The sequence below is a fragment of the Curtobacterium sp. MCSS17_005 genome, from assembly GCF_003234225.2.
Lineage (GTDB): Bacteria > Actinomycetota > Actinomycetes > Actinomycetales > Microbacteriaceae > Curtobacterium > Curtobacterium flaccumfaciens.
Genome location: NZ_CP126258.1, coordinates 3,470,996 through 3,528,666, shown reverse-complemented (window position 1 = coordinate 3,528,666; position 57,671 = coordinate 3,470,996). Strand labels below are relative to the sequence as shown.

Here is a 57,671-nt window from a genome sequence, read left to right as displayed (position 1 = left end):
GCAGCAGACCTGCTCGCGACGGTGCCGCAGCTCCGGATCCTCACGACCTCGCGGGCACCGCTGGCGATCGCCGGTGAGGTCGTGGCCCCGCTGGCACCCTTGCCCGTCGCCGCGGACGGCGCCGCCGTGCGCCTGTTCACCGAGCGGGCGCGGGCGGCGCGTCCGGGTGCCGTACTGCCCGTGGACGCCGTCCGCCGCATCTGCACGCGGCTGGACGGATCACCCCTGGCGATCGAACTCGCGGCCGCACGGATCCGCGGCATGAGCACCGACGAGATCGAGCGTCGACTCGACGACCGGTTCGCGCTGCTCCGCGGCGGTGACCGGAGTGCTCCCGAGCGGCACCGCACCCTGCTCGCGGTGATCGAGTGGAGCTGGCGATTGCTGAACGACGGTGCGCAGGACCTGCTGACCCGTCTCGCGCTGTTCCCGGACGGGCTGGCGGTCGACGCCGTCGAGTCGGTGACGCTGCCCGAACGCCGCGGAGCGGCGCTCGACGACCTCGCCGAGCTGGTCGAGCAGTCCCTCGTGCAACTGGTCGAGCACGAGGGCGAACCGGTGCGGTACCGCCTGCTCGAGACGGTCCGCGAGTTCGGTGCCGCACGGCTCCGGGATGCCGGCGCCACCGAGGACGTGCGGTCGGCCATGATCCGATGGGGTCGCGGCTTCACCGCCGCCCGCAACCTGCTGACCATCACGGGTGAGCCGCAGCTCGAGTGCTTCCGACAGGTCGGACGCGAGGCGGACAACCTCATCACGCTGTTGCGCTGGAGCCTGGGCGCCGGCGACGCCTCCGCGGGCGCGCACCTGTTCGCCGCACTCGCGGGGTACTGGTCACTCCGAGGCGCGCACGGCGAGGTCGTCGCCCTCGGTCCGGACATCGTGCCGCTGCTGGGCGGCACCGTCCCAGCGTCGGAGGACCGCACCGCCGTGGTGGTGGGCCTCGTCGTCGCCGGGGCGTCTGCTGCGTTCGGCGACCGGCGGACGGCCGGCCTCGCAGTGTCGGCCCTGCGGCGGGTGTTCGCCGGCGGCAGCACCGGGTACGCGGTCCTCGACGCGCAGGCCGCACTGGTGCTGACCCTCGGCCGGCCTGCCGACGGCAGTGCCCTGTTGGCCCGCCTGCGCGAGGACCCGGAGCCCGGGGTGGCGTGCCTGGCGAACATGCTCAGTGCGCCGCTGGCCGAGAACGACGGCGACACGGCCGTCGCCCTGCGGTACGCCCACCGCGCCGAGGCGCTCGCACGGATCAGCAACGACGCGTGGACCTCGGGCTCGATCGCCGTCACCGTCACGCAGCTGCTCGCGCAGACCGGGCGCCACTCCGAGGCGTTGGCGGCCGCCGAGGCCGCGCGGGAGCAGCTCGAACGGTTCGGTGCCGACGACGACCTGTACGAGATCGGGTGGACGGTCGGGCTCTGCGCAGCGACGACCGGCGACGTGGCACGCGCCCGGGCCGTCGCCGACGACCTGCGGCAGCGGCCGACGGAGGGGCGTGGTGGGTTCGACGGCGACCGGATGCAGATCGGCGTCCTCGCGACGGCGATCGCCGCGGAGTGCGCCCGGTACGAGGGCGACCTCGACTCCGCGGCGGCCGCGTACGCCGCCGCCTGGGACGCGATCGTCCCGATCCGGAAGGAGACGCCGCACTGGAGCCTGATGGCGGGCGTGGCGCGGATCGCGGCTGCTGACGAGGTGGCGGTGAGCCGGACCGGCGGGGCCGCACCGGGCCTCCCGGCCACCGAAGTGGCGGTCGCGAGACGCCTGCGTGTCGGTGCGCTCGTGATGCTGCGCCTGCACCCGTGGTGGCTCGACCTGCCGGTCATCGGGACCACCCTGCTCGGGCTGGCGCTCGCCGCGGTCCGGACCGGTCAGCCGGAGTCCGCCGCGCAGGCGTGGGGGATGACTGCTCGACTCGGGTCACGGCAGGACTTCGGGGTGCTCGCGCACACCCGCATACGGCCGTTGCTGGTGACCGCGCTCGGCGACCCGGCCGTGACGGATGCCGAGACGGCCTCGGCCGGTTGGGACCGGGCCGAGGCCGTCTCGCGGGCACGGACGCTGCTCGAGCGGATGCGCTTCAGCGACCACTGATCGTGCGGTTCAGGCCTTCCGCATGTAGGCGCGGACCGTCAGGGGCGCGAACACCGCGACGATCACCGCCGCACCGAGCAGGCTGATCCACAGGTCGACGCCCACCGTGCCCTGGTTGACCAGGTCACGGACGGCGGTGATCAGGTGCGAGATCGGGTTGACCTCGGAGAACCAGCGCAACCAGTCCGGCAGGGTGTCGGCCGGCACGAACGCGTTCGACAGGAACGTCAACGGGAACAGCACCATGTTCGAGATGCCGGAGACGCTCGACGCCGTCCGGGCGACCACACCGAAGTAGGCGAAGATCCAGCTGATCGCCCAGGCGACCACGATCACGAGCAGCCCGGCGAGGACCACCGCGCCGAAGCCCCCGGCCGGACGGAGTCCCATGATGATCCCTGCCGATCATCTTCACCGTGATGTTCACGTACATCTTCGGGGGAGCGATCGCGGGCGACGTGGCGTCCCTTCGAGCTCGTGGTGGGCGTCGCCTTCGGTGTGCGCGGATGCACCGGTGATGGTCAGGAAGACCTCGTCGAGCGTCGGCTTCTGCACGCTCATCTCGGCGAGCGAGACACCGGCCTGCCGGAACGACACGAGCAGGTCGGTCACCCGGTCGGGGTCTGCCATCGGAGCGGTGAGGCGCGACCCCTCGGGGCTGACGACCGCGTCGACGCCGAGCGTGTTCCGGACGATGTCCCGCGCCGTGTCGAGGAGGAGCGCGTCGGCCAGACGGAGCTGCAACGACGCCGTGCCGATGCTCGACTTCAGCTCGTCGCTCGTGCCCTCGGCGACGACCCTGCCGTGGTCGATCACGGCGATGCGGTCGGCGAGCTGGTCGGCCTCGTCGAGGTACTGCGTCGTGAGCAGGACGGTCGAACCGGTCGCCACGAGTTCGCGGATCGTGTCCCACATCTGTGCCCTGGTGCGGGGGTCGAGGCCCGTCGTCGGCTCGTCGAGGAAGATCAGGGGCGGTTGTGCGATCAGGCTCGCGGCGAGGTCCAGTCGACGACGCATGCCGCCGGAGAACCCCTTGAGCGGACGGGACGCGGCCTCGGTCAGCCCGAAGCGCTCCAGCAGCTCGACGGCCTTCCGCTTCGAATCCGCGCGGGAGAATCCGAGCAAGCGGGCGAAGACCACCAGGTTCTCGGTCGCGCTGAGCGTCTCGTCGACGCTGGCGTACTGCCCCGTCACGCCGATCAGGGTGCGGACCGTCTGGGCCTCGCGGCGGACGTCGTGGCCGAAGATCCGGGCCTCGCCACCGTCCGCCCGCAGCAGGGTGGCGAGCATGGAGATGGTGGTGGTCTTGCCGGCGCCGTTCGGACCGAGCACGCCGTAGACCGTGCCGGCCTCCACGCGGAGGTCGACACCGTCCACGGCCCGGTTCGAGCCGAACGTCTTCACGAGGCCGGTGGCCTCCACCGCGAGCGGTGTCGTGGTCATCGCGGGTTCCTTTCGTCGATGTCGGGGACGATGCTGCCGCGGGGCGCTCACGCGGCACTGACGTGGCGCTGACATCGCTACCGTGGTCGTGTGAGTGAGACGGTGCGGCTGCGACTGGACATCGCCTACGACGGGGCGGCGTTCTCCGGGTGGGCCCGGCAGCCCGGGCTCCGGACGGTGCAGGGCGCGCTCGAGACCGCACTCGCCACCGTGTTCACCCGCTGGGGCGAACCACCGTTGCTCACCGTCGCCGGACGCACCGACGCCGGGGTGCACGCCACCGGGCAGGTCGCGCACCTGGACCTGTCGGCGGAGCAGTGGGCAGCGCTGACCGCCAAGCGCGGGACGGGCCGGTCACCGCTCGACGGGCTGCTCAAGCGGGTCAACGGCATCGCGGCACCCGAGGGGGACGTCGTCGTGACCGGTGCCTCGGTGGCACCCGACGGGTTCGACGCCCGGTTCTCCCCGCTCTGGCGCCGGTACGAGTACCGGATCGCGGACGCCGACGCCCCGCGCGATCCACGTCGTCGTGGACACACGGTCTGGCACGCGGCGCGGCTCGACCCGGCAGCGATGGAGCGCGGTGCGCTGACGTTGCTCGGGCTGCACGACTTCGCGACGTTCTGCAAGCCGCGCGAGGGGGCGACGACCATCCGGACGTTGCAGCAGTTCCGCTGGGACCGCGAGCCGGACGGCGTGCTGGTGGCGCGCCTCCAGGCCGACGCCTTCTGCCACTCGATGGTGCGGGCCATGGTCGGCGCGACCATCGCCGTGGGCGAGGGCCGCTTCGGCCCGGACCGCCTCGAGGAACTGCGCGTCGCCGAGGAACGCACGAGCGCCTTCAAGACGGCGCCGGCGAAGGGGCTGACCCTGACCGAGGTGGGCTACCCGGCGGACGCGGAGCTCGCGGAGCGGGCGGAGCAGACCCGGGCCCGACGCTCGGCGGACGGTACCGTCGAGGGATGAGCCCGCGCGAACCCCGTTCCGTCGTGTCCGTCGCCCCCGGAGTCGTCTTCGTCGAGGGTCCGGTGTCCAACTGGGTGGTGCTGGCGGAGGAGGACGGCGTCGCGCTGATCGATGCCGGCTACCCGGCCGACACCGACCTCGTGCTCGACACCGTGCGCGCCGCCGGGCACGACCCGGCCGACCTCCGTCGCGTCTACGTCACGCACGGACACGTCGACCACGTCGGCGGCATCCCCGGGATCCTCGAGCGGTACCCCGACGTCGAGGTGCTCGCCCACGCCGACGAGCTCGCCAACGTGCGCGGACCCGAGCGGCAGCAGGTCACCCCGGCGGAGATCGGCGGCCGGCTCGCCAGCCCTCGCGTGCTCGCCTGGCTGGCGCGGGCTATCCGATCCGACGCCCTGCGACCCACGACCGTGCCGTCCGCTCGCGCGTTCACCGGTGCGGACTTCGCGGGTCGGGCGATCGCACCGTTCCCGGCCGTCGGCCACACCGACGGCTCGACCGCGTACCTGCTGCCCGCGGCGGATGCGATCGTCACGGGCGACGCAGTCGTCAGCCGACACGACACCCAGCCCGGGTCGTGGGCCCCGCGACCCCGGATGATCACACCGTTCTTCACCGCCGACCAGGACCGCGCGCTCGAGTCGGCACGGGCGCTGCCGTTCCCGGCCCTCGTGCTGCCGGGACACGGACCGGCCGTCCGCCGCGTGGGTGGGACCTGGCTGCCGCTCGGCTGATGCCGCGCGATCGGCTGTGCCGCCGAACGCGATCGGCTGATGCCGCGCGACCCGCTGTGTCGCCGATCGTGACCGGGCTGATGTTGCCGAACGCAATCATTCACCTCGACGCAACCTGAATGTCCCCGCAGGTCGGTAGCGTGCGGGCATGGCCAACACCCTCGGACGCACTCTGCTGTGCGCCACGGCGGCCGCGACGCTCCTCGCGGCCCCACTCGTCACCGTCACCGCAGCGACCGCGAACCCCGAGGGGACCGACCTCGTCATCGAGGAGGCCTACCTGAAGGCGGGCAGCAAGGGCGCGTTCTACAACGAGAAGTTCGTCGAGATCGGCAACCCGACCGACGCCGCCGTGTCGCTCGACGGCTGGTCGTTGCAGTACCGCTCCGCCACGGGCACCGGCACGTTCTCGGCCAGTGCACTCCAGGGCACCGTGCCGGCCAAGGGCACCTTCCTGGTGTCGATGGCGGGCAACGGCGGGGCCACCGCGGCCGGCGAGGACCTGCCCGCCGCCGACGACACCGCGACGCTCAACCCGTCGGGCACCACGGGCACGCTCGTGCTGTCCGACGCCACGGCACCCCTGGCGCTCGCCGCCGGACCCGTCGCCACCGGCACCGACGGCGTGGTCGACCTGCTCGGCTACGGCGCCTCGAACACGTTCGAGTCGGCCGTGCGCACCGTGACCGGGGACAACTCCGTCCCGAACGGCCTGGTCCGCCAGGGCACCACGGACACCGACGTCAACGGTGCGGACTTCTCCGTGACGACGACGCTCACCCCACGGAACGCCGCGGGCGAGACGATGGCACCGACCGAGCCCACGGAGCCCACCGACCCGGGTGACGGCGGGACCCCCGCGCCCGGCACCCCCGCCGAGACGGTGACCATCGCCCAGCTGCAGGGCACCACGGACACCTCGCCGTACGCGGGCAAGAACGTCACGACCGACGGCGTCGTCACCGCGGTCTACGGCACCGGCGGCTTCAACGGCTACACGATCCAGACCCCCGGCACCGGCGGCGCGATCGACCTCGGCGCCCACACCGCGTCCGACGCGGTGTTCGTCTTCTCGTCCGCCACCGCCGGTCTGGTGCACGAGGGCGACCACGTCCGGGTCACCGGCGCCGTGTCCGAGTACTTCGGCCTGACCGAGCTCACGGTGTCCGGGGCCTCGTCGCTGCAGCAGCTGGACGACACCGTCGCGGCACCGCAGCCCGCCGCGGTCGCGTTCCCGTCGTCCGACGCCCAGCGCGAGTCGCTCGAGAGCATGCTCGTCGCTCCCCAGGGGGCGTACACCGTCGCCGACAACTACACGACGAACCAGTACGGCGAGGTCGTGCTCGCCAGCGGCACGAAGCGCCTGGTCCAGCCGACCGAGGTCGGCCGACCGGGCAGCGCCGACGCGAAGGCCGTCGAGGCTGACAACGCCGCGCGGAAGGTCACGCTCGACGACGGCGCGAGCACCAACTTCCTGACCCAGGCGAACCAGGGCATCCCGGTGTCGTGGCTCACCCAGGGCCCGGTCACCGTCGGGGCCGCCACCACCTTCACCGAGCCGGTCGTCCTCGACTACCGCAACAACGGGTGGAAGTTCCAGCCGACCGCGCCGATCACGGGCGCGACCCCGGCCGCCGACCTGCCGGCGTCGTTCTCGAAGGTGCGCCAGCCGGCACCGCAGGACGTCGGTGGCGACCTGAAGCTCGCTGGCTTCAACGTGCTCAACTACTTCCCGACCACGGGCGACGAGCTCACCGGCTGCAAGTACTACACGGACCGTGCCGGAGACCCCGTCACGGTGAACTCCGGCTGCGACGCCCGCGGCGCCGCCGAGCAGGAGGACTTCCTGCGCCAGCAGGTCAAGATCGTGAAGGCCATCAACGGCCTGGACGCCGACGTCGTCTCGCTCGAGGAGATCGAGAACTCGGTCCGCTTCGGTCAGGACCGCGACGCCGCCGTGGCCACCCTGGTCGACGCGCTCAACGCCGCCACCGGCCAGGACACCTGGGCCTACGCGAAGTCCCCGGCCGTCGTGCCCGCGAGCGAGGACGTCATCCGCCTCGCCCTCATCTACAAGAAGGACCGCGTCGAGCCCGTCGGCGAGTCGACGATCCTGCTCGACGACGCGTTCACGAACGCCCGCCAGCCCGTCGCGGACGCGTTCCGCCCGGTCGGCGGCACCGCGGACGACGACTTCCTGGTGATCGCGAACCACTTCAAGTCCAAGGGCTCCGGCACCGGCGAGAACGCCGACCAGGGCGACGGTCAGGGTGCGTCGAACGCCGACCGCGTCGAGCAGGCGAAGGCCCTGGTGACCTTCTCCACCGACATGCAGGAGCAGTACGGCACCGACAAGGTGTTCATGCTCGGCGACTTCAACGCCTACAGCAAGGAGGACCCGGTGGTGGTCCTCGACGAGGCCGGCTACACCGACCTCGGCCCGGCGCTCGACAGCACCGAGTACTCGTACGTGTTCTCCGGCCTGAGCGGCTCGCTCGACCACGTGTTCGCGTCGGAGGCCGCGCTCGAGACGGTCACGGGCGTGGACATCTGGAACATCAACTCGGTCGAGTCGGTGGGCCTGGAGTACAGCCGCTACAACTACAACGCGACGAACCTGTACACCGACGACGTGTACCGGGCGAGCGACCACGACCCGATCCTGGTCGGGTTCGACCTGGACGCCGCGGGCACCGATCCGGGCACGGACCCGACGCCGGTGCCGACGCCGACGCCGACCCCGGTGCCGAACCCGACGCCGACCCCGACTCCGGTGCCGCCGGTCGACGGGATCACCCCGTCGGTTGTTCCGGTGGCGCCGTCGGAGTCGCTGTTGACGGAGGCGAACCGTGGCGGGGTGTCGGCTCCGGCGTCGGCTCGTGCGGGGGAGACGATCACGGTGACGGTGGGCACTGCGTCTGCCGGTGACACGGTCAACGTGTGGTTGTTCTCGGAGCCGACGCTGATCGGCACCGCGGTGGTGGCTGCTGACGGGACGGTGCGGGTGACGATCCCGGCGGACACGGCGGCTGGTGCGCACCGGTTGGCGGTGACGGCTGCGGACGGGAGCCTGATCGGGTGGACCCCGATCACGATCACCGTGGACGGGCAGCTCGCGTTCACGGGTGCCGCAGGGATGGGTGCCGGTGCGTTGGTGGCGTTCCTGCTGCTCGCGGCGGGCGCAGGCGTGCTGATCGTGCGTCGCCGACGTCGGGCTGCGGCTGCGGAGTAGTCCCCACGCCCCACGGGCGCACTTCGTGAGCAGGAATGGTCGGGTTCGCACAGCGGACCCGACCGTTTCTGCTCACCATGCGCGGTGGGCGCGACCGCGTGACGGACGGGAGGCGCGGTGCGGGGCCGCCCCGCGCCTCCAGGCCGGCAGTCGGCCGCGTTTGACCGACGTACCCCGCGTCGGCTAGGCTCTCACCTTGGTCTGTGCGCCCCGCGCGCGGACAGTCAGATGAGCCCTCCAACCGAGGTGTTCCCCGTGCTTCTGCCCGTGGAACTCCCGACCGGAGTGGGATTCACGGACTCCTCACCTCGACACGAAAGCAGCACTCCTGTGACTCGCACGTTCTCACCGAAGCCGGCAGACGTCCAGCACGACTGGATCGTCATCGACGCCACCGACGTCGTCCTCGGCCGTCTCGCCACCCACGCCGCGGCGCTCCTGCGCGGCAAGCACAAGGCCACCTTCGCCCAGCACATGGACATGGGTGACTTCGTCATCATCGTGAACGCCGACAAGGTCGCCCTGACCGGTTCGAAGCTCGCGAAGAAGGTCTACTACCGTCACTCGGGTTACCCTGGCGGCCTGACGGCGACCTCCTACCCGGAGATGCTCGAGAAGCACCCCACCCGCGCCGTCGAGAAGGCGATCCGCGGCATGCTGCCGAAGAACACCCTCGGCCGCGAGCAGCTCAAGAAGCTGAAGGTCTACGCCGGCGCGGAGCACCCGCACGCCGCGCAGCAGCCCAAGCCGTACATCTTCGACCAGGTCGCACAGTAGTTCCGGCCACGACGACTTCAAGGACACAGAAAACTCATGGCTCAGATCGCTGATTCCCTCGACCAGACCCCGGAGAGCTTCACCACGGAGAGCGCACCCGCCGCTGCCGAGGCCGCTCCCCGTCAGATCCTCAACGTCTCCGGCGGTGCCGTCGGGCGCCGCAAGGAGGCCATCGCGCGCGTCCGGCTCGTCCCGGGCTCCGGCACGTTCGTCGTGAACGGCCGCACGCTCGAGGACTACTTCCCGAACAAGCTGCACCAGCAGCTCATCAACGACCCCTTCAAGGTGCTCGAGCTCCTCGGCTCGTACGACGTCGTCGCCCGCATCACCGGTGGCGGCCCCTCGGGTCAGGCCGGCGCGCTCCGCCTCGCCATCGCCCGCACCCTGAACGAGATCGACCGCGAGAACAACCGCGCGACCCTCAAGAAGGCCGGCTTCCTCACCCGTGACGCCCGCGTCATCGAGCGCAAGAAGGCCGGTCTCAAGAAGGCCCGCAAGGCGTCGCAGTTCTCGAAGCGCTAGTCGTCACCGGCTGAAGATCGCCATGCCGCGTCTGTTCGGTACCGACGGGGTTCGTGGTCTCGCCAACGGCGAGCTGACGGCCGCGCTCGCACTGGGTCTTGCCCAGGCGAGCGCGGCCGTCCTCACACACGGACACCATGCCGACGCCCGCCGGGCGTCGGGCCGACCGCGCCCGCGCGCGGTCCTCGCGCGTGACCCGCGCGTCTCCGGCGAGTTCCTCGGTGCCGCCGTCGCGGCCGGGCTCGCCTCGGCCGGCGTCGACGTGCTCGACGCCGGGGTCATACCCACGCCCGCCGCGGCGTTCCTCGTCGCGGACATCGACGCCGACTTCGGCGTGATGATCTCCGCATCGCACAACCCCGCTCCCGACAACGGGATCAAGTTCTTCGCCACGGGTGGCCGCAAGCTGCCGGACGAGGTCGAGGACCGCATCGAAGCGGCCATGCACGACCACTCCGCACCCACCCCCACCGGCATCGACGTCGGGCGCATCTCACGGTTCGCCGACGCCGAGGACCGCTACGTGGTGCACCTGCTCGGCACGCTGCCGCACCGGCTCGACGGCATCCACGTCGTGCTCGACTGCGCGAACGGTGCCGCCGCCGGCGTCTCGCCCGAGGTGTTCGTCAACGCGGGGGCCCGCGTGACGCTCATCGGCGCCGACCCCGACGGCTGGAACATCAACGACGGCGTCGGTTCGACCCACATCGACAACCTCGCCCGAGCGGTGCTCGAGCACGGTGCCGACGTCGGCATCGCGCACGACGGTGACGCCGACCGCTGCCTGGCGGTCGACGCCGCGGGCAACGCGATCGACGGTGACCAGATCATGGCGATCCTCGCGCTGTCCCTGCAGGAGCGCGGCCGCCTGAAGGACGACACCCTCGTCGCGACGGTCATGTCGAACCTCGGGCTGAAGCGCGCCATGGCCGACGCGGGCATCACCGTGATCGAGGCCGGCGTGGGCGACCGCTACGTGCTCGAGAAGATGACCGAGGGCGACTACTCCATCGGTGGCGAGCAGTCCGGCCACATCATCTTCAACGAGTTCGCCACCACGGGCGACGGCATCCTGACCGGGCTGCACCTGGTGGCCGAGATGGCGCGGACGGGGAAGTCGCTGCAGGAGCTCGCCTCGTGCATGACCGTGTTCCCGCAGGTGCTGCTCAACGTCCGGGGCGTCGATCGTCACGGGCTCGCCGACCAGGGCGTGCAGGACGCCATCGCCGCCGCCAGCGAGGCGCTCGGGGACAGCGGCCGTGTGCTGCTCCGTCCGTCGGGCACCGAGCCGGTCGTGCGCGTCATGGTCGAGGCTGCCTCGCAGGACGACGCCCAGCGCATCGCCGAGGAGCTCGCCGCCGTCGTGCAGGACCGCCTGGCGCTCGACGCCGCGTAGGGTCCCCTCCGCAAGACACCGGTGTTCGCCGGTTGAACACGCGCAGAACGCGGTTCAGCTCGCGAACACCGGTGTTTTGCTGTCCCCCCCCGCTCAGATCTTGCGGAGCAGGACCGAGTTCACCTTGTGGTTCGCGCCCTTCTTCAGCACCAGCGTGGCGCGGGAGCGCGTGGGCAGCACGTTCTCGAGCAGGTTCGGCTCGTTGATGGCCCGCCAGACCTCGGTCGCCGTCCGGACCGCGTCCTCGCGCGACAGCGAGGCGAACCGGTGGAAGAACGAGTCGGGGCTCGAGAACGCCTCTTCCTGCAGGGCGAGGAACCGGTCGACGTACCAGGACTCGATGTCCTTCGTCTTCGCGTCCACGTAGATCGTGAAGTCGAACAGGTCGGACAGTGCGAGCCGCCCGTGCACCGGCGGTGCCAGCACGTTGAGGCCCTCGACGATGAGCACGTCGGGCTGCCGGACGACGATCTCGGCATCGGGCACGATGTCGTAGACCAGGTGCGAGTAGTACGGCGCGCGGACCTCGGTCGCCCCGCTCTTCACCTGGCTCACGAAGCGCAGCAGGGAGCGGCGGTCGTACGACTCCGGGAATCCCTTGCGGTCCATGATCCCGCGGCGCTCCAGCTCGGCGTTCGGGTACAGGAAGCCGTCGGTCGTCACGAGCTCGACCCGAGGGGTGTCCGGCCAGCGCTTCGTCAGCTCGCGGAGCAGGCGGGCGACCGTGGACTTGCCGACCGCGACGGAACCTGCGACACCGATGACGAACGGCGTGCGTCCGGCGCGCTCCCCGAGGAACCGGCTCGTCTCGGCGTGCAGGTTCCGCGCGCCGGCGGCGTAGAGCGTGAGCAGGCGGGACAGGGGCAGGTAGACCTCCTGCACCTCCTGCATGTCCAACCGGTCGCCGAGGCCGCGCAACTGCACGATCTCGGTCTCGGTGAGCGACAGGTGCTCCTTCGGGGCGAGCTGGGACCACTCGTCACGCGGGATCTCCACGAACGGGGTCGGGTGCGCGACGGCGGTCTCCGAGAACGGCATGGGATCGAGCGTACAGACGGGAGGCCCGGGGCACGTGAGCCGGTCGGCTCACGTGCCCCGGGCCTCCCGTCCAGTGCTCGGTGCGTGTCCGCAGGACGCGACGCGTCAGGCGGGGAGGGCCGCCTCGATGGCGGCGACGACCTCGGGGGCGTCCGGCTTCGTCGTGGGGCGGAACCGCGTGACGGTGCCGTCGGGGGCGACGAGGAACTTCTCGAAGTTCCAGGCGACCCGACCGGCCTTGCCGTCGGCGTCCGGGGTCTCCTTGAGTGCCTGGTAGAGCGGGTGGGCGCTCTTGCCGTTGACCTTGACCTTCTCGGACATCGGGAACGTGACGCCCCAGGTGGTGGAGCAGTACTCGTCGATCGCCTCGGACGAGCCGAGCTCCTGCAGGAACTGGTTGCTCGGGAAGCCCAGCACCGTGAACCCGCGGGGGCCGTACTGCTTCTGCAGGGCCTCGAGCTGCTCGTACTGCGGGGCGAGGCCGCACCGGGAGGCGACGTTCACGACCAGGACGGCCTTGTCGGCGTAGGCGCCGAACGTGGTGTCCTCGCCGTGCAGCGTGGTGATCGCGATGTCGTCGAAGCGTCCCATGGCCTGGACGCTAGTCCACGATGTCGAGATCGGCCTGACGGCGGACGAACTCGCCCATGTTCGGCACCGTGAACGCCACCTTGCCGCGCTCGGGCGCGTAGATGATGCCCTTCTCGATCAGTCCCTGTCGTGCCGGGCTGGTCCCCTTCGGTTCCGCACCGAGGCGCGATGCCACGACGGCAGTCCCGGAGACGCCGGCCGGATCCTCCGACATCGCCACGAGGTACTGCCGCTCCGCAGGTGTGGCACGGTCCCAGCGGGACGGGAAGAAACCGCTGTCGAGTTCTGCGTTGCCGCGGTCGACGGCAGCTGCTGCGTCATCGTGGGTGATCCGTCGGTCGGCCGCGAGGTCCCACGCCGCCGCCCCGTAGGTCTGGAGGTAGTACGGGTACCCGCCCGAGGCATCGATGAGGAGATCGAGCGCCGCGGCATCGAAAGTCACCCCGGAACGGGCGGCCGGAACCGTGAGCGCGTCAGCGGCTGCTCCCGACGGCAGCGAGCCGATCTCCCGGTAGTCGAAGAGGCGCTCGGCGTAGGACCGCGCCGCAGTCAGCTTGGCCGGTCCGTTCGGCAGACCGGCCCCGACCATCACGAACGGCCAGCCACGTTGTCCGGCCCGGTGCTGGACGGACAGCAGCGCGGACAGCAACTCGAGGTCGAGGTCCTGGACCTCGTCGATGAAGAGTGCGAGCGCGCGGTTCTGCTCCCGCAGCGCGGGGGCGAGGTCCTCGACGAGTTCCTCGAGGTCGATCTCGATGACGCCGGAGTCCGCGCGACCCTCGACGGCGGAGAACCCCAGGTCGAAGCCGATGTTCCCGAAGTGCACACCGAACGACGTGACCGTGCCGAGCGCGCGCTGCACGGCTGCGCTGACCGAGCGGCCGCGGGCAAGGCGACGTGCTGCGAGCGCGATCTCCCGCGCGAGCCTCCGTCGAGCACCCTCTCGGCCGGACACGCTCGTCTGCCCTTCGACGTCGACCACCAACCACTCCGCGGCGTCAGCCTGCATGCGGAACTGGTTCAGGAGGACGGTCTTCCCGACCCCACGCAGCCCGTGGAGGATCATGCTGCGCGTTCCGAGCGCGCGCCGCGACCGTGCCACGACGAGGTCGAACGCCTCGATCTCGGCGTCGCGCCCGACCAGCTCCGGGGGGCGCAGGCCGGCGCCTGGCGAGTACGGGTTCAGTGCGGCGTGCATCGAGGAGACTCTACGCTTGTCTAACGGATTCCGCAGAATGCTGTCGATTGTGCTCGATTCGCTCCCCTCGGTCGCTTCGCAGGGTCGGCGTCCAGGCAGACCGTAGGATCGGTTCCATGTGTGGAATCGTCGGCTACGTCGGCAGCAACAGCAGCCAGGACGTCCTCCTCGGGGGCCTCCGTCGCCTCGAGTACCGCGGCTACGACTCGGCGGGCATCGCCGTCGTCGACCCCGCAGGTGACCTCGTGTCCGCCAAGAAGGCGGGCAAGCTCCAGGCCCTCGTCGACGAACTCGAGTCGTCGCCGATCCCGGACGGCACGACGGGCATCGGGCACACCCGCTGGGCGACCCACGGTGGCCCGACCGACGGCAACGCCCACCCGCACCTGGCCGACGGCGACAAGCTCGCCCTCATCCACAACGGCATCATCGAGAACTTCTCCGAACTCCGCGCCGAACTGCAGGCCGAGGGCATCGCGTTCCGCAGCGAGACCGACTCCGAGGTCGCCGCGCACCTGGTCGGACGCGCCTTCCGCGAGACCGGTGACCTGACCGCCGCCATGCAGCAGGCCGTGCAGCGACTCGAGGGGGCCTTCACGCTCCTCGTCGTGCACGCCGACCAGCCCGGCGTCGTCGTCGGTGCCCGTCGCAACTCGCCCCTGGTGGTCGGGCTCGGCGACGGCGAGAACTTCATGGGCTCGGACGTCGCCGCGTTCGTCGCCTACACACAGCGCGCGCTGTCGATCGGGCAGGACGAGATCGCCACGATCCGCCCCGACGGCGTCGACGTCATCCACTTCGACGGCACCCCGGCCACGCCGACCGAGTTCGAGGTCAACTGGGACGCCTCCGCCGCCGACAAGGGCGGTTGGAGCTCGTTCATGGCGAAGGAGATCAGCGAGGAGCCCGAGGCGGTCGCGAAGACGATCCTCGGTCGCGTCCACGACGGTGCCGTCACGCTGACCGACCTCGACCCGATCGCCGACCGCCTGGCGACGGTCGACCGCGTCATCGTGATCGCCTGCGGCACCGCCGCCTACGCCGGCATCCTCGGCAAGTACGCCATCGAGCAGTGGGCTCGTGTGCCGGTCGAGGTCGAGCTCGCGCACGAGTTCCGCTACCGCGACCCGGTGCTGGACGAGCGCACCCTGGTCGTCTCGATCAGCCAGTCCGGCGAGACCATGGACACGCTCATGGCCGTCAAGTACGCCCGCGAGCAGGGCGCGCAGGTCCTGTCGATCTGCAACACCCAGGGCGCCACGATCCCGCGTGAGTCCGACGCCGTGATCTACACGCACGCCGGCCCCGAGGTCGCCGTCGCGTCGACCAAGGCCTTCATCGCCCAGGGCGTCGCGCTCTACCTGCTCGGGCTGCACCTGGCGACGCTGCGCGGCACGCTCACCACCGAGCAGATCGCCGAGCAGGTCGCCGAGCTCGAGGGGCTCGCCCCGAAGCTGCAGCAGACCATCGAGGACGCCGCCGGCATCAAGGACCTGGCTCGCTGGATGGCGGACACCCGGAGCGTGCTGTTCCTCGGCCGCCACGTCGGCTACCCGATCGCGCTCGAGGGTGCTCTCAAGCTCAAGGAGCTCGCGTACATCCACGCCGAGGGCTTCGCCGCCGGTGAGCTCAAGCACGGCCCGATCGCCCTGATCGAGCCGGGCCAGATCGTCTTCGTCATCGTGCCGTCGCCGCGCGACCCCCGGTCGCTGCACCCGAAGGTCGTCTCGAACATCCAGGAGATCCGCGCCCGCGGTGCCCGGGTGATCGCGATCGCCGAAGAAGGCGACGCCGCGGTGCTGCCCTTCGCCGACGAGGTCCTGCGGATCCCGCTCGCGACCCCGCTGTTCGAGCCGCTGCTCGCGGTGGCACCGCTGCACATGTTCGGCATGGAGCTCGCCGCGGCCAAGGGCCTCGACGTCGACCAGCCACGCAACCTCGCGAAGTCGGTCACCGTCGAGTAGTCGCGACGGTGATCATCGGGATCGGGGTCGACGTGGTCGACCTGGAGCGGTTCGAACGGGTGTTGGAGCGCACACCGGCGATGCGGGCGCGGCTGTTCACGCCGTCCGAGCAGGTCCGTGACAGCGAACCCCGGCCGATCGCGTCCCTCGCCGCACGGTTCGCGGCGAAGGAAGCCTTGATCAAGGCCTTCGGGTCGAGTGCCGGGCTGAGCTGGCAGGACCTCGAGGTCGTGTCCGACGACCAGCGGAACCCGTCGCTCACCCTGCACCAGGGCGCCCGGCAGGTGGCGGACGCGCGTGGCGTGACGAGCGTGCACCTGTCGCTCTCGCATGATGGAGGGATCGCGACCGCGTTCGTGGTCCTGGAAGGAACAGACGTGGTCCTGGAAGGAACTGCCCCGTGAGCGCGTTCACCGGCATCACGGTCGATCGCGGAGCCCTGATCGAGAACTACGCGACCATCGCCGACCGGGTCGCCCCGGCCGGGGTCATCGCGGTGGTCAAGGCGAACGCCTACGGCCACGGGGCCCTCGACGCTGCGCAGGCCTTCGTGGACGCCGGTGCCGAGTGGCTCGGGGTCGCCGACATCGACGAGGCCGTGGCGCTCCGTCAGGGCGGCATCGACGAGGGGGTCCGGATCCTCGCGTGGCTGCACGCCCCCGACGAGGACTTCCGTCGCGCGGCGCAGTTCGACGTCACGCCCGCGGTGTCGAGCGTCGAGCAGCTCTCCGCAGCAGCCGATTCCGACGTCCGCGCCGTGCACCTGTGCGTCGACACCGGCCTCAGCCGCAACGGTGCGGTCGAGTCCGAGTGGGCCGAGCTCTTCGCGACCGCCGGCGCCCTGGCCCGCGGCGGCAACCGCACCCGGGTCGAGGGGCTCATGTCCCACCTGTCGAACGCGTCGCGAACCGACGACCTCGACCAGGACGCCGCGCTGCAGCGGGCGCTGGACGGCCTCGCCGCGAACGGCATCGTGCCGGACGTGGTGCACCTCGCCGCGAGTGCCGCGAGCATCGCCGTGCCGGAGACCCGCCACGACCTGTCCCGCGTCGGACTCGCCCTGTACGGGCTGAGCCCCTTCGACGGCCGCACCTCGGCCGACCTGGGGCTGCGCCCGGCGATGCGGGTCACCGCCGCCGTGCTCCGCACCGTGCCGGTCGCCGCGGGCGACGGCGTCTCGTACGGCTACACCTGGCGCGCCGAGACGGACACCCGTCTCGCCGTGATCGGCCTCGGCTACGCGGACGGCTTCGACCGCGACTTCGGCAACCGGGTCTCGGTGCGGATCGGCGACCGGACGTTCCCGGTGGTCGGACGCGTCGCGATGAACGCCATGCACGTCGACATCGGCGACGCCGACGTGCAGGTCGGCGACGAGGCGGTGCTGTGGGGCGACCCCGCGAACGGCGACCCCGCCGTCGAGGACTGGGCCGACGCCATCGGCACGATCAACTACGAGGTGGTCGCCCGGATCGGCCACAGCGTGGATCGGAGGACGACGTGAGCTCCGCACCGCTGCGTCAGGCGCGCATCGACCTCGACGCCTACCGGGCCAACCTCGACCGTGTCCGCGAGTGGATGGACCCGGTCGCCGTGATGGCGATCATGAAGGCCGACGCGTACGGGCACGGCCTCGAGCCGATCGCGCTCGCCGCCGTCGACGCCGGCATCCGCTGGATCGGTGTGCTGACGGTGCCCGCGGCGCTGCGCCTACGCTCGATCGGCGTCGGCGAGGACGTCCACCTGTTCACCTGGCAGCACGACCCCGACCTGGACTTCCGTGACGCCATCGACTCGGCCGTCGACCTCGGCGTCTCGAACGTCGCCGAGCTGCAGCGCATCATCGACGCCGTCGACCAGCGACCGGCCCGGGTGCACCTCGGCGTCGACTCCGGCCTGCACCGCGACGGCGCGACCCCGGCGGACTGGCCGGCGCTCGTCGAGCTCGCCCGGGACGCCCAGCGGAACGGCCGCATCGAGGTCGTCGCCGCGTACACGCACCTGGCCGAGGCGTCCGACCACGAGGACAGCGCCGCGGTCGCCGTGTTCGACGCCGCGATCGAGATCGCCGAAGACCTGGGACTCGACGTGCCGATGGAGCACGTCGCCGCGTCGCTCGCGGGGCTGGAGCGCAAGGAGTTCCGCAAGGACATGGTCCGGATGGGCGCGAACCTGTTCGGCATCCCCGGAGCCGACGGCGTCTCGGCGGCCGACCTCGGACTCGAGCCGGTGATGACCCTGACCGCGTCGGTCGCGAAGACGAAGCGCGTCCCCGTCGACACCGGCGTCTCCTACGACTACACGTACCGCACCGCGACCGAGACGACCCTGGCCCTCGTGCCCGTCGGGTACGCCGACGGGGTCCCGCGTCTGGCGCAGGGCCGCATCGAGGTCGCGATCGGCGGCAAGCGGTACCCGATCGCCGGCCGCGTCGCGATGGACCAGTTCCTGGTGGACGTCGGCGAGGACGACGTGCAGACCGGCGACACCGTCGTGCTGTTCGGCACCGGCGAGCACGACGAGATGACCGTGCTCGAGTGGGGCGCGGCGCTCGAGACCATCGGCGAGGAGATCGTCTGCAGGATCGGCAGCCGTGTGCCCCGGTCCTACGAGGGACACGACATCGAGGGACGGGTCGGGGAGTACCTGCGGGGCGAGCGGCCGTGACCGAGTCGGCGCACGTCCTGCTCGACACCACCGTCGACGGCACCGAGGCGATGGGAGAGCTCGGTGCCCGGTTGGCCGCGGTGCTGCGCGCGGGCGACCTCGTCGTGCTGACCGGACCGCTCGGGGCCGGCAAGACGACCCTGACGCGCGGGCTCGGCGCGGCACTCGGCGCGCGCGGCCAGGTGTCCAGCCCGACCTTCGTCCTCGCCCGGACGCACCCGACGACCGCCGGCCCCGACCTGGTGCACGTCGACGCCTACCGCCTGTCCGACCCGGTCGAGCTCGACGACCTCGACCTCGACTGGGACGCCGCCATCGTCGTCGTCGAGTGGGGCCGCGGCATGGTCGACGGCATCAGCGACAGCGTGCTCGACGTCGAGATCACGCGTGCGACCGGCGCCGACGCGGGATCCGCTGACACCGACGACACCGACCCGGACGACGTGCCCGACGAGCCCCGCCGTGTCGTCGTCACCGCCACCGGCCCGCGCTGGGCGGACGTGGTCCTCTGACCCTGCTGCCCGTCGGGCCGGACGACGTCGAGGTGCTCCGTGCGTTCCTCCTCGATGCGGACCTGACCGTCGCCGGGCTGGACGCGTCGACGGTGCGGCTGTGGGTCGAGCGCGACGACGACGGCCGAGTGGTCGGCAGCACGGGGTACGAGACGAGCACGGACGGCGCGCACGTCCTGATCCGCAGCGTCGCCGTCGCGCCGGACCGCCGGGGAACCGGCGTCGGGAGCCGGCTGGCGCGGTTCGTGATCGACCGGGCGTCGGAGGCCGGCGCCGAACGGGCGTGGCTGTTCTCCCGCCGGTCCGGCCCGTTCTGGCAGTCGCTCGGTTTCGGACCGGCCGATCGACTGGCTCTGGCGGTCGCCCTGCCCGACACCCGCCAGGTCCGCCTGTTCCGTCAGACCGGGCAGTTGGACCACGAGGTCGCGTGGTCCCGCAGGCTGCCGGTGCGCTGACCGCCGCCTACGATGGACGGGTGCTGCTCGCGATCGACACCTCCGCCGGGACCTCCGTCGCCGTCGTCGACCCGGCTACCGGCCAGGCCCTCGCGACCCGCGACACCGAGGACAGCCGCCGGCACGCCGAGGTCATCGGCCCGTTCCTCGCCGGGACCCTCGCCGAGGCCGGCATCACCGGCGCCGACGTCACCGGGGTCGTCGCCGGCATGGGCCCCGGCCCCTTCACCGGCCTGCGCGTCGGCATCGCCGCCGCCCGCACCTTCGCCGCAGCACGCGGCGTCCCCGTCCTGCCCCTCGTCAGCCACGACGCCGTGGCCCTCGACCAGCGCGACTCAGGCACCGCCGGGCCGTTCGTCGTCCTCACGGACGCCCGCCGCCGCGAGGTCTACTGGAGCGCCTACGACGCCGACGGCGTCCGCGTGGCCGGCCCCGGACTCGCCAAGCCCGCCGACCTCGACGACGCGATCCGCGCCTCCCGGCCCGGAGCGGTGGGTTGGGACCGCGTGACGGCCCTGTCCATCCCGGCCTGGAGGCTCGGCTCGCTCGCCGCGGACCGGCTCGCGTCCGGTGCGGCGTTCGACCAGGACACGCCCCTGTACCTGCGCGAGCCCGACGTCACGGTGCCGGGTGCACCGAAGCGGGTGAAGCAGTGACCCTGCCGGACGGGCTCCGCCTGCGGCGAGCACACCCGCAGGACCTCGACGACATCATGTGGCTCGAGCACGTCTCGTTCCCGACGGACGCCTGGTCGGCGTCGCAGATGTCCGGCGAGCTGTACTCACCGCACGGGTACTACGTCGTGATCGAGACGGCCGACGACACGTCCGCGCCGCTGGTCGTCGGGTACGCCGGGCTCTCGTCGCTCGCGGGCAACCCGGTCGCCGACGTGCAGACGATCGCCGTGGCCGCGGACCAGCGCGGCAGGGGGCTCGGGCGGGTCCTATTCACGGAACTGCTCGACGAGGCGCGGCGGCGTGGTGTGCGCGAGGTGTTCCTCGAGGTGCGCGCCGACAACCCCGTGGCGCAGGCGATGTACACGGCGTTCGGGTTCGAGCACATCGCGACCCGACCGCGCTACTACCAACCGGACGGTGTCGACGCGTGGGTGATGCGGGCGGAACTGCCCGCCCCGGACGCCGAGCGGTCGTCGGGCGTCGGACCCATCGGACAGGAGGCCCTCGGTGAGCGCGACTGAACCACTGGTGCTCGGCATCGAGACGAGCTGCGACGAGACGGGCGTCGGCATCGTGCGGGGGAGCACCCTGCTCGCGAACGTGATCGCCTCGAGCATGGACGAGCACGCGCGCTACGGCGGAGTCGTGCCCGAGGTCGCCGCACGGGCCCACCTGGAGGCGATGACGCCGACGCTGCACGAGGCGCTCGAGCGTGCCGGCGTCACCCTCGACGAACTCGACGCCGTCGCGGTGACCGCCGGGCCGGGCCTGGCGGGGGCGCTCATGGTCGGGGTGGGAGCCGCGAAGGCGCTCGCCGTGGCCACGGGCAAGCCCCTGTACGGCGTGAACCACCTGGTCGGGCACGTCGGCGCCGACGTGCTGCGCGAGGACGGCAGCGAGATCGAGCTGCCGACGATCGCGCTGCTGGTCTCCGGTGGCCACACGTCACTGCTGCTGGTGCGGGACCTGGTCGGCGACGTCGAACTGCTCGGCGAGACGATCGACGACGCGGCGGGCGAGGCGTTCGACAAGGTCGCGCGGCTGCTCGGGCTGCCCTACCCCGGCGGCCCGCAGATCGACCGAGCCGCGGCCGACGGCGACCCGACGGCCATCCGGTTCCCCCGGGGGCTGACGCTGCCGAAGGACATGGCCGCGCACCGGTACGACTTCTCGTTCTCGGGGCTCAAGACCGCCGTCGCACGGTGGGTCGAGCGCTGCCGCGACGAGGGCCGCGAGGTGCCGGTGGCCGACGTCGCCGCGAGCTTCCGTGAGGCCGTCGTCGACGTCCTGCTGACCAAGGCCCTGAACGCGTGCCGCGACACCGGCGTCGACCGGCTGCTGCTCGGTGGCGGGGTCGTCGCGAACGCCCGACTGCGGCAGGTCGCCGAGGAGCGCTGCGCGGCCGCGGGCGTGCGACTGCGCATCCCGCCGTTCGACCTGTGCACGGACAACGGCGCGATGATCGCCGCCGTCGGCGCCCGACTCGTGGCCGAAGGGCACGCGCCGAGCGACCTCGGCATCGCGGCGGACTCGACCCTGCCGGTGACGACCGTCCAGGTCTGACCAGTTCGGCCCCGGTCCTTCTTCGGGAGCCTGTGGGAGGATTCACACGGGCGTCGGAGAGACCGGACGCCCGAGAGGGGTGGACGGTGTCCGATCAGAACGAGTGGCCGAAGCCGGGCGAGACGCCGAACGGCCGAGCGAACGGACAGCCCGACGGCACGCCCGCCCCGGACGCCCCGCAGGCTCCTGACGCACCGCAGGCGCCGTCGGCGCCGGAAGCGCCCCAGAACCCGTACGGCCAGCAGCCGGACCCGTACGCGGCCCCGCAGCAGCAGTACCCGTACGGCGCTCCGCAGCAGCCGCAGAACCCGTACGGTCAGCCGCAGCAGCAGAACCCGTACGCGGCTCCGCAGAACCCGTACGGCCAGCAGCAGAACCCCTACGGCCAGCAGCAGAACCCGTACGGCCAGCAGCAGAACCCGTACGCGCAGCCGCAGCAGCAGTCCTACGCGTCGAACCCGTACACGTACCAGCCCTACGCGCAGCGCCCGAAGACGAACGTCCTGTCGATCCTGTCGATCGTCTTCGCGTTCGGCGGCATCATCATCTGGCCGATCATCATCCTGACGAGCCCGGCCGGCGCGATCATGGGCCACATCGCCCTCGGCAGGATCAAGCAGACCGGCGAGGGCGGCCGCGGCCTGGCGCTCGCCGGCATCATCGGTGGCTGGATCCTGACGGGCCTGTTCATCCTGATCGTCGCCCTGGTGTGGATCTCGATCGCGAACGCGTCGGACTACTCCGACTACTCCGACTACAGCTCGAACTCCGGCGCCTTCGTCAACTGACGCGGACACTGACGGGTGACGCGCACGCGACACCGCACGCGGCCCCCGGCCGTCAGCCGACCGTGTCGGTGAGCCGCTCGCACAGGATCGCCGTGTGGCGTCCCTCCAGGCGGGTGAGCACGAGCGTGACGCGACCCGATCCGCGCAACCGCAGCCGCTTGCGGAACTGCGCCGGGTCGACGTCGACGCCGCGCTTCTTGATCTCGACGGTGCCGATGCCGTCGGCGGCGAGCCGTGCGGCCAGTCGCTTGACGTCGAGCGGCATCGTGTCGAGGACCCGGAAGCCCTGCGCGAAGGGGGTCGTGACAGCGCGGTCGGACGTGACGTACGCGATGCCGTCGGAGAGCGTGTGCCCGTCGAGGCCCCGTGCCAGGTCGCCGATCAGCCGTGCGCGGATCACGGCGCCGTCGGGCTCGTACAGGTAGGCGCCGAGCGGTCCGACCTCGGCGTCGTCGGCGTCGCCCGCTCCGGTCATCTCGGCGATGCCGTGTGCACCGATGACGGTGGCGGCGCGGCGGATCCCGGGTCGGGCGAGGGGGCCGAACCACAGGGCGAGCTCCACGACCTCGCGGTCGACGGAGGTCCACTGCGCCTCGGCGGTGTCCGGGATCAGGTCGCGGTCGATGCCCGGTCCGAGCTTCACGCCGGTCGGCGTCGTCGTCGCCGCGGCGAACACGGTGTCGAGCGAGGGCGACCAATCGTCCGGGTCGGCGAGCCGGCGGGTGTCCGAGTGGCCGGAGGTGCGTCGGGCGGGGTCCATCCACACGCCGTCCACCGAGGACAGGTCGAAGGACGCGGCATCACGGAGTTCCACCCGCGCGTTCGGCCAGACCGCCAGGTTGTGGGTCGCGACGGCCGCGGTCACCTCGTCTCGGTCGACGGCGGTGACGTCGAGGTCGAGCGCCGCCATCGCCATCGCGTCCCCGCCGATGCCGCAGCCGAGGTCGGCGACCCGGGTCAGCCCGGCCGCCGCGAAGCGTCCGGCGTGCTGGGCCGCGACCTGCAGCCTGGTGGCCTGCTCGAGCCCGGCCTCGGTGAAGAGCATGCGGGAGGCGAAGTCGCCGAACTTGCCGCGGGCCTTCAGCCGCAGCTTCGCCTGGGTCAGCACCGCGGCGACCAGTCGGGGATCGTGTCCCTCGGCGCGCAGCCGGGACACCACGCGGACGATCTCGCCGCCGTCGGAGACACCCGGGGTACGGTCGAGCAGGGCCATCCCGTCGGGGGTCAGCAGTGCGGTGAGTTCGGCGGCGTCCATGCGTCGATCCTCGCAGGTGCTGCGTGTTCTCCGGATGTGCTGGCACTCGGATTGACCGAGTGCCAGAGGCCCCCTAGAGTTGGCGTTGGCACTCTCCTGTGCGAAGTGCCAACCCGGTTTTCATCTGTACCGAGTCCGTACCGAGAAAGAAGAGGTCACCGTGGCCGTCAGCATCAAGCCGCTCGAGGATCGCATCGTCATCCGCCAGGTCGAGGCGGAGCAGACCACCGCTTCCGGTCTGGTCATCCCCGACACCGCGAAGGAGAAGCCCCAGGAGGGCGAGGTCGTCGCCGTGGGTCCGGGTCGCATCGACGACAACGGCAACCGCGTCCCGCTCGACGTCGCCGTGGGTGACAAGGTCATCTACTCGAAGTACGGCGGAACCGAGGTCAAGTACTCGGGCGAGGACCTGCTGGTCCTGTCGGCCCGCGACGTCCTCGCGGTCGTCGTCAGCTGACACCAGTTCTCCTCTCGGACGCCCCGTCCGGCCTGTCGGCCGGCGGGGCGTTCGTGCGTTGTGCGCCGACGCTCCGAGCAGTCGTACGACGGTTCGTGCCGACCGGGAGGCCCGTGGTCCGTCCGGCACGTCGGCGATCGTTCCTAGGATGGTTCCGTGAGTGAACCGAGTCCCGCGCGTCCCGTCCGCAGCGAGGCATCCGTCGGCGTGGTGCAGGCCATCGTGGCCTACGGGCTCTGGGGACTGATGCCCCTGCTCTTCGCGGCCATGGCCCCCGCGGCGGCGTTCGAGATCGTGTCGTGGCGGATCGTCTTCGGCCTGGTGTTCTGTGCCGTGGCGATCGCGGTCACCCGCTCGTGGCTCCGCACCCGATCCCTGATGGCGCAGCGTCGTGTGATGCTCGTGATGGGGCTCGCCGCCGTCCTGATCCTGGTCAACTGGACCGTGTACGTCCTCGCGACGACCACCGGCCACACCGTCGAGGCGGCGCTCGGCTACTTCATCAACCCGCTCGTCACGATCGCGCTCGGCGTCGTGGTCCTGCGTGAACGCCTGCGTCCGGCGCAGTGGGCAGCCGTCGGGCTGAGCGTCGTCGCGGTCGTCGTCATCGCGATCGGCTACGGGCAGATGCCGTGGATCGCGCTGGCCCTGGCGTTCTCGTTCGGACTGTACGGGCTGGTGAAGAAGCGCGTCGGCGGCACCGTGGACGCCCTGAGCGGCCTGACGATCGAGACCGTGTGGCTGCTGCCGATCGCGGTCGTGGCGCTGGTGGTGCTCGGCGTGACCGGGCTCGGTGGCGGCGTGACGTTCACGAGCGAGGGCTGGGGGCACGCGGTCATCACCGTGCTGACCGGGCCGGCGACCGCGGTGCCGCTGCTGCTCTTCGCGTCCTCGGCACGTCGGGTGAGCCTGTCGACGCTCGGGCTGACCCAGTACCTGGCGCCCGTGATGCAGCTGCTCGTCGGGGTGCTGGTGCAGCACGAGGAGATGTCCGCCGGGCGCTGGTTCGGCTTCGGCATCGTGTGGCTCGCGCTCGTGGTGCTGACGGCGGACTCGTTCGCCGCCGCGCGGGCGTCCCGTCGCCGGGCGCTCGCACCCACCCCGGTCGAGCCGGTCTGACGGACGCACCACGGGCCTCCAGGCCGCCCGTCGGTCGGTCCTGCTGACGCGAGACGTTCCTGCCGGGCGTCCCGGGCATCGACGCGAAAGCGACAGTCCCCCACGGAGTTCCCGTGGGGGACTGTCGCTTTCGTGAGCGGTGCTGGGCTGTGCCCTACTTCTTCACCGCACCCTGGATGGCGCTCTGGTAGACGGGCTTGTTGTCGCCGTCGAACTTGTAGATGCCGATGTAGGCGCTCGACGGGTCGTTGTTCTCGTCGAACGGACCGATGCCGGACGGGCCGGTGTAGTGGATGTCCTCGCCGTCGTCCAGGAGCGTCTTGCACTCCTTGAACGTCGCGCACTCGGTGCCGCCGTCAGCACCCGACACCGCAGCCATGTTGGCCTGGATGGTGCCGGAGTCGGTGCCCTTGCCCTTCACCGCGGCGAGGGCGGCGAGGACGGTGGCGTCGTAGGACTCCGCCGCGTACGAGTAGTCGGCGAGCGTCTTGCCCGACGAGTCCTTGTAGAACGCAGCGAGCTGCTTCTTGAAGTCGTCCTTCGGCGAGGCACCGGGGATGGTGCCCTGGGCGCCGGTCAGCGTGCCCTTGTCGAAGTCCTTCGAGTAGTCCGCCGTGTTGCCGTCGGACATGTAGATCTTCGCCTCGTTGCCCTGCGAGACGAGCTCCGGGATGATCGACTTCGTCTCGTCGAAGGCCAGCACGACGATCGCGTCGGGCTTCGCGGCCAGGGCCGCGGTCACCTCGGACGAGAACGTGGTCTGGCCGGGCGGGAACTCCTGGCCCTCACCCTTGGCGCCGTAGACGACCTGGCCGCCCGACGCCTCGACCGCAGCCTGCACGGAGTTGCGGAGACCGGTGCCGTACGTGTCGTTGAAGACCAGGAAGGCGACCTTCGCGTTGCCGTCACCGGTCACGAGCTGACCGAGCGCGGAACCCTGCACCGAGTCCGGCGGTGCGGTCCGGTAGTAGTACGACGAGTAGCCGGAGAGGTCGGTCGCGGTGTTCGCGGGCGAGATCTCGACGATGCAGTTGCTCGTCAGCTGGTCGATGACGTTCAGCGTGACGGACGAGGACTCGGCGCCGATCGCGACCGGCACCTTCGCGTTGACGAGCTTCGTCGCGGCGGAGCTCGACACGGTCATGTCGTTGCTGTCACCGGAGTCGGTCGCCGGGTCGATCGTGACGTCCTTGTCGAGGACGCCGCCCGCGGCGTTGATGTCCTTGACGGCCAGGCCGACACCGGACTCTGCCGGCGGGTTGAGGTAGGCCAGCGAACCGGTCAGGGGCAGGATCGTGCCGATCTTCAGCGCGTCCGTACCGGGGGTGTCCGGGGCCTTGCAGCTGGCGGCGGGATCCTTCTTCGCATCGCTCGACGCCGAGCTCGAGGGGGAAGCACTGCCGGTGGTGGAACACGCGGCGAGGAGGACGGCTGCTGCGCCCGCCAACGCCAGTGCCGCGGTGGCACGGGTGGTTCTGATCATCCGTGGAGCCCTTTCTCTGCGCGGAGGCTGTGCCGCTTCGGGTGAATGCGACGCCTCCACTGGATGTCGAGAAACGTAGGGTCCATGTGTTTCGCCCGTGTGACGGGGCGGTACGCAAAAGTGTTTCGTTACCGAGCCGTGACGTTCCTGTGCGCAGGGACAGGGATCGGTGCAGGAGCGGTGGTGCCGGTGCGGCGGCCCGACCTGCGCCAGGCGGATGGTCCGGCAGGGCGCCCGGCAGGCCGGGCGTACGTTCCGCCGCATGAGCGACTTCCAGCCCACCAAAGCCATCGTCACCGGCTCCGAATCCGGGATCGGCCGTGCGACCGCCGTCGCGCTCGCCGAAGCCGGCATGGACGTCGGCATCACCTACCTGTCCGAGCCCGACCGTGCCGAGGAGACCGCGGAGGAGGTCCGGAAGACCGGCCGCCAGGCCTTCGTCGAGCAGATCGACGTCTCCGACCTCGCCGGGGCGGCCGCCGTCGTCGACCGCCTCGTGTCGCAGCTGGGCGGCGTCGACGTCTTCGTGGCCGACGCCGGTACCGGCGACAACGCCCCGTTCCTCGAGATGACCCTCGACCAGTGGCGCCACACGGTGTCGACCGACCTCGACGGCGCCTTCGTCACGATGCAGGCCGCCGCGAAGCACATGGTGCAGGCGGGCACCGGCGGCCGGATCATCGGCATCACGAGCGTGCACGAACACCAGCCCCGCTACGGCTCGAGCGCCTACGACGCCGCGAAGCACGGGCTCGGCGGCCTGCTGAAGACCATGGCGATCGAGCTCGCCGAGCACGGCATCACCGTGAACGCCGTCGCCCCCGGCGAGATCGCCACCCGGATGACCGGCGCCGAGGACGAGGACCCGCACACCATCGACCGCCCCGGTGTGCCGCTCGGCCGTCCGGGCAACGCGTGGGAGATCGCGGCAGCCGTGGCGTTCCTGGCCTCGCGTGCGTCGTCCTACATCACCGGGGTGTCGCTGCCGGTGGACGGCGGGATGCTGCAGATGGGCCCGCACGGCGGCTCGCACATCACGTCGAACGACTGGCGTTCGGCCTGAGTCGTCGGCGTACGAACGCCAGACGCCCCCGCTCCGTTCGGAGCGGGGGCGTCTGGCCGAGTGCTGCTAGCTGCGGTAGTTCGGCGCCTCGACGACCATCTGGACGTCGTGCGGGTGGGACTCCTTGAGCCCCGCCGCCGTGATGCGGACGAACTTGCCACGGGCCTTCAGCTCGGGGATCGTGCGACCGCCGACGTAGAACATCGACTGCCGCAGCCCACCGGTGAGCTGGTAGACGACGTTGCCGACCGACCCGCGGTAGGGCACCTGGCCCTCGATGCCCTCGGGGATGAGCTTGTCGTCGTTCGGCACGTCCGCCTGGAAGTAGCGGTCCTTCGAGTACGAGGTCTTCTTGCCACGGGTCTGCAGGGCCCCGAGGGACCCCATGCCGCGGTAGGCCTTGAACTGCTTGCCGTTCACGAACACCAGGTCACCGGGGGACTCGTCGGTGCCGGCCAGCAGCGAGCCGAGCATGACGGTGTCGGCACCGGCCACCAGGGCCTTCGCGATGTCGCCCGAGTACTGCAGGCCGCCGTCGGCGATGATCGGGACACCGGCTTCGCGTGCGGCGAGGGAGGCCTCGTACACGGCGGTCACCTGCGGCACACCCACACCGGCGACGACGCGCGTGGTGCAGATGGAGCCCGGGCCGACGCCGACCTTGACGGCGTCCACACCGGCGTCGATGAGCGCCTGGGCGCCCGCGCGGGTGGCGACGTTGCCGCCGATGACGTCGATCGCGTCGAACGTCGGGTCGGCCTTGAGGCGGCGGACCATGTCGAGCACGCCTTCGCTCTCGCCGTTGGCGGTGTCGACGACGAGCACGTCGACGCCGGCGTCACGCAGGGCCTCGGCGCGCTGCCAGGCGTCACCGAAGAAGCCGATCGCGGCACCGACGCGGAGCCGGCCCTCGTCGTCCTTCGTGGCGTCCGGGTACTGCTCGCTCTTGTCGAAGTCCTTGACGGTGATCAGACCGCGGAGCTTGCCCTCGGCGTCGACCAGCGGCAGCTTCTCGATCTTGTGCTGCGCGAAGATGGCGATCGCCTCTTCGGGGTCGATGCCCTCCATCGCGGTGATCAGCGGGGCCTTCGTCATCACGTCGCGCACGTACGTGGTGGCCTGCTCGAACGTGGCCACGAAGCGCATGTCGCGGTTCGTGATGATGCCGACGAGGGTGCCGTCCTGCTCGACGACCGGCAGGCCGGAGACGCGGAACTGGCCGCAGAGCGCGTCGACCTCGGCCACGGTGGCGTCCGGGGTGGTGGTCACCGGGTTGGTGATCATGCCCGACTCGGAGCGCTTGACCTTGTCGACGTACGCAGCCTGGTCCTCGATGGACAGGTTGCGGTGCAGGATCCCGATGCCGCCCTGGCGCGCCATGGCGATGGCCATGCGGGCTTCGGTGACGGTGTCCATCGCGGCGGAGAGCAGCGGGACGTTGACGGAGATCCGCTTGGTGAGCCGGGACGCCGTGGACGCCTCGCTCGGGATGACGTCGGTGTGCCCGGGCAGCAGCATGACGTCGTCGTACGTGAGTCCGATGAATCCGAACGGATCCGGCTGGTCCATGGGTCCCCTTCGTGGGCGAGTGAAGTGTCGAGACACCGGGAACACGACGACGGGTTCCGGATAGGACATGGTAACGCGAGCCACAGTCGCCGCATTCCGCCTGGAGGCACGGATCGCGCCCGCCTCGGAGCGTTCCTCCACAACGTCACAGTTCGGGTACGAATCACACAGGGAACGTGTTGGAAACACGGGTGTCACAAAATCCCCATAGGTTCCTCGTCATCCGAACGAGAGGCTCTTCCGTGGGATCCATCACTCCTCCGGGACGGGCGCAGCCGCGCCTGTTCCGCCTCCGCCACGCACGACGACGACCGGTCCTCGCGGCCGTGCTCGTCGCCGCGTTCCTGGCGACCTTCCTGATCGACTGGGCGGTCACCCTGCCGGCCTTCAGTGCCACCTCGGCACCGGCCACCAGCCAGGCGTGCACCGTCAGCCCCGACAACGGGTGCATCCAGGGCACGATCACCGACTCCGAGCGTGAACCGGCCGAGGGCGTCGACGTCGACGTGACCGGCCCGAGCGGCTTCGACGAAACGGCCACGACGAACGCCGACGGCCGCTGGTCCGTCAGTGTCGACACGGCCGGCGAGTACACGGTGAGCGTCGACCAGGGCACCCTGCCGAAGGGGCAGTACCTGACGAACGCCGCCGACGCCGAGCGCAAGGTGCAGGCGACCCTGAACGCCAACGTCGGGCAGATCTTCCAGCTGTCCGACCAGAAGGGCGCGACCACCTCGGCCGACTCGTCGAGCGTGAGCATGCAGCGCGCCTGGCAGCAGTTCGCCTCCGGGCTCCGGCTCGGGCTGCTCATCGCCCTGGCATCGATCGGGCTCTCGCTCATCTACGGCACGACGGGGCTGTCGAGCTTCTCGCACGGTGAACAGGTCACCCTCGGCGGTCTGCTGGCGTACGTGTTCGCGAACCAGCTCGGCTGGAACATCTGGGTCACCGGCATCGTCGTCACGCTGTTGTGCGCCGCGACCGGGTACCTGCAGGACGCCGCGATCTGGCGACCGCTCCGGCGCAAGCGCATCAGCCTGACGCAGCTCATGATCGTGACGATCGGTCTGTCGATCGCCGCCCAGTACGCGTTCCAGTACTTCTTCGGTGCCTCGACGGTCCGCATCCAGCAGGGCAACCCGGAGACCGTGCGGTTCGCCGGCGTCACCCTGACGGTGCAGTCCTACGTCGCCATGGGCATCGCGCTCGTGGTCCTCGTCGCGACCGGGCTCTTCCTGGCGAAGACGCGCTTCGGCCGGGCGACCCGCGCCGTGTCGGACAACCCGGCGCTCGCCGCGGCCTCCGGCATCGACGTCGATCGGGTGATCCGCTTCGTGTGGACGCTCGCCGCCGGCCTCGCGGGGCTCTCCGGTGTGATGCTCGGACTCGTCCTGAACGGCGTGAACTGGCAGACGGGGCTCCAGCTGCTCCTGCTCATGTTCGCCTCGGTCACGCTCGGTGGCCTCGGCACCGCGTACGGCGCCCTGGTCGGCTCGATGATCATCGGCGTCGTCGTGGAGCTCACGAACCTGGTGCTCCCCGGTGACTTCAAGTACGCCACCGCCCTCGTCATCCTCATCCTCATCCTGCTGTTCCGGCCGCAGGGCATCTTCGGCCGCGCCGAGCGGATCGGCTAAGGGAGCACGCGCATGGACTACATCCTCAACCTGCTGTCCTCGCTCACCCAGGAGGCACTCGCCCCGACCACGGCGGCGTTCGCGCTGGCCGCGATCGGCCTGAACGTGCACTTCGGGCTCACCGGCCTCGTGAACATGGGCCAGGCGGCGTTCCTGCTGCTCGGCGCCTACGGCTTCGCGATCTCGATCACGAACGGACTGCCGTTCGTGATGGCGGTGCTCATCGCCCTGCTCGTCGCGATCGTGTTCGCGATCATCCTCGGCATCCCGACCCTGCGGTTGCGCGGCGACTACCTGGCGATCGTCACGATCTCCGGCGCCGAGATCATCCGCATGGTGGGCCGCTCGAGCCTGCTCACCTCGACCACGGGTGGCTCGAACGGCATCACCGGGTCGAGCTACCGCGACCCGTTCACCGCCCTCAGCCCGCTGCCCGACGGCACCACCACGATCCTGTGGTTCACGTACGCGAACAACGGCGTCAACGGCTGGTGGATCCGCATCGCGGCGTGGGCCATGGTCGCCCTGTTCACCCTGGTGCTCTTCCTGCTCATGCGCAGCCCGTGGGGCCGCGTGGTGAAGGCCATCCGCGAGGACGAGGACGCCGTCCGCTCGCTCGGCAAGAACGTCTACTCGTACAAGATGCAGGCGCTCGTGTTCGGTGGGGCGCTCGGTGCGATCGCGGGCATCATCTACGTGCTGCCGAGTTCGGTGCAACCGGACGCCATGGGCCGCTCGATGACGTTCTTCATCTGGACCGCGCTCATCCTCGGTGGTGCGGCGACGGTGTTCGGACCGGTGCTCGGAGCCGTGCTCTTCTTCGTCGTCCGGCTCTTCATCCGCACGCTGGCCGGCGACTTCATCCCCGACTCGATCATGAACGCGCAGCAGGCCGAGCAGTTCTCGTACGTGCTCGTCGGCGTCGCGCTCATGCTGCTCATCGTGTTCCGTCCACAGGGGTTGCTCGGCAACAAGAAGGAGCTGACGTTCAGTGTCTGAGACCTACGGCCACCCCAAAGCCGACCCGATCCTCACCGTCGACGACGTCACCCGCCGCTTCGGGGGCATGACCGCCGTGGACGTCGACCACCTCGAGGTCCAGCGCGGCTCCATCACGGCCCTCATCGGCCCGAACGGCGCCGGCAAGACCACGTTCTTCAACCTGCTCACCGGGTTCGACAAGCCGAGCCCCGGAGCGAAGACGCAGTTCAACGGCGCCACGCTGCAGAAGACGAGCGCGACGCACATCGCGAACAAGGGCATGGTCCGCACCTTCCAGCTGACCAAGGCGCTGTCCCGGCTCACCGTGATGCAGAACATGCTCCTCGGTGCCCGCGACCAGCCCGGCGAGAACTTCTTCGCCGCCCTGGTCAAGCCGGTGTGGGCGAAGCGGGAGCGCGAGATCACGGCCAAGGCCGAGGACCTCCTCGCCCGGTTCAAGCTCGACACGAAGGCGGACGACTACGCAGGTTCGCTGTCCGGCGGGCAGCGCAAGCTGCTCGAGATGGCCCGGGCGCTGATGTCCGACCCGACGATGATCATGCTCGACGAGCCGATGGCCGGCGTGAACCCCGCGCTCACCCAGTCGCTCCTCGGGCACATCCAGTCCCTGCGCGACGACGGCATGACCGTGCTCTTCGTCGAGCACGACATGCACATGGTCCGGCACATCTCGGACTGGGTGGTCGTGATGGCCGAGGGCAAGGTCGTCGCCGAGGGCCCGGCGGACACGGTGATGGACGACCAGGCCGTGATCGACGCCTACCTCGGTGCGCACCACGACACCGACCTGGGTGACGACTCGCTCCTCACCGAGGAGACCTTCGAGGAACTGGCGGAGGAAGTCGCCGAAGAGGACGCAGCAGAGGAGACGACCCGATGACGGACGCAACGGACCCCACGAACGCGAGCAGTGCCTCCAGCCCGTCCCCGGCGGCCACGCTGGAACGCGAGCCGGTGCTCAGCGCGAAGAACCTCGTCGCCGGCTACCTGCCGGGCGTGAACATCCTGAACGGCTGCGACCTGGACTGCTACCCGGGCGAGCTCATCGGCATCATCGGGCCGAACGGTGCGGGCAAGTCGACGCTCCTGAAGGCGCTGTTCGGGCTCGTGTCCATCCGCGAGGGATCGGTGACCCTGCAGGGTGACGACATCACGAACCTCAAGGCGAACAAGCTCGTGCAGGCCGGCGTCGGCTTCGTGCCGCAGACGAACAACGTGTTCCCCTCGCTGTCGATCGAGGAGAACCTGCAGATGGGGCTGTACCTGCGGCCCCGGAAGTTCGCCGAACGGCTCGAGGTCATCTACGACCTGTTCCCGGTCCTCGCGCAGCGACGGAACCAGCGGGCCGGATCGCTCTCGGGTGGTGAGCGGCAGTCCGTCGCGATGGCCCGTGCGCTGATGATGGACCCGAAGGTGCTGCTGCTCGACGAGCCGAGCGCCGGACTTTCCCCCGTGCGCCAGGACGAGACGTTCCTGCGGACCCGCCGGATCAACAAGGCCGGTGTGTCGATCATCATGGTGGAGCAGAACGCGCGACGCTGTCTGCAGATCTGCGATCGTGGGTACGTGCTCGACCAGGGGAAGAACGCGTACTCGGGCACCGGGAAGGAACTCGCTGACGACCCCAAGGTCATCGAGCTCTACCTGGGGACGCTCGCCAAGGACGTCGACGCACAGCGCTAGCGCTGTCGTCGGCTACGGGTACCGCTGTGGGGGTGGTATCCGTGACGGGTGGGGCCGTGCGTGGTCGCTTCGCGCCGCACGGCCCCGCTCCTGTACCCGGCCAGGAGGCGCGGCTCGCCCCGCGCGGGTCGGTATCGTTCCGCGGGTGCGCACCTCCGGACCCCTCGTGCTCGACGCCCTCGTCTGGCTCGTGTTCATCGCGCTCTTCGTCGGGGCGGCGCTGCTCGTCAAGGTCGCGGCCGTGCTGCTCGTCGTCCTCGTGGTGCTCGCGCTCCTGCTCGGCTTCGTGCTGCGGGCGCTCCGGAAGCGCCGACGGGCGCCGCGCCACCCGCGCTGACGGCTCCGTCCGCACCGTCCGGCCCGTGCACGTCGCAGAGCCCGCCCGGTAGGCTGTCCGAGTGAGCGAAGTCGAGATCGGTGCAGGCAAGCGCGGACGTCGGGCGTACGCGTTCGACGACATCGCAGTGGTCCCCTCCAGGCGGACGCGTGACCCGCGCGACGTCAGCGTGCAGTGGTCGATCGACGCGTTCACGTTCGCGTCGCCGATCCTGTCGGCGCCGATGGACTCCGTGTCCTCGCCGGCGACGGTCATCCAGATGGGCAAGCTCGGCATCCTCGGTGTGCTCGACCTCGAAGGGCTGTGGACCCGCTACGAGGACCCGACCCCGTACTACGACGAGATCAAGTCGCTCACCGACGGCAACGTCACGAAGCGCATGCAGGAGATCTACTCCGAGCCGATCAAGGCCGAGCTGATCACCGCACGCCTGGCCGAGATCCGCGCAGCCGGGGTGCCGGTCGCCGGTTCGCTCAGCCCGCAGCGCACCCAGGAGTTCTCGAAGACGGTCGTCGACGCCGGTGTCGACCTGTTCGTCATCCGCGGCACCACGGTCTCGGCCGAGCACGTCTCCCAGACCGAGGAACCCCTCAACCTCAAGAAGTTCATCTACGAGCTCGACGTCCCGGTGATCGTGGGCGGTGCCTCGACGTACACGTCGGCGCTGCACCTCATGCGCACCGGTGCCGCCGGCGTGCTCGTCGGCTTCGGTGGCGGCGCAGCGTCGACCACCCGCGCCGCGCTCGGCATCCACGCCCCGATGGCCACCGCCGTCGCGGACGTCGCCGGTGCCCGTCGTGACTACCTCGACGAGTCGGGCGGCCGGTACGTGCACGTCATCGCCGACGGCGGGCTCGACACCGCGGGCGACATCGTCAAGGCCATCGCCGTTGGTGCCGACGCCGTCATGCTCGGCACCGCGCTCGCCCGTGCGACCGAGGCCCCGGGTGGCGGCTACCACTGGGGTGCCGAGGCACACCACCCCGAGCTGCCCCGCGGCCGCCGGGTCGAGGTGGGCACGATCGCCCCGCTCGAGAACGTCCTGAACGGTCCGACGCCGACCCACGACGGCCGCGCCAACCTGGTCGGTGCCCTGCGTCGCTCGATGGCGACGACGGGATACTCCGACGCCAAGGAGTTCCAGCGAGTAGAAGTGGTCGTGGCGCCGTACCACCAGTGACGGTGGCACCCGGGCACGAACCCGGGTGACGCCACGGCGCCGACCGTGACCCGGAGGCGACGATGGCCAAGTCCAGCACGACGAAGCAGACCAGCACGGCCGGACGTCCGCGTGACGTCACGCCCGGCGTGGGGTTCGACCCCGCGGCGAAGCTCGGGCCGGACGAACGTGCGGCCGCGATCGAGACGCTGAAGACCAAGGAGCTCGACGTCCTGGTCGTCGGCGGCGGGATCGTCGGTGCGGGCAGCGCGCTCGACGCCGTGACCCGCGGCCTGAGTGTCGGCATCGTCGAGGCCCGCGACTGGGGCTCGGGGACGTCGAGCCGTTCGTCGAAGCTCGTGCACGGCGGCATCCGCTACCTCGAGCAGCTCAACTTCGCACTCGTCCGCGAGGCCCTCATCGAGCGCGGCCTGCTGCTCCAGCGCATCGCCCCGCACCTGGTGAAGCCCGTGCGCTTCCTCTACCCGCTCAACCACCGGGTCTGGGAGCGCTTCTACATCGGGATCGGCATGGCGATGTACGACGTGTTCAGCTGGTCCGGCGGCCGTCCGCCCGGCGTCCCGCACCACCGGCACCTCAGCCGGAAGCAGGTGCTCAGGAACATGCCCGGGCTCAAGAAGGACGCCTTCGTCGGCGGCATGACGTACTACGACGCCCAGGTCGACGACGCGCGCTACGTCGCGTCGCTCGTGCGCACCGCGGCCTCCTACGGCGCCGAGGCAGCGAGTCGCGTCCGCATCGAGGGGTTCATCAAGGTCGGGGAGCGCGTGGTCGGCGCGCAGGCCCACGACATCCAGACCGGCGAACGGTTCGAGATCCGCGCGAAGCAGGTCGTCAACGCCACCGGTGTCTGGACCGACGACACCCAGGCGATGATCGGCACCCGCGGCCAGTTCAAGGTGCGGGCGTCGAAGGGCGTCCACCTCGTCATCCCCCGTGACCGGTTCCAGTCGAACACGGGCATGATCCTGCGCACCGAGAAGAGCGTGCTCTTCGTCATCCCGTGGGGCCGCCACTGGCTCGTCGGCACGACCGACACCGACTGGTACCTCGACAAGGCGCACCCGGCAGCGACCGCGGCGGACATCGACTACATCCTCGAGCACGTCAACAAGGTGCTCGCCGTCCCGCTCACCCGCGAGGACGTCGAGGGCGTCTACGCCGGCCTCCGCCCGCTGCTGGCGGGGGAGTCCGACCAGACCTCGCAGCTCAGCCGCGAGCACGTCGTCGCGCACACCGTGCCCGGGCTCGTCGTGGTCGCCGGCGGCAAGTGGACGACGTACCGTGTGATGGGCAAGGACGCCATCGACGAGGCCGTCGCGGCCATGGACGGCAGGATCCCGGAGTCGACGACCGAGGACATCCCGCTCCTCGGCGCCGAGGGCTACCCGGCCGCGTGGAACCGACGCGCCCGCACCGCACGGAGCTTCAACGTGCACAAGGTCCGCATCGAGCACCTGCTCAACCGGTACGGGACCCTCGCGACCGAGGTGCTGCAGCTCGTCGAGCAGGACCCCGCGCTCGCCGAACCGCTGCCGGGAGCCGACGACTACATCGGCGCCGAGGTCGTCTACGCTGCCTCGCACGAGGGCGCCCTGCACCTGGAGGACGTCCTCGCCCGCCGAACCCGCATCTCCATCGAGGCCTGGGACCGCGGCGAGTCAGCGGCGCCCGTCGCCGCGAAGCTCATGGCGGACGTGCTCGGCTGGGACCAGGAGACGACCGAGCACGAGGTCGCGAACTACCTGAAGCGCGTCGCCGCCGAACGGGAGTCGCAGCTGCAGCCCGACGACGAGAGCGCGGACCGCGTGCGGCTCGAGGCCCCGGACATCGCGTTCGGTTTCGACGAGGACGACGTGGTCGTGGGCGGCGGCCGCTCGGACGGCGCCGAGGGCGCGAAGGCGTCCGACGAGCAGGTCGTCGGCGAGAAGACGAGCGAGCCGGAGTAGCGAGCAGCGTCGCGGACGCACCACGGGCCTCCAGGCCAGCAGACCGGACTGGAGGCCCGTGGTGCGTCCGTCAGGCGGCGTGCGCCCGCAGGGCGGCGCGGCGCACGTGCGCCGCCTGGCCGACCACGAGCACCACCGGGATCCCGATCAGCGCGACGAGGCTCGTCACGTAGAGCACGCCCGACCAGATCGTGTGGGCACCGCCGCCGACCCCGTAGGCGTCCGCGACGTCCATGCCGAGGGCGATCGCCGCCACGAACGACATCGGCGTCCCCATCACGACGACGGCGAGCAGCACCGCCGCGATGACGTGCGCCCTCGCCCGGGTGATGAGCAGCAGCACCGACAGCCCCGCGGCGAACAGGACACCGACGACGGCGATCCCGAGGACGGTGGCGATGTCCGCTCCGACCGAGAAACCCTGCTCCGAGAGCTCGGCGTGGATCTCGGCCAGGGTCGCACCGGGCACGGCGGCGAGCGGGTCCAGCACCAGTGCGTCCACCGCCAGCAGCGCTGCGTACAGCGCGACGACCAGCACCCCGACGACGGCGACGACGGTCCGTGTTCTCCCCATCCACAGAACAGTAGTCCGCGGAATGCGCGGGACCACCGGGTGGTTAGCATGGGGGTACTCGAAGAGGGAGCCATCATGGTCGACGTCCATCGCGTCAAACTCCCCGGAGTCGGCGTGCTGCACAGCTTCTACACCGACGACGGTGGCAAGTGCGGTGTCATCACGCACCGGTCGGGGCACTCCGACCTCATCTCGTTCGCCGACGTCTCCGACGGCGCGGACAAGTCCGAGAAGGTCTCGCTGCGTCTCAGCGAGGACGAAGCGCACACGCTCGCCGAACTGCTCGGCGGCACCCGGATCACCGAGGGCCTCGACAAGCTCGACGAGATCCCGGGGCTGTCCATCGACTGGTTCTCCGTCGACTACGACGACGCCATCGCGGGCAAGCCCCTCGGTGACCTGCACGACTCGGGCTTCATCGGCCTGACAGTCGTCGCCGTGGTCCGTGGCGACAGCGCCAACCCGGCGCCCTCGTCGGACTTCGTCGTCTTCCCCGGAGACACGATCGTCGTCGCCGGATCCCCCGAGAAGGTCGCCAAGGCGTTCTCCTTCTACCGCAGCGGAGAGCTTGCGGCCGCCTCGGCCGAGGCCCCGCGGAAGAGCTAGCGCATGCACCTGGGTGGTGAGCTGCTCACCATCGGTGTGCTCTTCGTCATCGCCTACGTCCTGGGCCGGCTCGGCAAGTCCATCGGTCTGCCGGCCATCCCGATCTACATGGTGGTCGGACTCGTCGCGAGTCCGAACACGCCGTGGTTCGGGCTGAGCGTCGAGTCCCACACGATCGAGCTCATCGCGACGTTCGGGCTCATCCTGCTGCTGTTCAACCTCGGGCTCGAGTTCGACCAAGAGGAGTTCTACGGCAACGCCGGCAAGCTCCTGGTGTCGGGCGGCACCTACGTCGTCATCAACATGGGCGTCGGGTTCGCCTTCGGGTTCTCGCTCGGCTGGGGCACCCGTGAAGCCCTGATCATCGCGGGCATGACGGCGACGTCCTCGAGCGCCATCGTGACGAAGCTCCTCATCGAGCTCCGGCGCCTGGCGAACGACGAGACCCCGATGATCCTCGGCGTCACCGTGATCGAGGACGTCTTCATCGCCGTCTACCTGGCGATCGTCTCCGTCGTGCTGTCCGGCGACACCAACGTCTGGGCCGTCGTCGGCAAGCTGGCACTCGCGTTCGGGTTCCTCATCGTGATGTTCACGCTCGCGCGCTTCGCGGGCAAGTGGGTCTCGAAGATCTTCGCCACCCGTGACGACGAGCTGTTCACGGTGCTGTTCTTCGGACTCGCGGTCATGTTCGGCGGCATCGGCGACCTGCTCGGCGTGACCGACGCCATCGGTGCCTTCGTCATCGGCCTCCTCTGCGGAGCGACCCGGTACCGCGACCGCATCGAACAGCTCGCCCTGCCGATGCGCGACGTCTTCGCCGCGTTCTTCTTCGTCAACTTCGGGCTCGGCCTCGACCTGTCGACCTTCGGCGAGGTGCTCTGGCCCGTCCTCGGCGCCATCGGCATGACGGTCGTGCTCAACGCGGTCGCCGGCCAGATCGTCGCGCGGATGAACGGCTTCAACGTCCAGCAGGGCATCAACACCGCCGTCATCCTGGTGAACCGTGGCGAGTTCGCGCTGATCCTCGCGACGCTGTCGGCTGCCGCCGGGCTGGAGGCGCGGATCACCGCCTTCGCGGGCCTCTACGTCCTCTGCATGGCCGTCCTCGGGCCGCTGCTCGCGGTGAACTCGGACCGGATCGGCCGCCTCGTGGTGCGCCCGGGTCGGCTCATCCGCCTGCGCGGACGCCTGGGCGGCCGACGTGCCGTCGCCGCAGCAGCCGCCGCCGAGAGCGCCGAAGCGGCCGAGGCCGAGGCGGACGCCACCGCCGCGGCGCGGAAGGCCGAGCGGGACCGCCAGTTCGCCGAGGAGTTCGCCCTCGTCGAGGCAGCTGGCAGGGACGAGCGAGACAATGAGGAGCCCGAGCCGACGTCCGCCCCCGTGACGTCGCCGGTCGAGATCCCCGCCGAGCGCCCCGAGCGCCCGGTCCGACAGCGCGATCCGGAGTACTGATACAGATGTGGGCCGTTGCCCGACGACCGAGGTGGATCGCGCTGCTGTTGCTGGCGCTCGTGCTGGCGGCGGTGTTCGCCGGGCTGGGCAAGTGGCAGCTGGAGCGGTCGATCGCCAACGGCAAGCCCCTGCCGGCGACCACCGAGACCCGCCGCACGCTCGAGGCGGTCACGACCCCCGAGCGCCCCGTCAGCGAGAGTCTCGCCGGGCAGAAGGTCACCGTCTCCGGGACCTTCGTCGCCGACGACACCACCGTCCTGACCGGCCGCACCGGCGGTGGGAAGTACCAGACCGTCGGACACCTGGTGGACTCGGATGGTGGGGCGAGCCTCCCGGTCGTCATCGGGTGGTCCGACCAGCGGCCGGCCGCCGTCGCCGGGGGCGAGCGCCTGGCGGACGGCCAGACGCTCACGATCCAGGGTCGCTACTACCCGGCCGAGTCACCCGACCAGGACGCGTACAAGAAGGGCGAGTACTCCGCCGTCGCCCCCGCCCGGTTCGTGAACACCTGGCAGGCCTTCGACGACCGCATGTACCTCGGGTACGTCGTCGCCGACGGCACCACCGCGAAGGCCGCCGACCTCGGCACCATCGCCGACCGTGCACCGTCGCGCGAGGTCCAGTTCGACTGGCTCAACCTGTTCTACGCGATCGAGTGGGTCGTCTTCGCCGGCTTCGCCGTGTTCCTCTGGTACCGGTTCGTGAAGGACGCCTGGGAGCGCGAGCAGGAAGAGGAGCGCGAGGCAGCGCTCGCCACCGAAGCCGACGCGCTCCGACGGTAGGATTGCCGGCATGGCCCTGACCGTCCGAACCCGTGACATCCCCAAGATCCCGGGGGCGGTGAAGTGGTACCGCGTCTCGGCGTACATCACCGGCGTGCTGCTGCTCGCCCTGGTGGTCGAGGTCATCATCAAGTACACGCCGCTGCAGCTCGAGATGCAGCTCGGCAACGGTCCGTTCTTCGTGCCCAACGGCACGGCGGGCGAGACCCCGGGCACGTTCAACCTGTCGATCGCGATCCTCATCGCCCACGGCTGGCTGTACGTGCTCTACCTCTTCACGGACTTCCGTCTGTGGAGCATCATGCGCTGGAGGCCGTCGCGCTTCCTGCTCATCGCCCTCGGGGGCATCATCCCGTTCATGTCCTTCGTGGTCGAACACCGCATGCAGCAGCGGGCCATGGACACCTACCACGAGCTGATCGCTGCCCAGCAGCGTGAGAAGGAGGCCGCTCGGTGAGCGAGACCGAACAGCGTCCCGTCCTCGTCGTCGACTTCGGGGCCCAGTACGCGCAGCTCATCGCGCGTCGGGTCCGTGAAGCGAACGTCTACAGCGAGATCGTGCCGCACTCCATCACCGCGGACGAGATCCGCGCCAAGGACCCGGCGGCCATCGTGCTGTCCGGTGGTCCGTCATCCGTGTACGAAGAAGGCGCGCCGTCGCTCGACGGTGACATCCTCGACCTCGGCGTCCCCGTGCTCGGCATCTGCTACGGCTTCCAGGCCATGGCGACCGCCCTCGGTGGCGAGGTCGCGAACACCGGTCTGCGCGAGTACGGCGCCACCGACGTGACCCTCGCCCCCGGCACCAGCACCCTGCTCGGCGACCAGCCGGCGGACCAGGTGACGTGGATGTCACACGGCGACTCCGTGGCCAAGGCACCGGCCGGCTTCGAGGTGCTCGCCTCGAGCGCATCGACGCCCGTCGCGGCGTTTGCGTCCGACGAGCGCAAGCTCTACGGCGTGCAGTGGCACCCCGAGGTCAAGCACTCCGTGTACGGCCAGGCCGTGCTCGAGAACTTCCTGCACCGTGCCGCGGGCCTGCCCGGCGACTGGAACTCCAGCAACGTCATCGAGGAGCAGGTCGCCCGCATCCGCGAGCAGGTCGGCTCCGCGCGGGTCATCGCCGGGCTCTCCGGTGGTGTCGACTCCGCCGTCGCCGCAGCCCTGGTGCACAAGGCCGTCGGCGACCAGCTCACCTGCGTCTTCGTCGACCACGGGCTCCTGCGTGCCGACGAGCGCAAGCAGGTGGAAGAGGACTACGTCGCCTCCACCGGTGTCCGGCTCATCACGATCGACGCCGAGCAGCAGTTCCTCGACGCCCTCGCCGGCGTGAGCGACCCCGAGCAGAAGCGCAAGATCATCGGGCGCGAGTTCATCCGCACGTTCGAGGGCGCAGCCGAGGCACTCGTGCTCGAGGCCAAGGCTTCCGACTCCGATGCCGAGGTCAAGTTCCTCGTGCAGGGCACGCTCTACCCCGACGTCGTCGAGTCCGGCGGCGGAGCAGGCACCGCGAACATCAAGTCGCACCACAACGTCGGCGGCCTGCCCGAGGACATGACGTTCGAGCTCGTCGAGCCGCTGCGCACCCTGTTCAAGGACGAGGTCCGTGCGGTCGGCCGCGAGCTCGGGCTGCCCGAGGTCATCGTCGGTCGCCAGCCGTTCCCCGGCCCGGGCCTGGGCATCCGCATCGTCGGCGAGGTCACGAAGGAGCGGCTCGAACTGCTCCGCGCGGCCGACAAGATCGCCCGCGAAGAGCTCACCGCGGCCGGTCTCGACAAGGAGATCTGGCAGTGCCCGGTCGTGCTGCTCGCCGACGTCCGCTCCGTGGGCGTGCAGGGCGACGGCCGGACCTACGGGCACCCGATCGTGCTCCGTCCGGTCTCGTCCGAGGACGCCATGACCGCCGACTGGACGCGTCTGCCGTACGACACCCTCGCGAAGATCTCGAACCGCATCACGAACGAGGTGCCCGACGTCAACCGGGTCGTGCTCGACGTCACGTCGAAGCCGCCGGGGACGATCGAGTGGGAGTAGGGCTCCCCTGAGCAACGCAAGGCCCGGTACGCGTCACGCGTGCCGGGCCTTCGTGCGTCCGGTGGCGGCGCCGGGATCGGTGCCGGAGGCGCACGAACTGCCGTGTGCCGGGACGTGTGACGGCAGTCCGCGCGACCCGGGCGCTGCGCGTGCGGCGGGTTGTGCGACCTCGGGCGGCTGGAGTCGGGGGCGTGGGTGCTGCCGGGGCCGTCGAGCGGTCACAACACCCCGCGGGCCCGGGGCCGAGCGGTCACGAAGTGTCGGCTGGCCCTTGCCCGGGCGACACTTTGTGACCACTCGGCGGGCGTTCGGCGGGGTGTTGTGACCACTCGGACCGCCCCCCTGGGACCGCCGCCGCCCCGCTCGCCCCGCTATCCGCGACCACCGGCCCGGGGACGACGAAGGGCCCCGGCAGCGCCGGGGCCCTTCGCGTGTGCGCTGGTACTAATTGCGCGAGCTGCTCGCGATGATGGCGAGGATGCGCAGGATCTCGAGGTACAGCCAGACCAGCGTCACGATCAGGCCGAACGCCGCGGTCCAGGCGTAGATGCGGGGTGCGCCACGCTCGACACCGGTCTTGATCTGATCGAAGTCGAGGATCAGCGAGTACGCCGCCATGACGACCACGAAGATGCCGATCAGCACACCGAGCGGGATGCCGAAGAGCGTCACGCCCATCAGGCCGAACGCGCTCTGCGTCACGCCGGTCCACATCAGGACCAGGTTCACCAGGGAGAACGCCATGTACCCGACCATCGCGATCAGGAAGAAGCGCGTGGCCTTCGGGGTCGCGCGGACCTTGCCCGAGCGGAACAGGAGCAGGGTGACGAAGAACACACCGAGCGTGCCGAACACCGCCTGCGCGACGATGCCGTCGGCCTGGGGGAACGCGGTCTGGAAGTAGTTCGAGATACCGCCGACGAACAGCCCCTCGAAGAACGCGTACGTCAGGATCAGACCCGGCGAAGGCTTCTTCTTGAAGGTGTTGACGAGCGCCAGGACGAACCCGACGAGCGCGCCGACGACCCAGACGGCCGGGGGCAGGTTCCAACCGGCCACCGCGCCGACGACGAGCACGCCGAACGCGAGCAGCGTCTTGACGATGGTGTCTTCGTACGACATGCGGTCGGTGTCCACCGGGGACGCAGTCGGGCGGTCGTACATGTACTGCAGCTGCTCGGGGGTCATGCCGCCCTGGGCCTGCTGCGGGGTCTGTCCCCAGCCGGCCTGCTGCTGACCAGCACCGCGCCCGCCCCAGGTGTTTGCCCCCTGTGCGTTGAAGGCGGGGGACTGGTCGAAACCGGGCTTGAAGGCCATGGTGTCCTCTTCCTAGGAGATTCGAGTCCTCTCAGCCTAGGGGCGCTCGGTCGCGGAAGGCTGAGGATTCGCGGCGAGCGGACGCGGGCCCAGCGGGCTCCGTCGAGGGAAGCCTAGGGTCGCCCGCTGCACGCGCGCCCCGAGGACGTCGAGAGTCCGCCGTCGAGCCCGTCGAGCGCGCCCATCCCGACGGCAGCGCCGGGTAGAGCCACGTGACGAGCGCGACCGAGATCGTCATGAGCAGGAACCACGCCACGATCTTCGTCGGCGCCACCGGCTGCCACACCGCGAGCTGCGCCGGGTAGCTCCACGCCCCGGCCCAGGTCGCGACGTTCTCCGCCGCCCAGATGAACACCGCGACGAGTCCCATCGCGACGAGCACGGGCATCCGCAGCGTCGCCCGGTGGATCCGCACGTGCATGGTCGTGCGGGCGAAGAGCAGCAGCACGAGCGCGAGCAGCACGTACCGGGCGTCGGCGACGAAGTGGTGGCCGAAGAAGTTCAGGTAGATCCCGCCCGCCACGACCGCCAGCAGCCACTGCCGTGGGTACCGGTCGAACCGCAGGTCGAACAGCCGGTAGACCCGCACCATGTACGACCCGACGGCGCCGTACATGAACCCCGAGAACAGCGGCACCCCGGCGACGACGAACAGCCCACTCGACTCGTAGGTCCACGAGCCCATGTGGGTCTTGAACACCTCCATCGCGGTCCCGACGACGTGGAACAGCAGGACGACCCGGAGCTCCCGCACGGTCTCGAGCCCGAACACGAGCATCCCGACCTGCAGCAGCACGGCCGCGATCGTCAGCACGTCGTTCCGCATCGCCGCCGGCACGGTCAGGTGCACCACGGCCATGGTCGCGAGCAGCAGCGCCCCGAACGCGCACGCCCAGGCCTGCTTCGCTCCGAACACCAGGAACTCGGTGACGAACACCCGGACGGGCCGGTGCGGCTGGTGCCCGGCGTCGAGCAGACGGCGTGCGGCCCGGTCGATCCGGGCCTCGACGGCGGTGGAGAGCGAACGGACGGTCATGCGGCGATGCTCGGCGTCGTCGCTGGGAACGACGGCCGCCGGAGCGACGCGTGTGTCCCGCGACACAGGCGCCCCGCTGGTCACCGGCGGCAAGTAGGGTCGCGCCATGACCCTCGTGATCGCCCACCGCGGTGCGTCCGGCTACCGTCCTGAGCACTCGCGGAGCGCGTACGAGCTCGCGATCGAACTCGGCGCCGACGCGATCGAACCGGACCTGGTGCCCACGAAGGACGGCGTGCTGGTGCTCCGGCACGAGAACGAGGTCTCGGGCACCACGGACGTCGCCGACCACCCCGAGTTCCGGCACCTGCGCACGACGAAGACCGTCGACGGCCAGACCCTGACCGGCTGGTTCACCGAGGACTTCACGTGGGCCGAGCTGCAGACGCTCCGCACCCGCGAGCGCCTGCCGGTGCTGCGGCCGGGATCCGCCGAGCACGACGGTGCGCAGCCGATCCTGCGGCTCGTCGACCTGCTCGCGATCCTCGACGCCGCACCCCGCCCGGTCGGGCTCGTCGCCGAGGTCAAGCACGCCGCGTACTTCGACCGCGCCGGGTTCCCGATGGCTGCACTCGTCGACGCCGCGCTCAGCCAGGCCGGGTGGCGGCAGGACGAGCGGCTCACGGTGGAGAGCTTCGAGAAGGGCGTGCTGCGCGACCTGCGCGAGCGGGGGACCGGTGGTCGGCTCGTGTACCTCCAGGAGGCCCGTGGCAGCGCCGCGGACGAGGTCGCGTCCCACGGATCGCTCGCCCCCACCTACGCCGCCGAGCGCTCCGAGGACGCGCTCGCGTCGTTCGCGACCGAGTTCCACGGCATCAGCGTCGACCTCGGCACCCTGATGGCCGGCGTCGACAGCGTCGCCCTCGACGACCCGACGCCGGTGCGCAGCGCGATCGTCGACCGCGCCCACGCCGCCGGGCTCGCGGTGTACACGTGGACCCTCCGGCCGGAGAACCGGTTCCTGCCGTCGCCGTTGCGTCGTGGTGGCGACGTCGCGGCGTTCGGCGACTGGGAGCGGTGGTTCACGTCCGTGATCCGCACAGGACTCGACGGGGTGTTCGCCGACCACCCCGACCTGGCGGTGCTCGCCCGGTCCGCTGTCGGGGGCCTCGCCTAGAATGTCCCGGACATGACGATCGTGCTCGACCCCTTCGAATCGACGCCCGAGCCGGGCGCCGGTGCCCGCGCGTACGAAGACCCGTTCACCGCGGGTCTGAACCCTCAGCAGAAGGAAGCCGTCGAGTACCGCGGCGAGTCCCTGCTGATCGTGGCCGGCGCCGGTTCCGGCAAGACGAGCGTGCTCACGCGCCGCATCGCGCTGCTGCTCGCCAACCGCGAAGCCTGGCCGTCGCAGATCCTGGCGATCACGTTCACGAACAAGGCCGCCGCCGAGATGCGCGAGCGCGTCCGGGCCCTGGTCGGTGGCGAGGCTGAGGGGATGTGGATCTCCACGTTCCACTCGGCGTGCGTGCGCATCCTGCGGCGCGAAGCCGAGCGGTTCGGGTTCCCGCAGTCGTTCACGATCTACGACTCCGCCGACTCCAGGGCGCTGCTGAAGCGGATCATCAAGGAGCTCGAGGCCGACTCCCTCGGGCTGACCGTCGGCGCTGCGGCGTCGAAGATCTCGAAGCTCAAGAACGAGCTGCAGGACATCGACACCTACGCGCGCAACATCAACGTGAACGACCCGCAAGAGGTCATGTTCACCGAGGTGTTCCGGCGCTACACGAACGAACTCCGCCGGGCGAACGCGTTCGACTTCGACGACCTCATCGGCCAGACGGTGTTCCTGTTCCGGGCCTTCCCGGACGTCGCCGCCCTGTACCAGCGCCGTTTCCGGTACATCCTGGTCGACGAGTACCAGGACACGAACCACGCCCAGTACGCCCTGATCCGTGAGCTCACCCGCCCGGTGCCGGTCGAACAGGTCGACAGGCTCGAGGACTCCGGCCAGCACGTCGCCCGGATGCGGGAGACCGACGGGTCGATCGCCCCCGCGTCCCTGACGGTGGTCGGCGACTCCGACCAGTCGATCTACGCGTTCCGCGGGGCGGACATCCGCAACATCGTCGAGTTCGAGCGGGACTTCCCGAACTCCAAGACGATCCTGCTCGAGCAGAACTACCGCTCGACGCAGAACATCCTCGACGCGGCGAATGCCGTCATCGCGAACAACTTCGACCGCCAGGCGAAGAGCCTGTTCACCGACGTCGGTGCCGGCGAGAAGATCGTCGGCTTCACCGGGTACACCGGCCACGACGAGGCGCAGTTCGTCGCCGACGAGATCCAGCGCCTGCGTGAAGACGGCATGGACTACCGCGACATGGCGGTGTTCTACCGGACCAACTCGCAGACCCGTGCGCTGGAGGAGATCTTCATCCGTGCGGCGATCCCGTACCGGGTGCTCGGCGGAACGAAGTTCTACGAGCGCGCCGAGATCAAGGACGCGATGGCGTACCTGATCACCGTCGCCAACCCGGCCGACCCGATGGCCCTGCGCCGCATCCTCAACGTGCCCAAGCGCGGCATCGGCTCGGTCACCGAGACCACGCTGCAGCGCTACGCCGACGAGCACGAGACCACGATGCGCGACGCTCTGCGGCACGCGGGCGAGCTCGGCTTCGGGCCGAAGGTGCGGAACGCCATCACGGAGTTCGCGGCGCTGCTCGACTCCGTGTCCGAGAAGGCCCCGACGCAGCCGGTGGTCGACACCCTGACGCAGCTGCTCGACGGCTCCGGGCTGCTCGACAACCTGCGCAAGTCGCCCGACGCGCAGGACGCCGCCCGAGCCGACAACATCGACGAGCTCGTGGCCGTGACGCGTGAGTTCCAGAAGAACAACCCCGAGGGGACGCTGTCGGACTTCCTGACCGAGGTCTCGCTGGTCGCCGCGGCGGACGAGCTCGACGACTCTTCGGGCACGGTGTCGCTGATGACCCTGCACACCGCGAAGGGCCTGGAGTACGACGCGGTGTTCCTGACCGGCGTCGAGGAAGACCTGCTGCCGCACCGGATGTCCGCCAACGAGCCCGGCGGCCCGTCGGAAGAGCGCCGGCTGTTCTACGTGGGCATCACCCGCGCCAAGAAGGTCCTGTTCCTGTCCCTCGCGATGACCCGTGCCCAGTTCGGCGACGTGAACGTGGCGATGCCCTCGCGCTTCCTGCAGGAGATCCCCGAGGGGCTCATCGAGTGGAAGCAGTCCCCGGGCATGGCGAACAGCCGCGGTGGCACGCAGCCCCGCGCCCTGAACGCCAAGCGCGACGGCGGCTTCGGCGGAGGCGGGGGTGGTGGCTACCGCGGTGGTGGTGGCTGGGGCGGCGGCTCGTACGACCGCGCAGCGGCGGCCTCGAAGACCCGCCCGAAGACCGAGTGGGCGAACCGGGTGTCCGGGCAGGTGCGCGACAACGGCGACATGGAACTCGTCGCCGGCGACCGCATCAAGCACGTCGACTTCGGTGAGGGCACGGTGTCCGCGGTGACGGGTCAGGGCGCCAAGCGGATCGCCGAGATCGCGTTCGACTCCGCGGGCCGCAAGAAGCTCCTCATTAAGATCGCCCCGATCGAGAAGCTGTAGAGCCCTCACCGGTCCACACCGAACCGGCAGCAACCCGTCCACCGAGGACCGCGGGCTGGCCGCGGTCGGCAGGCCGGGTCGAGCGGGACGTCCGCATCGGCCGCCGGCCCCTGCAGCCGAGCGGGTTCACGATCGCCTGATCCGCCCGGTGAGTTGACGCTCGACGTACCTGTCGGGCGGACGCTCGCCTGCCTCCCGGGCGGGCGTCCGACCGTCCGGGGGAGGGGCGTCTGACACGCCCGGCCTGCCAGGGCGCCCCTCGTTCGGGTGGCACGATCACGCTTTGTGAGGTTAGCCTTACCTAACGTGACACCTCCCATCGAACTCCTGACCACCGCCACCGCCGAGCGCTACCGCTCCGCCGTGACGTCCACGGTGGACCGTCTGGCCGACCGCTTCGCCGCCGCCGACCGTCCGACGACCGACACCGCTCCCGAGGTCCTCCGGGCCCGGGTGCAGGACGTCGACCTCGACGCCGAACCCCTCGGGACGGACCGCGCACTCGCCGAACTCGACGAGCTGTTCGTCCGCGAGGCCGTCTGGTTCCACGACCCGGCGTACCTCGCGCACCTGAACTGCCCGGTCGCGCTGCCCGCGGTCGCTGCCGAATCGGTCCTGGCCGCCGTGAACCCATCGGTCGACACCTGGGACCAGTCCCGCATCGGCACCGAGATCGAGCGGCACGTCGTCGCCTGGCTCGCCGGTCGGATCGGCTTCGCCGCGGGTGACGGCATCTTCACCTCGGGCGGCTCGCAGTCGAACCTGCAGGCCCTGCTGCTGGCGCGCGAGGCCCTCGCCACCAGCGGCACCGTGTTCACGACCGCCGAGACCCACTTCAGCATCGCGAAGTCCGCGCGGCTGCTCGGGCTCGAGGCCGTGGTCGCCGTCGCCACCGACGACGCCGGTCGGATGGTCCCCGCCGCCCTCGCCGAGGCGATCGCCGCCGCGCGCGCAGCCGGGCAGACGCCGATGGCCGTCGTCGCCACCGCCGGCACCACCGACCGCGGGGTCATCGACCCGCTCGAACCGATCGCGGACGTCTGTGACCTGGAGGGAGTGTGGCTGCACGTCGACGCCGCGTACGGCTGCGGCCTGCTCGTGTCCCCGACCCGCCGGCACCTGCTCGACGGCGTCGAACGTGCCCGGAGCGTGACCGCCGACCTGCACAAGTCGTTCTTCCAGCCGGTGTCGTCGAGCGCCCTGATCGTCCAGCGCCCGGAGGACCTGCGGCGCACCGCGTGGTACGCCGACTACCTGAACCCGGAGGATGCCGCCGAGCCGAACCAGGTCGACAAGTCGCTGCAGACCACCCGCCGGTTCGACGCCCTGAAGCTCTGGGCCACGCTGCGGGCGACCGGTGCCGATGCGATCGGTGCGGCGTTCGACGCCGTCATCGACCTCGCCACGGCCACACACCGGATCGTCGAGGAGCACCCTGACCTGGTGCTCGTCGCGCCGACGCAGCTCAGCACGGTGCTGTTCCGCTGGCAGCCCGTCGGCATGACGGACGAGGCCGCCGACGCGCTGGTCGCCCCGATCCGCTCGGCCCTGCTCGCCGAGGGCCGGGTCCTCATCGCCAAGACGGTCATCGACGGCCGGCCGTGCAACAAGCTCACGCTGCTCAACCCCGAGACCACCCCGGACCAGATGCGCGCATCGCTGGAGCACGTCGTCGCGACGGCGGCGCGCATCCGAGCCGCGATCACCACCCCGGAAGGAGCGACTCGATGAACCGCGATGAGCAGTCCGTGCACGACGTCGTCGGCATCGGCATCGGCCCGTTCAACCTCGGCCTCGCCTGCCTGACCGACCCGATCGCCGACGTCGACGCGGTGTTCCTCGACGCCGCCGACGGCTTCGCCTGGCACCACGGCATGATGCTCGACGACGCCACGATCCAGGTGCCCTTCCTGGCGGACCTGGTGACGATGGCCGACCCGACCTCGCCGTTCTCGTTCCTGGCGTGGCTCAAGGAGACCGGCCGCCTGTACCCGTTCTACATCCGCGAGGACTTCCACCCCCTGCGCAGCGAGTACGACGCCTACTGCCGATGGGCCGCCGACCGGCTGGAGACCCTGCGGTGGGGCCGCCGGGTGACCGCCGTCGAACACGACCCGGTCACCGACACGTTCACGGTGCACGCCGAGACCGATCAGGGTCCCGAGACGTACCGCGCACACCACGTCGTCGTGGGCATCGGCACCGAGCCGTCCGTCCCCGCCCCGCTGCGCAGGATCGGTGGCCCGGCGATCCACTCCGCCGACTTCCTGCCGAACCGCGACGCACTGCGCGACGCCGGATCGATCGCCGTCGTCGGCAGCGGGCAGTCCGCCGCCGAGGTCTACCGCGACCTGCTCGAGGACATCCGGCAGGACGGCTACCGCCTCGACTGGATCACACGCTCGCCCCGGTTCTTCCCGATGGAGGACACCAAGCTCACCCTCGAGATGACGAGCCCGGAGTACACGGACCACTTCCACGGGTTGCCCGAAGCCGTCCGCGATCGCCTGGGGCGGGAGCAGCGCGGCCTGTACAAGGGCATCAGCGCCGACCTGGTCGACGACCTGTACGACCAGCTCTACCGGATCAGCGCGCGCGGCCCCGTCCCGACGACGCTCCGGACCGAGACGAGCGTCGTCGACGCCGCCTGGCTCGCCGACCGTGGCACGTACCGGCTGACGCTCCGGCACGAGCAGCTCGACCAGACGTACGAGCACGAGGTCGAGCAGCTGGTGCTGGCCACCGGGTACACCCCGCGGGTCCCGCGGTTCCTCGACCCGGTCGAGCACCTCGTCGCCCGCGACTCCCGCGGGCGCCTGGCCGTCGCCCGCGACCACCACGTCGACACCCTGGGCGGACGCATCTGGGTGCAGAACGCCGAGGAGCACACGCACGGCCTGACCGCGCCCGACCTCGGCATGGGTGCGTGGCGGAACGCGTCGATCATCCGGTCCGTCACGGGTCGCCCCGTGTACGGCCTGGAGGCCCGGATCGCCTTCCAGGAGTTCGGCCTGCCCGCCTCGGGGCAGTCAACAGCAGCGCCGTCCACCGCCCACCCCGGCGCCGCGGAGCGCGCGCCCGCCCGGCGCGCGTCCGAACGGGCGGAGGTGTCCGCATGAGCGCGACCGTGACGACCACCGCGCCGGACGCGACCATGCCTGGAGGAGCCGGGCCGGGCCTCCTGACCGTCGAGCCCGTGGACCCGGAACGCGACGCCGCCGTCGTGCAGTCGTGGCTCGCCCACCCGGCGTCGTCGTGGTGGGAGATGGGTAACCTCGACGTGGACGGTGTGCGCGCCTACCTGACCGGCGTGCAGGCGGACCCGGCGCAGGCAGCGTGGCTCGGCCGTCGCGACGGCGACCCGTGCTTCCTGGCCGAGACGTACGATCCCTCCGCCGTCCTGCTCACCGACGTGTGGGCGGCCGAACCCGGCGACGTCGGCATGCACCTGCTCGTCGCGCCGATGCCCGCCGAGGGTCGTGTCCACGGCCTGACCAGCGCGGTGATGCGGGCCGTCGTCGAGCACTGCCGGGAGGCCCTCGGCGCGCGCCGGGTCGTCGTCGAACCGGACGTGCGGAACACCGCCGTGCAGGCGAAGAACGCCGAGGTCGGGTTCCGCGCGCTGCGCCAGGTGGACGTCGCCGGCAAGCGGGCATTGTTGTCGGTGCTCGACACCGATCGCATCGGCGTCCCCGACGACGACGGGCCGGCCGCGCACCTGCGGCCCGAGCACCTGGAGCCCGCAGAACGGCACCTCATCGCGAAGACGATCGCGGAGTTCACGCACGAACGACTGATCGCTCCCGAGGCAGACGGGGACGGGTGGCGGCTCGACGCGGGGGAGTCGACCTACCGGTTCCGGGCGCGGCAGCACGTGCTCGAGCACTGGTCGATGGACGAGGCCTCGCTGACGCGGACCCGTGCGGGGGTGCCGGCGCCGCTCAGCGCGCAGGAGCTCGTGCTCGAGCTGCGCGCGGTGCTCGGGATCCCCGACGAGTTGCTCGGCACGTACCTGGAGGAGATCGCGTCGACGCTGGCGAGTGGCGCGGCGAAGCACCGGCGGGGCGGGCCGTCGGCGGCGCAGCTGGCGCGCGGGAGGGGCGGGGCTGGATCGGCCGAGGCGTCCGGGGCGGCCGGATCCGTCGAGGCCGTCGTCGCGTCGTTCCAGGACGTCGAGGCGGCGATGACCGAGGGGCACCCGGCATTCGTCGCCGCCAACGGCCGGATCGGGTTCGGGCTCGACGAGTGCCGGGCGTTCGCGCCCGAGTCCGGCGGCCGGTTCCGGTACCGGTGGCTCGCCGCCCGACGCGAGCACACGCACCTGGCGCTCGCCGCGGACCGCACCGAGCAGGCGCACTGGGATTCGGAGCTGTCGGCGGACGTCGTGGCGGACTTCCGGGCCACGCTGGAGCGTCGCGGGCTCGACCCCGACGACTACGTGTGGCTGCCCGTGCACCCGTGGCAGTGGCAGCACCGGATCGCCGTGACCTTCGCGCCCGACCTGGGCCGACAGGACCTGGTCGACCTGGGCGAGGGACCCGACGAGTACCAGCCGCAGCAGTCCATCCGCACCGCGTTCGACCGCACCGAGCCGGCACGCTCGTACGTGAAGACGGCGCTCGCCGTGCAGAACATGGGGTTCCTGCGGGGGATGTCGCCCGCGTACATGCGGAACACGCCGGCCGTGAACGACTGGGTCGAGTCGATCGTCTCCGCCGACCCCACGCTCGCCGCCGCCGGGTTCTCGGTGCTCCGGGAACACGCCGCCATCGGCTACACGGGCGACGCCTACCACCGGGTCGACGTGTCCTCGCCGCAGCGCAAGATGCTCGCGGCGCTGTGGCGGGAGAGCCCGCTGCCGCGGGTGACGGACGGCGAGCGGCTACTGACGATGGCGGCGCTGCTGCACCGGGACGCCTCGGGGAACGCCGTGGTCTCGGCGCTGATCGAGGCCTCTGGTCTGCCCGCCGACGTCTGGGTCCGGCGCTGGCTCGACGCCTACCTGCTGCCCGTCGTGCACTGCCTGACCGTGCACGACCTCGTGTTCATGCCGCACGGCGAGAACCTGGTGCTCGTCGTGCGCGACGGCGTCGTGGTCCGTGCCGTGATGAAGGACATCGGTGAAGAGGCCGCGGTGCTCGGACGGCACGACGACCGCCCCGTCCCCGACGACATCGGCCGGATCGTGCACCCGGTGTCCGACGACGAGGCCGCGCTCGCCGTGTTCACCGACGTGTTCGACGGGGTGCTGCGGTTCGTCGCCGCGATCCTCGACGACGACGGGGTGCTGCCGGAGTCCCGCTTCTGGCAGGTCGTGGGGGAGTGCATCGACGCGCACGCCGCCGCGCACCCGGACCGCCGGCGTCCCCTGGACCTGCGGGTGCCGACGTTCGAGCACTCGTGTCTGAACCGGTTGCAGCTGCGCAACACCCTGTCGATGGTGGACCTGGCGGACCAGTCGGCGTCGCTCATCCGGGCGGGGGAGATGGTGAACCCGATCGGGCGGTAGAGGGGCGGCGGCTCTCACGAACCGGAGCCGTACCGACTACGGCTGCAGGCGGGTGGCTGTCCAGGCGCCCTCGGCGAGTGCGTACTGCAGTCGTCGGTGCATCCGGTCACGGCTGCCGTGCCAGAACTCCACGATGTCGGGCTCGAGACGCCAGGCAACCCACCGTGCAGGCCGGGGGACGTCGTCGCCGGAGTCGTCGAGCAGGTCGTTCGCGTCGTCGATCAGGTCCTGCAGCGTCCGCGGCTCGAGCACGGCCGACTGGTCCGCGATGGCCGTCGCCGCGCGTGACTTCGGGGAGCGATCCGCGAACAGGGCGTCGGACTCGGCGTCCGACAGCCGGACGACGTGGCCCTCGAACCGGAGCTGCTGCATCGTCTCGCGCCAGTACGCCTGCAGGGCCGCGTGCGGGTTCTCGGCGAGCTGCCGCCCCTTCGGGCTGTCCTCCGACGTGCCGAAGACCAGTCCGTCCGCCTCGATGCGCTTCACGTCGACCGTGCGGGCGGACACACGGCCGTCGGCCCCGGCCGTTGCGAGGGTCATCGACAACGGCTCGGAGACCTGTCGGTCCTGGGCCGCGGACAGCCACTCGCGAGCGAGGTCGAGCGGAGACGCTGGCGGGCTGTCGAACTCGGGCAGGTGCAGGGAATCGTCACCGGAGAGCGGGGCAGAGGACATGGACCCACCCAACCGTGCCCGGGGAGTCGGCGTTCAGGGAGTCGGCACCTGCACCGACACGAGCTCGCCGTCGCCCAGGTGCACGATCGCGGAACCGACCTGGACGCGCTCGACGATGCTGCTCCGCGGCAGGCGCATGCCGAGCAGGTCGCCCTCGGTGATCGCCTGGGGGCTCAGCAGCGCTCCCGAGCGGTTGCGCTTCATGTCGACCTGCCAGCCGGTGAACCCGACACCGAACTCGGCGGTCAGTCCGGCTGCGACGATCGCCTGACCGTTGTCGGCCGCACGCTTGACGAACCCCTGCAGCCAGCTCTTCGCCGGGGCGTCCTTGACGAGCTCGGCGTCGTCGACCACCAGGACGCGTCGACCGGGCTGCCCGTCGAACAGGGGTGCGAGGTCGTCCTCGGTCAGATCGGCACCCTCGTGCACCGCCAGCACACCCGGTTCCGCGGCCAGCCCGCGGAGCGGGGACTGCCGCGGGGTCACGAGCACGACCTCGCCACCCTCGCGCAGGACCGAACGCGTCATCGAGAGCAGGACGGCGCTGCGACCGGACTTCGCGGGGCCCCCGACGACGAACGAACCGGCGGTGGCCAGGTCAGGCCCGATCGCGGTGAGGTCGTCGCCGCCGATGCCGACCAGACCGAACAGGCCGGAGTCGTCGTCGCGCATCTCCCACGCGCGCTCGAACGGCACCGGGCCGGACAGCTGGTCGACGCGGAAGGGACGTCGGCTGCGTTCGACGGCCCGGTCGCGTTCCGTCGCGAAGGTGGCGAGAGCCGTGATGGCGGCGGCCTGCGACTGCCCGGTGCCGGCTGCGGCGAGCAGCGCGATCTGTGTCTCCGTCGCGGACTCGGAGGCGAACGCACGTCCGTCGGGGACCTGCTCCGGGAGCTTGCGCGGGTTGAGCGACGCTAACCCGTAGTCGCCCCGGTCCGACAGCCGGAGGACGAGCTTGTCCTCCACCAGGGTGGCCATCCGACTCGAGAGCAGCTGTCGGTCTCCGGTGACGACCAGGTGGATGCCGACGCTGGCGCCTTCGCGGAGCAACGTCATCACCTGGTCGGTCGGAGCGCCGTGGTCGAGCTCGCCGAGTGAGCCGACGAAGCCCTCCCAGCGGTCGAGCATGAAGACGATGTGCGGCAGACGTTCCGCCGGCACGACGGCCGCGGCACGCTGCTCGACGATGCTGGCGAAACCGCCGTCAGCCAGCACCTGCTGGCGCCGGGCGAGCTCCTGGGCCAGCTTGGTCAGCAGCCGCTGCGCTCGTTCGGTCTGGACACGCTGGACGACGGCGCCGGCGTGCGGGAGCGCCTGGATCGGCAGCAGCGCGCCGTTGCCGCAGTCGAGCGCGTACACGTGGACGTCGGCCGCCGAGGTGTTCCGGGCGATGGCTGCCGCGAGGGTCCGGAGCACCTGCGACCGGCCGCTCCGCGGGGCACCCACGACGTAGAGGTGCCCGTCGGAGTCGAGGTCGAGGCTGCGCACACGCTGCGCCTGCTCACCGGGGAAGTCCTGCAGCGCGAACGGCAGCGGACCCACCCGTGCATCCGTGGCGGTGCTGTCGTCGAGTTCCCACGCGCGGTCGTTGAGGTCAGTGAAGAGCAGCGTCTCCGGCAGGGCATCGAGCCAGGGACGGTACGGAGCCGGACCGCCGAGCTCCGCTGCGGCCTCGGTCACGGCGCCGACGAGCTCCTGCAGGTCGGTTCGCTCGTCGGTGTGCTGCACCTCGGACTTCGGTGGTGCGGGCGGTGCAGTACCGAGCGCCGACCACGAGACCGCACCGGCCCAGACCTGCTTGCGCTGGGTCGACTGTCCGGGGCGACGGCCACCGACGCGACCCGACTGGAACGGCAGCAGGGCCCCGGCGCCCAGACGGATGTACCCGCGGCCGGGGGTGCTCTTCTGGATCTGGGCCGCGTCGCCGGCGTCGATCACGTCGGTGCTCTCGCTCGAGTCGGTCACCCGCAGTGCGATCCGCAGGTTCGTGTTCGCGCGGATGTCGTTCGAGACGACACCGGTCGGACGCTGCGTGGCGAGGATCAGGTGGATACCGAGGGACCGACCGCGCTGGGCGATGTTCACCAGGCCGGTCACGAAGTCGGGCAGCTCCCGCACCAGGCTCGCGAACTCGTCGATGACGATGAGCAGCCGCGGCATCGGCGGCAGCGGTTCACCACGACCGAGGCGGTCGAGGTAGTCCTCGATGTCCTTCGCTGCCGCATCGGCCAACAGGTGCTCACGACGACGGAGTTCAGCACCCAGGGACTCGAGCGCTCGCTCCACCAGGTGCGTGTCGAGGTCGGTCACCATGCCGACGGTGTGCGGCAGCGGCGCGAAGTCGCGGAAGGCAGCCCCGCCCTTGTAGTCGATGAGGACGAAGTTCATGCCCTCTGGAGTGTTGGTCGCCGCGAGCGACGCGACGATCGTCTGCAGGAGCTCGGACTTGCCCGAACCCGTCGTGCCGGCGACGAGGCCGTGGGGGCCGTCCTTCCGCAGGTCGAACGCGAACGGTCCGTCGAGGCTCTCGCCCACGACGACCTCGGTGGTGCGTGGGCGCACCGACCACTTCCCGGTGATCGCCCGGGCCGTCGGCGGTTCGAGCAGCATGACGTCGAGCAACCGCGACGACGTGGGCAGTCCGCCGGCGTCGCTCTCGTCATCGGCGTCGACCATCGGCGCCACCGCTCGGGCGACCGTCTCGAACCAGCCGTCCGGGATCCGGTCGGGCCGCACGTCGGTGACCGTCGCCTGG

At 70.8% G+C, this 57,671-nt stretch carries 49 protein-coding genes and 1 pseudogene (2 of these 50 running past the window's edge); 37 read left to right on the top strand and 13 right to left on the bottom strand.

The annotated features are described in order from the left end of the window. Positions 1–2,091, top strand: partial view of an AfsR/SARP family transcriptional regulator gene (locus DEJ20_RS16825; RefSeq protein WP_111234645.1) — the 3' portion only. 1,116 nt of this gene lie to the left of the window's left edge; the window shows 2,091 of its 3,207 coding nt (coding positions 1,117–3,207); the start codon falls outside the window, past its left edge; it ends in the stop codon at positions 2,089–2,091. A gap of 9 nt (positions 2,092–2,100) precedes the next feature. Here DEJ20_RS16825 and DEJ20_RS16820 read toward each other — a convergent pair. Beyond that, positions 2,101–2,490 (bottom strand): annotated as a pseudogene (locus tag DEJ20_RS16820) (ABC transporter permease); the annotation flags it as partial. Between the two features lie 24 nt (positions 2,491–2,514). Then, positions 2,515–3,534, bottom strand: coding sequence for an ATP-binding cassette domain-containing protein (locus DEJ20_RS16815; RefSeq protein ID WP_111234647.1), 1,020 nt, complete (start codon positions 3,532–3,534; stop codon positions 2,515–2,517). Between the two features lie 90 nt (positions 3,535–3,624). On the opposite strand from DEJ20_RS16815, the gene truA reads away from it, so the two are divergent. The 6 genes from truA to glmM all read left to right on the top strand — a co-directional run bounded on the left by truA (position 3,625) and on the right by glmM (position 11,167). Continuing rightward, positions 3,625–4,500 carry a tRNA pseudouridine(38-40) synthase TruA gene (gene truA / locus DEJ20_RS16810; RefSeq protein ID WP_111234648.1) on the top strand — a complete coding sequence of 292 codons (876 nt, stop codon included), beginning with the start codon at positions 3,625–3,627 and terminating at the stop codon, positions 4,498–4,500. After that, positions 4,497–5,240, top strand: a complete 744-nt coding sequence (locus DEJ20_RS16805; RefSeq protein ID WP_111234649.1) for an MBL fold metallo-hydrolase — start codon at positions 4,497–4,499, stop codon at positions 5,238–5,240. Before truA ends, DEJ20_RS16805 begins: the two co-directional genes overlap by 4 nt. Before the next feature lie 148 nt (positions 5,241–5,388). After that, entirely contained in the window at positions 5,389–8,472 is a 3,084-nt protein-coding gene (locus DEJ20_RS16800) for an ExeM/NucH family extracellular endonuclease (protein WP_111234650.1), read from the top strand. Positions 8,473–8,802: 330 nt separating this feature from the next. Then, positions 8,803–9,249, top strand: a complete 447-nt coding sequence (gene rplM / locus DEJ20_RS16795; RefSeq protein WP_027466717.1) for a 50S ribosomal protein L13 — start codon at positions 8,803–8,805, stop codon at positions 9,247–9,249. A 36-nt stretch (positions 9,250–9,285) separates the two neighbouring features. Then, the gene (gene rpsI / locus DEJ20_RS16790) at positions 9,286–9,771 is read left to right on the top strand and encodes a 30S ribosomal protein S9 (RefSeq protein ID WP_027466716.1); all 486 of its coding nucleotides are present in this window, start codon (positions 9,286–9,288) and stop codon (positions 9,769–9,771) included. Between the two features lie 22 nt (positions 9,772–9,793). Next, positions 9,794–11,167 (top strand): phosphoglucosamine mutase, encoded by a 1,374-nt coding sequence (glmM, locus tag DEJ20_RS16785; protein WP_071245465.1) that lies wholly within the window; start codon positions 9,794–9,796, stop codon positions 11,165–11,167. Between the two features lie 93 nt (positions 11,168–11,260). Here glmM and coaA read toward each other — a convergent pair whose 3' ends face one another. From coaA to DEJ20_RS16770, 3 genes are all read right to left on the bottom strand, one after another. Further along, complete coding sequence (gene coaA / locus DEJ20_RS16780) at positions 11,261–12,205, bottom strand: type I pantothenate kinase (RefSeq protein ID WP_111046473.1); 945 nt, start codon at positions 12,203–12,205, stop codon at positions 11,261–11,263. 105 nt (positions 12,206–12,310) lie between these two features. After that, complete coding sequence (locus DEJ20_RS16775; protein WP_071245463.1) at positions 12,311–12,796, bottom strand: glutathione peroxidase; 486 nt, start codon at positions 12,794–12,796, stop codon at positions 12,311–12,313. A 10-nt stretch (positions 12,797–12,806) separates the two neighbouring features. Beyond that, positions 12,807–13,994, bottom strand: a complete 1,188-nt coding sequence (locus DEJ20_RS16770) for an ATP-binding protein (protein ID WP_111234651.1) — start codon at positions 13,992–13,994, stop codon at positions 12,807–12,809. 116 nt (positions 13,995–14,110) lie between these two features. Here DEJ20_RS16770 and glmS point away from each other — a divergent pair, with 116 nt between their 5' ends. The 10 genes from glmS to DEJ20_RS16720 all read left to right on the top strand — a co-directional run bounded on the left by glmS (position 14,111) and on the right by DEJ20_RS16720 (position 22,620). After that, positions 14,111–15,958 carry a glutamine--fructose-6-phosphate transaminase (isomerizing) gene (gene glmS / locus DEJ20_RS16765; protein ID WP_111234652.1) on the top strand — a complete coding sequence of 616 codons (1,848 nt, stop codon included), beginning with the start codon at positions 14,111–14,113 and terminating at the stop codon, positions 15,956–15,958. Between the two features lie 8 nt (positions 15,959–15,966). Then, positions 15,967–16,362 carry a holo-ACP synthase gene (locus DEJ20_RS16760; protein ID WP_111234653.1) on the top strand — a complete coding sequence of 132 codons (396 nt, stop codon included), beginning with the start codon at positions 15,967–15,969 and terminating at the stop codon, positions 16,360–16,362. Further along, positions 16,359–17,462 (top strand): alanine racemase, encoded by a 1,104-nt coding sequence (gene alr, locus DEJ20_RS16755; protein ID WP_111234654.1) that lies wholly within the window; start codon positions 16,359–16,361, stop codon positions 17,460–17,462. Before DEJ20_RS16760 ends, alr (DEJ20_RS16755) begins: the two co-directional genes overlap by 4 nt. Then, positions 17,459–18,625 carry an alanine racemase gene (gene alr, locus DEJ20_RS16750; protein ID WP_163342928.1) on the top strand — a complete coding sequence of 389 codons (1,167 nt, stop codon included), beginning with the start codon at positions 17,459–17,461 and terminating at the stop codon, positions 18,623–18,625. Before alr (DEJ20_RS16755) ends, alr (DEJ20_RS16750) begins: the two co-directional genes overlap by 4 nt. Further along, positions 18,622–19,137, top strand: a complete 516-nt coding sequence (gene tsaE / locus DEJ20_RS16745) for a tRNA (adenosine(37)-N6)-threonylcarbamoyltransferase complex ATPase subunit type 1 TsaE (RefSeq protein WP_258377098.1) — start codon at positions 18,622–18,624, stop codon at positions 19,135–19,137. Before alr (DEJ20_RS16750) ends, tsaE begins: the two co-directional genes overlap by 4 nt. Positions 19,138–19,169: 32 nt before the next feature. Then, entirely contained in the window at positions 19,170–19,592 is a 423-nt protein-coding gene (locus tag DEJ20_RS16740) for a GNAT family N-acetyltransferase (RefSeq protein WP_258377099.1), read from the top strand. A 20-nt stretch (positions 19,593–19,612) separates the two neighbouring features. Next, positions 19,613–20,248 (top strand): tRNA (adenosine(37)-N6)-threonylcarbamoyltransferase complex dimerization subunit type 1 TsaB, encoded by a 636-nt coding sequence (gene tsaB, locus DEJ20_RS16735; RefSeq protein ID WP_111234720.1) that lies wholly within the window; start codon positions 19,613–19,615, stop codon positions 20,246–20,248. Further along, positions 20,245–20,790, top strand: a complete 546-nt coding sequence (gene rimI, locus DEJ20_RS16730) for a ribosomal protein S18-alanine N-acetyltransferase (RefSeq protein WP_181431460.1) — start codon at positions 20,245–20,247, stop codon at positions 20,788–20,790. The genes tsaB and rimI overlap by 4 nt, the downstream gene beginning before the upstream one ends. Then, positions 20,777–21,832 carry a tRNA (adenosine(37)-N6)-threonylcarbamoyltransferase complex transferase subunit TsaD gene (gene tsaD, locus DEJ20_RS16725; protein WP_111053739.1) on the top strand — a complete coding sequence of 352 codons (1,056 nt, stop codon included), beginning with the start codon at positions 20,777–20,779 and terminating at the stop codon, positions 21,830–21,832. The genes rimI and tsaD overlap by 14 nt, the downstream gene beginning before the upstream one ends. An 86-nt stretch (positions 21,833–21,918) precedes the next feature. Next, positions 21,919–22,620: a DUF4190 domain-containing protein gene (locus tag DEJ20_RS16720; RefSeq protein WP_111234656.1), complete on the top strand. Its 702-nt coding sequence runs from the start codon at positions 21,919–21,921 to the stop codon at positions 22,618–22,620. Between the two features lie 52 nt (positions 22,621–22,672). Here the strand turns inward: DEJ20_RS16720 and DEJ20_RS16715 are convergent, their stop codons facing one another. Beyond that, positions 22,673–23,875 carry a class I SAM-dependent methyltransferase gene (locus DEJ20_RS16715; RefSeq protein WP_111234657.1) on the bottom strand — a complete coding sequence of 401 codons (1,203 nt, stop codon included), beginning with the start codon at positions 23,873–23,875 and terminating at the stop codon, positions 22,673–22,675. A 160-nt stretch (positions 23,876–24,035) separates the two neighbouring features. On the opposite strand from DEJ20_RS16715, the gene groES reads away from it, so the two are divergent. Both groES and rarD read left to right on the top strand, forming a co-directional pair. Next, on the top strand, positions 24,036–24,332 hold the full coding sequence (groES, locus tag DEJ20_RS16710; protein WP_071260016.1) for a co-chaperone GroES: 297 nt from the start codon (positions 24,036–24,038) through the stop codon (positions 24,330–24,332). A gap of 156 nt (positions 24,333–24,488) precedes the next feature. Further along, positions 24,489–25,451, top strand: a complete 963-nt coding sequence (rarD, locus tag DEJ20_RS16705; RefSeq protein ID WP_181431461.1) for an EamA family transporter RarD — start codon at positions 24,489–24,491, stop codon at positions 25,449–25,451. Positions 25,452–25,605: 154 nt separating this feature from the next. Here the strand turns inward: rarD and DEJ20_RS16700 are convergent, their stop codons facing one another. Beyond that, positions 25,606–26,934, bottom strand: a complete 1,329-nt coding sequence (locus tag DEJ20_RS16700; protein ID WP_111234658.1) for an ABC transporter substrate-binding protein — start codon at positions 26,932–26,934, stop codon at positions 25,606–25,608. 262 nt (positions 26,935–27,196) lie between these two features. Here DEJ20_RS16700 and DEJ20_RS16695 point away from each other — a divergent pair, with 262 nt between their 5' ends. Beyond that, positions 27,197–27,997 (top strand): SDR family oxidoreductase, encoded by an 801-nt coding sequence (locus DEJ20_RS16695; RefSeq protein ID WP_071245669.1) that lies wholly within the window; start codon positions 27,197–27,199, stop codon positions 27,995–27,997. A 66-nt stretch (positions 27,998–28,063) separates the two neighbouring features. Here the strand turns inward: DEJ20_RS16695 and guaB are convergent, their stop codons facing one another. Further along, a complete protein-coding gene (gene guaB / locus DEJ20_RS16690) occupies positions 28,064–29,566 on the bottom strand; it encodes an IMP dehydrogenase (RefSeq protein ID WP_027466700.1) in 1,503 nt (500 codons plus the stop codon). Between the two features lie 326 nt (positions 29,567–29,892). Here guaB and DEJ20_RS16685 point away from each other — a divergent pair, with 326 nt between their 5' ends. The 7 genes from DEJ20_RS16685 (at position 29,893) to DEJ20_RS16655 (ending at position 37,354) form a co-directional block, all read left to right on the top strand. Next, the gene (locus DEJ20_RS16685) at positions 29,893–31,203 is read left to right on the top strand and encodes a branched-chain amino acid ABC transporter permease (RefSeq protein WP_111234659.1); all 1,311 of its coding nucleotides are present in this window, start codon (positions 29,893–29,895) and stop codon (positions 31,201–31,203) included. Positions 31,204–31,215: 12 nt separating this feature from the next. Beyond that, a complete protein-coding gene (locus tag DEJ20_RS16680) occupies positions 31,216–32,202 on the top strand; it encodes a branched-chain amino acid ABC transporter permease (protein WP_027466698.1) in 987 nt (328 codons plus the stop codon). Next, positions 32,195–33,085, top strand: a complete 891-nt coding sequence (locus DEJ20_RS16675; protein ID WP_027466697.1) for an ABC transporter ATP-binding protein — start codon at positions 32,195–32,197, stop codon at positions 33,083–33,085. The genes DEJ20_RS16680 and DEJ20_RS16675 overlap by 8 nt, the downstream gene beginning before the upstream one ends. After that, positions 33,082–33,888, top strand: a complete 807-nt coding sequence (locus tag DEJ20_RS16670) for an ABC transporter ATP-binding protein (RefSeq protein WP_027466696.1) — start codon at positions 33,082–33,084, stop codon at positions 33,886–33,888. Before DEJ20_RS16675 ends, DEJ20_RS16670 begins: the two co-directional genes overlap by 4 nt. Positions 33,889–34,033: 145 nt before the next feature. Then, entirely contained in the window at positions 34,034–34,225 is a 192-nt protein-coding gene (locus DEJ20_RS16665) for a hypothetical protein (protein WP_111234660.1), read from the top strand. A gap of 61 nt (positions 34,226–34,286) precedes the next feature. Beyond that, positions 34,287–35,405 carry a GuaB3 family IMP dehydrogenase-related protein gene (locus DEJ20_RS16660; protein ID WP_027466694.1) on the top strand — a complete coding sequence of 373 codons (1,119 nt, stop codon included), beginning with the start codon at positions 34,287–34,289 and terminating at the stop codon, positions 35,403–35,405. Positions 35,406–35,467: 62 nt separating this feature from the next. Beyond that, positions 35,468–37,354 carry a glycerol-3-phosphate dehydrogenase/oxidase gene (locus DEJ20_RS16655; protein ID WP_071404640.1) on the top strand — a complete coding sequence of 629 codons (1,887 nt, stop codon included), beginning with the start codon at positions 35,468–35,470 and terminating at the stop codon, positions 37,352–37,354. Between the two features lie 70 nt (positions 37,355–37,424). Here the strand turns inward: DEJ20_RS16655 and DEJ20_RS16650 are convergent, their stop codons facing one another. Beyond that, the gene (locus DEJ20_RS16650) at positions 37,425–37,928 is read right to left on the bottom strand and encodes a hypothetical protein (protein ID WP_111234661.1); all 504 of its coding nucleotides are present in this window, start codon (positions 37,926–37,928) and stop codon (positions 37,425–37,427) included. A 75-nt stretch (positions 37,929–38,003) separates the two neighbouring features. Here DEJ20_RS16650 and DEJ20_RS16645 point away from each other — a divergent pair, with 75 nt between their 5' ends. From DEJ20_RS16645 to guaA, 5 genes are read left to right on the top strand one after another with little or no spacing between them, the layout of a single operon-like run. After that, positions 38,004–38,534: a cation:proton antiporter regulatory subunit gene (locus DEJ20_RS16645; protein ID WP_017885470.1), complete on the top strand. Its 531-nt coding sequence runs from the start codon at positions 38,004–38,006 to the stop codon at positions 38,532–38,534. A gap of 3 nt (positions 38,535–38,537) precedes the next feature. Continuing rightward, a complete protein-coding gene (locus DEJ20_RS16640; protein ID WP_111234662.1) occupies positions 38,538–39,989 on the top strand; it encodes a cation:proton antiporter in 1,452 nt (483 codons plus the stop codon). Between the two features lie 5 nt (positions 39,990–39,994). Next, positions 39,995–40,771, top strand: a complete 777-nt coding sequence (locus DEJ20_RS16635; RefSeq protein WP_111234663.1) for an SURF1 family cytochrome oxidase biogenesis protein — start codon at positions 39,995–39,997, stop codon at positions 40,769–40,771. Between the two features lie 10 nt (positions 40,772–40,781). Next, entirely contained in the window at positions 40,782–41,228 is a 447-nt protein-coding gene (locus tag DEJ20_RS16630) for a DUF3817 domain-containing protein (RefSeq protein WP_017885467.1), read from the top strand. Next, entirely contained in the window at positions 41,225–42,805 is a 1,581-nt protein-coding gene (gene guaA, locus DEJ20_RS16625) for a glutamine-hydrolyzing GMP synthase (RefSeq protein WP_111234664.1), read from the top strand. Before DEJ20_RS16630 ends, guaA begins: the two co-directional genes overlap by 4 nt. Positions 42,806–43,249: 444 nt before the next feature. Here guaA and DEJ20_RS16620 read toward each other — a convergent pair whose 3' ends face one another. Together DEJ20_RS16620 and DEJ20_RS16615 are read right to left on the bottom strand one after the other, a co-directional pair. After that, entirely contained in the window at positions 43,250–44,122 is an 873-nt protein-coding gene (locus tag DEJ20_RS16620; RefSeq protein WP_042539759.1) for a Bax inhibitor-1/YccA family protein, read from the bottom strand. Between the two features lie 31 nt (positions 44,123–44,153). Next, positions 44,154–45,158, bottom strand: coding sequence for a DUF817 domain-containing protein (locus DEJ20_RS16615; RefSeq protein WP_111234665.1), 1,005 nt, complete (start codon positions 45,156–45,158; stop codon positions 44,154–44,156). Positions 45,159–45,264: 106 nt separating this feature from the next. On the opposite strand from DEJ20_RS16615, the gene DEJ20_RS16610 reads away from it, so the two are divergent. The 5 genes from DEJ20_RS16610 (at position 45,265) to DEJ20_RS16590 (ending at position 54,241) form a co-directional block, all read left to right on the top strand. After that, positions 45,265–46,275: a glycerophosphodiester phosphodiesterase family protein gene (locus DEJ20_RS16610; RefSeq protein ID WP_111234666.1), complete on the top strand. Its 1,011-nt coding sequence runs from the start codon at positions 45,265–45,267 to the stop codon at positions 46,273–46,275. Positions 46,276–46,287: 12 nt separating this feature from the next. Further along, positions 46,288–48,732: an ATP-dependent helicase gene (locus tag DEJ20_RS16605; RefSeq protein WP_111234667.1), complete on the top strand. Its 2,445-nt coding sequence runs from the start codon at positions 46,288–46,290 to the stop codon at positions 48,730–48,732. A gap of 306 nt (positions 48,733–49,038) precedes the next feature. Further along, complete coding sequence (locus DEJ20_RS16600) at positions 49,039–50,463, top strand: pyridoxal phosphate-dependent decarboxylase family protein (protein WP_111234668.1); 1,425 nt, start codon at positions 49,039–49,041, stop codon at positions 50,461–50,463. After that, positions 50,460–51,851, top strand: coding sequence for a lysine N(6)-hydroxylase/L-ornithine N(5)-oxygenase family protein (locus DEJ20_RS16595; RefSeq protein ID WP_111234669.1), 1,392 nt, complete (start codon positions 50,460–50,462; stop codon positions 51,849–51,851). The genes DEJ20_RS16600 and DEJ20_RS16595 overlap by 4 nt, the downstream gene beginning before the upstream one ends. Further along, entirely contained in the window at positions 51,848–54,241 is a 2,394-nt protein-coding gene (locus tag DEJ20_RS16590; protein WP_111234670.1) for a GNAT family N-acetyltransferase, read from the top strand. The genes DEJ20_RS16595 and DEJ20_RS16590 overlap by 4 nt, the downstream gene beginning before the upstream one ends. 36 nt (positions 54,242–54,277) lie before the next feature. Here the strand turns inward: DEJ20_RS16590 and DEJ20_RS16585 are convergent, their stop codons facing one another. Together DEJ20_RS16585 and DEJ20_RS16580 are read right to left on the bottom strand one after the other, a co-directional pair. Continuing rightward, positions 54,278–54,916: a pyridoxine/pyridoxamine 5'-phosphate oxidase gene (locus tag DEJ20_RS16585; RefSeq protein ID WP_111234671.1), complete on the bottom strand. Its 639-nt coding sequence runs from the start codon at positions 54,914–54,916 to the stop codon at positions 54,278–54,280. A gap of 33 nt (positions 54,917–54,949) precedes the next feature. Then, positions 54,950–57,671 carry the 3' portion of a type VII secretion EssC family protein gene (locus DEJ20_RS16580; RefSeq protein ID WP_111234672.1) on the bottom strand. The gene runs 1,649 nt beyond the window's last position, so 2,722 of the gene's 4,371 nt are visible here — the last part of the coding sequence; the start codon falls outside the window, past its right edge; its stop codon occupies positions 54,950–54,952.

Excerpts from the sequence above, each read along its gene's own strand:
- DEJ20_RS16815 (WP_111234647.1), bottom strand. The coding sequence starts at position 3,534 with ATGACCACGACACCGCTCGCGGTGGAGGCCACCGGCCTCGTGAAGACG.
- DEJ20_RS16805 (WP_111234649.1), top strand. The coding sequence starts at position 4,497 with ATGAGCCCGCGCGAACCCCGTTCCGTCGTGTCCGTCGCCCCCGGAGTC.
- DEJ20_RS16800 (WP_111234650.1), top strand. The coding sequence starts at position 5,389 with ATGGCCAACACCCTCGGACGCACTCTGCTGTGCGCCACGGCGGCCGCG.
- rpsI (WP_027466716.1), top strand. The coding sequence starts at position 9,286 with ATGGCTCAGATCGCTGATTCCCTCGACCAGACCCCGGAGAGCTTCACC.
- glmM (WP_071245465.1), top strand. The coding sequence starts at position 9,794 with ATGCCGCGTCTGTTCGGTACCGACGGGGTTCGTGGTCTCGCCAACGGC.
- coaA (WP_111046473.1), bottom strand. The coding sequence starts at position 12,205 with ATGCCGTTCTCGGAGACCGCCGTCGCGCACCCGACCCCGTTCGTGGAG.
- DEJ20_RS16775 (WP_071245463.1), bottom strand. The coding sequence starts at position 12,796 with ATGGGACGCTTCGACGACATCGCGATCACCACGCTGCACGGCGAGGAC.
- DEJ20_RS16770 (WP_111234651.1), bottom strand. The coding sequence starts at position 13,994 with ATGCACGCCGCACTGAACCCGTACTCGCCAGGCGCCGGCCTGCGCCCC.
- glmS (WP_111234652.1), top strand. The coding sequence starts at position 14,111 with ATGTGTGGAATCGTCGGCTACGTCGGCAGCAACAGCAGCCAGGACGTC.
- DEJ20_RS16715 (WP_111234657.1), bottom strand. The coding sequence starts at position 23,875 with ATGGACGCCGCCGAACTCACCGCACTGCTGACCCCCGACGGGATGGCC.
- DEJ20_RS16700 (WP_111234658.1), bottom strand. The coding sequence starts at position 26,934 with ATGATCAGAACCACCCGTGCCACCGCGGCACTGGCGTTGGCGGGCGCA.
- DEJ20_RS16695 (WP_071245669.1), top strand. The coding sequence starts at position 27,197 with ATGAGCGACTTCCAGCCCACCAAAGCCATCGTCACCGGCTCCGAATCC.
- guaB (WP_027466700.1), bottom strand. The coding sequence starts at position 29,566 with ATGGACCAGCCGGATCCGTTCGGATTCATCGGACTCACGTACGACGAC.
- DEJ20_RS16680 (WP_027466698.1), top strand. The coding sequence starts at position 31,216 with ATGGACTACATCCTCAACCTGCTGTCCTCGCTCACCCAGGAGGCACTC.
- DEJ20_RS16670 (WP_027466696.1), top strand. The coding sequence starts at position 33,082 with ATGACGGACGCAACGGACCCCACGAACGCGAGCAGTGCCTCCAGCCCG.
- DEJ20_RS16655 (WP_071404640.1), top strand. The coding sequence starts at position 35,468 with ATGGCCAAGTCCAGCACGACGAAGCAGACCAGCACGGCCGGACGTCCG.
- DEJ20_RS16650 (WP_111234661.1), bottom strand. The coding sequence starts at position 37,928 with ATGGGGAGAACACGGACCGTCGTCGCCGTCGTCGGGGTGCTGGTCGTC.
- DEJ20_RS16645 (WP_017885470.1), top strand. The coding sequence starts at position 38,004 with ATGGTCGACGTCCATCGCGTCAAACTCCCCGGAGTCGGCGTGCTGCAC.
- DEJ20_RS16640 (WP_111234662.1), top strand. The coding sequence starts at position 38,538 with ATGCACCTGGGTGGTGAGCTGCTCACCATCGGTGTGCTCTTCGTCATC.
- DEJ20_RS16635 (WP_111234663.1), top strand. The coding sequence starts at position 39,995 with ATGTGGGCCGTTGCCCGACGACCGAGGTGGATCGCGCTGCTGTTGCTG.
- DEJ20_RS16630 (WP_017885467.1), top strand. The coding sequence starts at position 40,782 with ATGGCCCTGACCGTCCGAACCCGTGACATCCCCAAGATCCCGGGGGCG.
- DEJ20_RS16620 (WP_042539759.1), bottom strand. The coding sequence starts at position 44,122 with ATGGCCTTCAAGCCCGGTTTCGACCAGTCCCCCGCCTTCAACGCACAG.
- DEJ20_RS16615 (WP_111234665.1), bottom strand. The coding sequence starts at position 45,158 with ATGACCGTCCGTTCGCTCTCCACCGCCGTCGAGGCCCGGATCGACCGG.
- DEJ20_RS16610 (WP_111234666.1), top strand. The coding sequence starts at position 45,265 with ATGACCCTCGTGATCGCCCACCGCGGTGCGTCCGGCTACCGTCCTGAG.
- DEJ20_RS16605 (WP_111234667.1), top strand. The coding sequence starts at position 46,288 with ATGACGATCGTGCTCGACCCCTTCGAATCGACGCCCGAGCCGGGCGCC.
- DEJ20_RS16595 (WP_111234669.1), top strand. The coding sequence starts at position 50,460 with ATGAACCGCGATGAGCAGTCCGTGCACGACGTCGTCGGCATCGGCATC.
- DEJ20_RS16590 (WP_111234670.1), top strand. The coding sequence starts at position 51,848 with ATGAGCGCGACCGTGACGACCACCGCGCCGGACGCGACCATGCCTGGA.
- DEJ20_RS16585 (WP_111234671.1), bottom strand. The coding sequence starts at position 54,916 with ATGTCCTCTGCCCCGCTCTCCGGTGACGATTCCCTGCACCTGCCCGAG.